This is a genomic window from Halorubrum sp. Atlit-26R (assembly GCF_003666015.1).
Taxonomy (GTDB): domain Archaea; phylum Halobacteriota; class Halobacteria; order Halobacteriales; family Haloferacaceae; genus Halorubrum.
Genome location: NZ_QPLT01000014.1, coordinates 54,884 through 100,699, shown reverse-complemented (window position 1 = coordinate 100,699; position 45,816 = coordinate 54,884). Strand labels below are relative to the sequence as shown.

Here is a 45,816-nt window from a genome sequence, read left to right as displayed (position 1 = left end):
CCGGTCGTTACAGAGTGTCTGTGAGACGATGACGGCGCTGTATCCCCGCCCTACTGCGCTACTCGGTCGCTTCGCTCCCTGCGTTGCTCTTTGAGGACGGGGCATTAGCGCCTGAATTTTAGGTAAAATCTTGTATACCATGACCGCTGGATGGGGCTCGACCCCTCACCACGGAGACCGGCACAGCCGGCGATACCGCCAATAGCGCTGGCTACGACACCGAGGGCACCACGGCGTGTCATGGAGGGCATGTACCGACCCTTACTCGTCGAGACGGTGGAGCAATTGTGTGACGTACGGACTGTTCTCCCAGCTCCGATGTGGGCTAATCGTCGTAATCAGCGTTCGGGCCTCCTCGTGACTCAGATGTCCGTTCCGAGCGTAGTCGACGATGAGCCGCGGTGTCGGGACGATCCGGGGCCCCTGAAGGACGGCGTGAATCAGTGGGAAGTTCGTTCCGCCGAACTCGTCTGTGAGAAACCCGTCGACATCGTGTGCGTTCGCGAGGACGATGCCATCGGTTTCGCCGTCATCGAGACCGAACGTCGGTCGCGAGTCTGGTGTCTCCTCGATCTCATAGGGATCTTTGATCGTGTAGTAGCTACGGGCCGTGAGGACGTTGTTCGCAGCCGCAGCATGGATGTCTTGGTACTGCGTGATGTCTCGGAGTTCCGCGACCACTTCTGGCGGCACGAACACCTCACACGAGGTGAGCAGATACTGGAACGGGTCCGGAGCGTTAGTGTCGACAGCCGCGTCGGCTCGAGGAACTGCGAGACTGACGAGCGCGCTGGTGTCGGCGACGACCGTTCGCAACTGCCCGCCGCTCATCGATCGTCGTCGGTTGCGGCCTCGACCGACATCGCGTCGTCATCGTAGATGTCGACATCGTCGGGGGCAGCGAGATCGAGCGGCTCGTCCTCAAGATCCGCTTTGAGAAGGCGGAGACGCTGGGCGGTCTCGGCGCCGACCAACTGCTTAACGGTCTCGAACTCAAGCTGGTCGTCGTAGTACTTCGTCGCGACAAGTTCCTGAAACGTCTCACTGTCGGCCGTCTCCTCGATGTACTCACGAATCGCCTCGACAAGCAGATCCGTCCGATCCGTGTCAAAGAGCTCCGCGATCGCATCCAGCCGGTCGACGAGATACTCTGGCGACTGGAAATGGACCCGTCGCGGATCGTCGCTTGCGCTCATTCTATGTGTGAGTTCTACACATAGGATGATAACCGTTTCGGCGTTTACACAAAGCTTGCACATCAGCCACCGCCACGCTTTTTTGAATCACGGTAAAAGTCTAACTGATGCCCTCCAACAAGACGACGGCCGCAGCCCCGATAGCGACTGGCGTCCTCCTCGCCGGAACGGCCGCACGAGAAGTCGTACAGCATGGTCCCGAAATCTGGACCGGACTGGCGCTCGCCGGCGGTCTCTCCGCAGTCGTTGTCGGTCTCGGCGTTCTGACCGGACGCGGTGGATTCGACTCCACCGACAACTCCGACGGACGCGACGACCGGTCGACGGTCGCCCTCGCCGGACTCGCGTTGACGTGTGTCGCCGTCGGTGCCGGGATCGCACTGGTCTGACATCCTCGGGGCCACGCCCCGAGGCACTTGCTTCGCTTCTCTGTAAAGCCTCTCACAGAACTGTTTGCGGTCTGATAGCGGAATTTCTGGCCCTGGAACGACAGACCCGAATATTTGTATGGCACGACTGATCATGGAAACGTGTCCATGGAGCCCTCCACAAGCTCGAACGGTCTGGTTAGCACGGAGACCAAGATCACGGCCGTCTTCGTCGTCGTCGCTCTCGTATCCGTGTTCGGTACAACGGCCGTCACCGACAACCAGTGGGTCCACTACTTGGTGCTTCTCGGAATCGGCGTCGTTCTCCCGACGCTCATCAACGAACGTCGTTCCTAAGCGACCGGCGTCACGTCGCCAAAGGGCGCTTAGGCCGACCTGTCACCGACAAACCGCTCCGGGGCCACCCAGCGAACGATCCGCGACGGGCGCACGGAGAGTCCGCTGACGAGCAGGAAGCCGGCGAAAATCACGCCGAATCCCGCGACCGACAGCACCGAGAGGGCCTCTCCGAGCAGCGCCCAGCCGCCGACGGCGGAGACGATCGGCACGAAGTAGAACAGCAGGTTCGCCCGCGTCGCGTCGGTCTCGTCGATCAGCGCGAAGTACGCGAGGTACGCGATAGCGCCCGAGAACACGCCGACGTACAGCAACGCGGCGACCGCGACGGGCGGCACCGAGAGCGAGGTCACGGACTCGCCGGCGCCGATGCTGAGGGCGTGCGAGAGGACGGCGGCCAGCGGAACCCCCCAGACGGTGCGGGCGGTGCTCGACAGCGTCGCGTCGGCACGGCGAATCGCCACCGCGCCGAACGCGCTCGTCACCGCGGCCGCGAAGAGGAGCGGAACGCCTAATCCCCCGCCGAGCAGCGCCGACGGCGACGGGTCCGCCACGAGGACGACACCGAGCAGTCCGAGTCCCATTCCGACGACGCCGCGGGCGGAGAGTCGACTGTCCGTGAGCAGGAGCCCGGCGAACACCGGCGTCAAGATCGGATTCAGGCTGAATATGACGGCCGCTACCCCGCTCGTCACGTACTGCTGGCCGACGAACAGCAGTGCGTTCGTCAGTCCGATCACCAGCACGCCGGTCGCGAGGATCCCGGCGACGTCGCCGACGGTCCGCGGACGGAGCTCGGCACGCGAGAGGTGCGTCGCCGCGAACGCGGCGAGGACGATCGCCCCGATGTCGAACCGAACGGCGACGAAGAACAGCGGCGGCAGGTGCGCGAGGCCGGTCTTCGCCGCGACGAACGTCCCGCCGAACAGCAGCGCCGAGACGGCGAACAGCACGGCGGACCGTCGGGTGAACACGTTACCGTAACACCTCGCTCGTGTCGACACGCGAACGGACAGTTAGAGGCAGCAGATCAGTCACAATTCAACGAATGACACCCAGACATATAACGGAATTCAGAAAATATTCGGTGTTGAGAAACGTTCGCCCATCGCGACAGCATTTCATAGCGTGAAACCCGCACACGGAGCGAAGCCGGTTTATCCCCGAGGGGAGTGGACCTCGTATGGAGGCGCCGCTCGAAGAGATCGAGTTTCTCGCGCGCTCGACGAACCGCGTCGAGGTACTGCGGCTGCTGGCGACTCGACCGCACACTCGGGGCGAACTCGCGGCGACGACCGGGGCGTCACAGGCGACGCTCGGTCGCATCCTCGAGGACTTCGCCGAGCGCTCGTGGGTCACGCGGGAGGGTGGGAAACACGTCGCGACCGCGACCGGGGAGCTGGTGGCCGACGGGGTCGACGACCTCGTCGCCGTCTTGGAAACGGAGGGCAAGCTCCGCGACGTGGTCGCGTATCTCCCCACGGCGGAGTTCGGATTCGACCTCCGTCACCTCGCCGACGCGACGGTGACGGTGCCGAGCCGGACTCGACCGAGCGCGCCGCTTCAGCGCGTCCTCGACGGGATGGAGGGTGCGACGACGCTGCGCGCGGTCTCGCATACGCTCAACGAGCAGAGCCTCGCGACGGCCCACAGTCGCGTCACTGCCGGCCGGCAGACGTTCGAGGCCGTGCTCTCGTCGAGCACGCTCGAAGCCCTCGCGGCCGACGATACGCTTTGGACGCGGCTGCGAGCCCTCGCCGACCACGACGACGCGGCGATCAGGGTGGCCGACGGGGACGTACCGCTTTCGGTCACCGTCGCCGACGACACCGTGTACCTCCTCGTCCGCGACGAGGGCGGGATCCTCCGCGCGGCGATCCACACCGACGACTCGGCGGTTCGCGACTGGGCCGCAGAGACCTTCTCAGACTACTGGGCGCACGCGGAGCCGTTCGATCCGAGGGCGTTCGAAAACTGATCTATCGACGATTCTGTCGAGTAGGCGCTTGCCTCTGCCGACGCCAACCCGGCAACGACCGCTGCCGGGGGTCAGCCGTGAAACCGGTACAGCGACGTGACGTACGGCAACCGGTTGAGCATCCAGATCGCGACCGGCAGCCCCACGACCGTGATCGCGAGGGCCGACGCCACGTTCGCCCACAGCAGGCTCGCCCACCATCCGACGAAGAGGAAGTAGATCGCTCGGACGACGAGCGAGCGCTGTCCCCGCGCCGAATCGGGCTCGGAAAGCGACCGCGGCTCCGCGAGAGTGAGCACCGTCGGCACGAGGTTGATCAGCTTGATACCGATCGGAAGCAGCACGACGGTGACGTTGAGCAGCCACGCGACGTTGACGACGATCGGCGTCACCCACCAGCCGACGAACACGAACCACAGCGCGCGAACGAGGAGCGAACGTTGTGCCATCGACCCCGCTAGCCGTCCGCCCGGTATATCCGTATCGCCGACGAGAAGCGTTCCTACACACGTCCTGTCCTCGGACGTGTGTCATCTCTTCGGACAGTGGTGCCGTGCTAACTCTCGCGCGAGGACCGCTCAGTTAACCGCGTGACGGCGTCCGCCCGGAGACAGTCGACGGCAGTCAGCCCCGACGGCGACACGCGACACGGCCCGATGGTTCGGCTTCCGCCCGCCGAGGTCGGCACGCACCCAACGATTCGGCGAGCGGCGACCGCACGGTATGACCCGTCTAACGGCATCCGTCCGAGAGGGTGTCGGGTTCGATTCGAGGCGCGCTCCGCAAATTGAACCAGCGAACCGACTCCGCGTCACGCGATCACGAACGGACAGTTCGGATCGCCTCGACCGATCGCGTCGAGCGCCTATGGTCGTGCTACTCGGACAGCGGCGGCGAGTACGTTAACTCTATCCTGATTTGTATCCTGCTTACCGTGAAATTAGTTGTGGATATCCTAAACGAACTTCGGATTTGATTATCACGTTCTTACTAAATTACTTGCTTATTGTAGCGGCTCCCGCCTCAGCGGAGCGATCGCGCTTCTGTGCGGAGGCGAGACCGATGACGAATATAAGAAAACAAACACGAACGATCGAACAGGAGGCAATCGAGGATGACCCGAGCGGGTAACAACCGGCTATTCGCGGTCGCGTTCGCGGTGCTAATGGTGACCTCGATGGTCACCGGCGCGGCCGTAATCCCCGGAACGGCCGCCGCGGCGCCCGGTGATGTCGCGCACCGCGTGAACGCGGGCGGACCGACCGTCGCCGCGACGGACGGCGGGCCGGACTGGGCCGCCAGCGACGGGACCTACGTCTCCGGCGGGACGGCCTACTCGAACGACGTGAGCGTCTCGACGGACGCGAGCGTCCCGGCGTCGACGCCGACGGCGGCGTTCCAGACCGAACTGTACGGTGACCAGCAATGGACCTTCTCCGAGAACGTCCAGAGCGGACAGGCGTACGAGGTCCGCCTGTACTTCGCGGAGATCTTCCACGGCGTCACGAACAACGACGGCGAAGGCGCCCGCGTCTTCGACGTCGCCGTCGAAGGGGAAACCGTTCTCGACGACTACGACATCTACGCCGACGTCGGCGCGGCAACGGGCGTGATGAAGTCGTTCACCGTGACGCCCGACGACGGACAGATCGATGTCGACCTGTCGACTGTGGAGGACAACGCGAAAGTCTCCGCGGTCGAGATCGTCGAGTCCGAGCCCGAGCCGAACACGCTCGGCGGGCCTTCGAGCGTCGGGTTCGGCGACGTGGTCGTCGGCGACACCGCGACGGAGACGGTCACGCTGACGAACCTCGGCGGTGACGGCGACGCCGACGTCACGATCGGCGACGTCTCCGTCTCCGGCGACGGAGCGTTCTCCACCGGAGGGGTGTCACAGACGACGCTTTCGCCCGGCGAGTCCGCAGACGTCCCGGTGACGTTCACGCCGGCGGACGCCCAGCCGGCGGCCGCGACGCTCTCGGTCGACCACTCGGGGAGCAACTCGCCGCTCTCGGTCGACCTCTCCGGCGAGGGCACGAGTACCGCCGAGGTCGGCTTCGGATCGAGCGAGCTTCAGGGCTTCGGACAGGGGGCGCTGACGGCCCTCGAGTTCGGTCCCGACGGCCGGCTGTACGTCGCCCAGCAGAACGGCGACGTGTACGCGCTGGAGGTCGAACGGAACGGTGCGAACGACTACAGCGTCGTCAACGAGGAGCAGGTCGGCGCGATCAAAGACATCCCGAACCACGACGACTTCGGGGACTACGCTCCGGGTGAGAACTCCCGGCAGATCACCGGGCTGACGGTCGGTGGCACGGCCGACGAGCCCGTCGTCTACGTGTCGTCGAGCGACCCGACCATCGACGTCGGCACGGACGACGACGACACCGACACGAACTCCGGGGCGATCTCCCGGCTGACGTTCGACTGGAACGCGGACGGCAGCTTGGCGGGCGTCGACCACGACGTGCTGGTCCTCGGACTCCCGCGCTCTGAGGAGAACCACGCCACGAACGGCCTCGACCTGAGCGACGACGGCGAAACGCTGTACGTCGCACAGGGCGGTCACACGAATCAGGGCGCCCCGAGCAACAACTTCGGCCACACGCCGGAGTACGCGCTCTCCGCGGCCGTCCTCGAGATCGACCTCGCACAGATCGCCCAGAACTACCAGGCGAAGGACCTCGAGAACTACGACGCACAAGGGAGCAGTCAGAGCTACCCGAGCGTCGACTTCCTCTACGCGATCCCGACCGTCCAGAACCATGATGACACGCCCGGCGACGACCTGCCGTTCGGCGGGAACGACGGGATCAACCAGGCCAAGTGGCTCGCGGACGGCCCGGTGCAGGTCTACTCGTCGGGATACCGGAACCCCTACGACCTCGTGCTGTCCGCGGACGATCAGCTCTACGTGATCGACAACGGCCCGAACGGCGGCTGGGGCGGCCAGCCGGTCAACGAGGGTTCGAGCGGCGTCTGTACGAACGCGCCCAACGAACCCGGCGACAGCACGGGCGATCAGCTCCACCTCGCGACCGAGGGCAGCTACGGCGGTCACCCCGCCCCGATCCGTGCGAACCCGACCGGGGCGGACATCTACGACGCCGACGGGAACGTGATCTTCGACATCAACGCGTCGAACAGCCCCGTCCCGGCGTCCGCGGTGAACCCGGTCGAGTGCGACTACCAGAGTCCCGACGAGGACAACTCTCTCGGCGACACGTTCGGCTGGACCGGCGGTATCGAGGAGTACACCGCCTCGAACTTCGGCGGCGCGATGCAGGGCGACCTGCTCGTCGTCGAGGGCGGCAGTAACGTCGAGCGCGTCGAACTCAACGCCGCCGGCGACGCCGTCACGAACCAGGAGGACAACTTTTTCACGCCGGGCAGCGCGCTCGGCATCGAAGCGGCGGGCGACGACGGCTCCTTCCCGGGCACCGTCTGGACCGCTCGCGGCGACCTCACGGTGTTCGAGCCGAACGACTACGGCAGCGACGGCGGCGACGGAGGCGACGGCCAGCAGTGTACGGGCGCGGACGACCCGGCACTCGACGAAGACGGCGACGGCTACGACAACGCCGACGAGATCGACGCGGGAACGGACCCGTGCTCGGCGGCGTCGACGCCGTCCGACTTCGACGACGACGGCACGTCGAACCTGAACGACCCCGACGACGACAACGACGGCCAGCCCGACACGGCCGACCCGTTCGCGGTCGACCCGGACGACGGGACGACCACGGCGCTTCCGGTACAGCTGGACTTCGCGGAGACGCAGCTGTTCGGCGAGAACGGCCAGGGCTGGACCGGCCTGATGACGAACGGCGAGGACGATTACCAGGACCTCTACGACCCCGACCAGCTGACGGTCGGCGGCGCGGCACAGGTCCTCACTGTCGAGGATGTCCCCGCAGGCGACGCGACGAACGAAGACCAGCAGTACGCCTTCCAGTTCGGCGTGGACGAGCCGACGGAGCCGTTCACGGTCTCGACGACGGTGAACGGCCTCCCCGAGAGCCCGTCGAACTACCAGGGGATGGGTATCTACGTCGGCAACGGCGACCAAGATAACTATCTAAAGCTCATCACCGCCGCGAACGGCGGTTCCGGCGGTATCCAGTTCGGAAAGGAGACCGGCGGGACCTTCCAGAACGTCGCCCAGCCCGACGACTCCGCGGTCGCGGGCCCGAGCAACAACACGGAGCTCACGATGACGGTCTACCCGAGCAACGAGACCGTTCAGGCGTCCTACACGCCCGAGGGCGGCGAGCAGACCGCGGTCGGCGAGACGACGATCCCGGCCGCGTGGCTCGACGGCTCGGACGACGCCGGCCTCGCGATCGGGGTCATCTCGACCTCCTACCAGGCCGGGTCGACGTTCGACGCGACCTGGACCGACCTGAACGTCGAGTACGTCACGCCGCCCGCGAACCAGCCGCCCGAGGCCGACGCCGGCGCGAACCAGACCGTCGATGCCGGCGACGAGGTCACCCTCGACGCCTCCGCTTCGACCGACCCGGACGGAGACGACGGCGCACTGGGCTACACGTGGACCCAGACCGCGGGCACGCCCACGGGGCTGCTCGACATGAGCGACAGCGAACAGGTGTCGTTCACCGCGCCCGACGTGGAGAGCGAGACGACGTTCACCTTCCAAGTGAGCGTCTCCGACGGCGAGGACAGCGACGCCGACACGGTCGACGTCACGGTACAGCCGGCCGACGGCGCAGACCCCGTGGAACTGACCGTCGCCGAGGCGGTCGCGACCGGCGGTGACGACGACTCGGTCATCGAGAACGCGGAGATCCAACAGGCACTCAACTGGTGGTCGACCGGCAGCGACGTCCCCGACACCGGGGGCGAGACGATCGGCAACGCCCAGATTCAACAGCTCGTCAACTACTGGTCGACGGGCGCCACCGTCGGCGACGCCAACGCGCAGCCGACGGCGGCGTTCACCGCCAGCCCCGACTCCCCCACGGCGGGCGAGTCGGTCTCGTTCGACGCCTCGGCGTCGGGCGACGCCGACGGCTCGGTCGCGAGCTACGAGTGGGACTTCGGTGACGGCGACACCGCGACGGGCGCGACGCCCGCGCACGCGTACGACGCAGCGGGCGACTACGACGTGACGCTCACCGTCACCGACGACGACGGGGCGACCAACACGACGACCGAGACGATTTCGGTCAGCGCCGCCGCGGCCGAGCTCGGCGCCGCGTCGGTGACCGTCACGCCGGACGGCGGGACCGAGGCGAGCACCTACAGCGGCGGCTCGTTCACCGTCGAGAACACCGGCGACCAGGCGATCTCGTCGGTCTCGTTCGACCTCTCGTCGGCGGCGATGCCCGACATGGTGTGGGACCCGCAGGGAACCGCCGGCGACCAGGCCGCGAAGGGTCTGAGCGTCGACTCGCAGTCGGGTGACGGCGTCGGGGTCGTGAGTACGGCCGACGACGACGTATTCAGCCAGCCGCACAACGGGCAGAACGCCGACGACGGCTACGACGTGTTGACCGTCGAGTTCACCGACTTCGACCCCGGTGAGTCGGTGTCGTTCTCGGCGGACAACGACCCGACGAGCATCAAGGGCGCGACTCTCAGCTCCCAAGAGGCCGGCCCGGTCTCCGGGCTCGAACTCGCTCGCTCGACCGTGAGCGTCGGGTACGCCGACGGGAGCAGCCAGGAGACGCAGCTGTTCGGCGACGGCAGCGCCGGAGGCGCCCAGGCGACGCTCGACGACGCGATCGCGCCGGCGCCGGGCATCGGCGTACAGAACGTCACCCTCGACGACGGCGCGCTCCGTGACCACCACGCCGCGGCCACCGTGAGCGAGGCCACCCAGAACGTGACCGTCACGGGTGAGCCCGGCGAGACGGTCACGCTACAACACGCCGAGGCCGAACTCGAACTGTCGAACGTTCCCGAGTACGACGGGACGCCCGGCTACGGCGTCGAGGCCTACGAGGCCAACAAGGTCGAGACGGTCGACTATCAGACGGTCACGCTCGACTCGAACGGCGAGGCCGAGGTGCCCGTCACGCTGGTCAACACCACCGCGGTCGGCGGCTACAACTACTTCGTGGCGACGCGGGGGGAGCCCGGCGCCGACACCGGGCTCGGCTCCGACGCGGTCGTCCTGAAGTACGAGGAGACCGCCGGCGGCGACCCGGGGCAGCCCGCCGACACCGTCTTCGCGGTGAACGCCGGCGGCGACGCGTACACCGCCGCCGACGGCACGACGTTCCAAGCGGACGCGAACTTCGACGGCGGGACCACGTTCGCGACCGGAAACGCCGGGACCCCGGCGGACCCCGAGATCGCGAACACGGACGACGACGAGCTGTACCACACCGAGCGGTACGGCGACTTCGGCTACGACGTGTCCTTAGCGGACGGCGAGTACGAGGTCACGCTACACTTCGCCGAGCTCTACCAGGGCGTCGCCAACGACGGCGGCGCCGGCGACCGCCTGTTCAACGTCTCGATCGAAGGCCAGCAGGTCCTCGGCGACTACGACATCTACGCCGAGGCCGGCGGCGCGCACGCGGCCGCCACGGAGACGTTCACCGCCGAGGTGACCGACGGCGAACTGAACGTCGACTTCAGCACCGTCGAGGACAACGCGAAGGTGTCGGCGATAGCGGTCACGCAGGCGGATAGCGGATCCGGTGGCGACGGCAGTTCCGGCGGAGATGACGGGTCCGGTGGCTCCGGCGACGACGGCGACGGGAGCGGCGACTCCGGCGGGGACACCGGCACCGCGTCGGCCGACTTCGCCGTCAACGCGAACGGCGGCGTCGACGCCAGCACGTACGGCAGCGGCTCCTTCGAAATCACGAACACCGGCGACCGGCAGATCTCGTCGGTCACCTACGACCTGAGCACCGCCGCGTTCCCCGACGTGGTCTTCGACCCGCAGGGGACCGCGGGCGACGACGGGGCGAAGGGCTTCACGCCCGACAGCGGCGCGAGCGCGGTCGACCCCTCGGGGTCGTTCGCCGCGCCGCACAACGGCCAGAACGCCGACGACGGATACGACGAGCTCGTCGTTGACTTCGGCGACTTCGAGGGCAGCGAGACGTTCGCGTTCTCGACGGACATCGACCCGACGAGCATCAAGAACGCCCAAGGGACCGGCGCGGCCGGCTCGGTCTCCGGGTTGGAGCTCGCGGGCACGACGGTGATTGTCGAGTACGCCGACGGAAGCACGCAGACGACGAGCCTGTTCGGCGACGGCAGCAGCGGCGGCTCGCAGGCCGCCGCGACCGCCAACGTCTCGGACGCTCCGACGCTCGGCGCGCAGAACGTCTCGCTCGACGGCGACGCGCTCGACGCGCGCCACGGTGCGGCGACGGTCTCCGCGGCCGACCAGACCGTAACCGTCTCCGGCCCGGCGGACGCGACCGTCGAGTTCCTCCACGTGGAGGGGCAGCTCGAACTCGCAAATCAGGCCGACGGCTACGACCTCGAGGCGTACGAGGCGAACACCGCCGAGAACGTCGAGTACCAGACGATAACGCTCGACTCGAACGGTGAGGCGACGGTCGACGTCTCCCTCACCAACACGTCGAGCAGCGGCGCCGAGGGCGGCTTCAACTACTTCGTCGCGGCCGTACAGGACGGCGGCGGCGACACCGGCGAGACGTCGAACGTCGTGGTGCTGAAGTACGACGAGAGCGCCGGAGACGATCCGCAACCTGCCGCGGTCCTCCACCGCGTGAACGCCGGCGGGAGCACGGTGGCCGCGACCGACGACGGTCCCGACTGGACCGGCGTCACGGGCACCGAATCCCCGTACCTCGCTGCCGCGGACGGCGGGAACTACGACGGCGGTGACGACGTCACGCCCGACAGCACCGTTCCCGCGTCGACGCCCGCGTCGGTGTTCGACTCCGAGCGGTACGGCGAGATGACGTGGGAGTTCTCCGTGGACTCTGGGCAACTGGTCGAGGTGCGGCTCTCCTTGGCGAACTCCTTCCCGCAGACGGACCAGCCGGGCGACCGGCAGTTCAACGCCTCGATCGAGGGCCAGCAGGTCCTGACGCAGTACGATCCCGTGGCCGACGTCGGGCACGCGACGGGGACGACGAAGCGATTCACCGTCACGGAGGACGGCGACGGGACGATCTCGGTCGTCTTCGAGCAGGGCGCTGCCGAGGAACCCGAGGTCAGAGCCATCGAGGTCGTGGAATCGGAGGGGGACTCGGAGTAGGTGGACCGATGACCGACCACGACCCGCACTCGTTCGGCGTTCGCCTGCGACCGACCGCAGCGGTCGGGCCGACGAGTCACCGGACCGAGCGACGACCGCCCCGACGACACGATACCCAACGACACGACGACAATCGATGAACGACACAGTACACAACTCCCTCAGACAGACGGTCACGGCGCTCGTCGCGCTCACGCTCGTCCTCTCGGTCCTCGGACCGGTGGGGACGGTGGCGGCGGACCCGGCCGTCTCGATCGAACAGACAGCAGACAACACCGCGGTCGCCCCGGGAGACACGGTAACGCTCACGACGACCTTCGAAGCGGCAGACGTTAACGGACCGCTCGTCGAACTGGCCTTCCCCGACGGCTGGGAAGGCACGGTGACCGACTCGGCCGGCGGGGCCGTGAACCCGTCGGACGAAACCGGAACCGTGCTGCCGTCGAACGCTCCGGCGGTCGTCTGGCTCTCCGCGGGAACCTACGAAGTCACGACGGAGGTTCAGGTACCCGACGACGCGACGCCCGGCGAGTACACGCTCTCGGCGACCGGCTCCGGCGTCGACCCGACCGACGACGACGACGGCGTCGCCGACGAGGACGACGAGATAGACACCACGGCGACCACGGTCACGGTCCAAGCGCCCGACCAGAACGAGCCCCCCACGGCGTCGTTCACCGCGAGCCCGGACTCGCCCGACGCGGGTGAGACGGTCTCGTTCGACGCGTCTACATCCAGCGACGCGGACGGCTCGATCGCGAGCTACGAGTGGGCGTTCGGTGACGGCGACACGGCGACCGGCGAATCGGCCGGCCACGCGTACGACGCCGCGGGCGACTACGACGTGACGCTCACCGTCACCGACGACGACGGCGCCACCGCACAGACCACGCAGACGGTCTCCGTGAGCGAAGCGCCCGTTCCGGCGAGCTTCCAAGTCTCGAACTTGGACGTCGAGTCGCCGGTCACGCAGGGCGACGACGCCTCGGTGACCGCGACCGTCGAGAACGTCGGCGAAGAGGGCGATACACAGACGATCTCGCTCGCCGTCGAGGGCAGCGAGGTCGATAGCCAGTCGCTCACGCTTTCCGGCGGCGACGGTCAGCAGGTGAACTTCGCCGTCGACACCGCCGGTCTCTCGGTCGGGAACAACGACGTGACGCTCTCGACCGACGACGACAGCGCGTCGGCGACGCTCGACGTGACGCCGGACGCGCCGGAGAACCAGCCGCCGACGGCCGACGCCGGTGACGACCAGACCGTCGAGGAGAACGGCTCCGTCACGCTCGACGCGGCCGCGTCGAGCGACCCCGACGGCGACGGCCTCTCGTACGACTGGACGCAGACCGGTGGGGCCGCAGTCGGGCTGAGCGACGACGACACTGCGACGCCGTCGTTCACGGCCCCCGACGTCGACGGTGAGGAGACGCTCACGTTCGAGGTCGAGGTCTCCGACGGCGAGGCGACTGACACCGACACGGTGGCAGTCACGGTCGCGGATACCGAGACTGAGCCGCCGACCGACGGCCCGTCCGCCGAGGTCGGCCTGTCGCCCGACAGCGACCTCGTCGCAGTCGGCGACTCCGCCGAGTACGACATCACGGTCGACGACGCCGAGGGCGGCGTCGGCGTCTACTCGATGACCGTCGCCGTCGACGACCCGAGCGTGGCGTCGATCTCCGGGGTCGATCTCGCAAGCCTCGCCAACGAGGAACTCGCGGACGTCCAGATCGCCGAAGACGGCTCCTCGGCGACGATAGAGGCGGTCCTGGTCGACACTTCCGACACCGGGAGCGTGACGCTCGGCACCGTCACCGTCGAGTCCGCCGCCGAGGGGACCACGGGGGTCTCGCTCGACGTCTCCGAGCTGGGCGACGAGTCCGGGAACGCCTACACGGTGACGGCCACGTCGGGCGCCACGCTCGAAGCCTCGACCCTCGTCGTCGGCGGTTCCGAGAGTCCGGCCCAAGACCCGGACGGTGACGGCGTCTACGAGGACGTCAACGGCGACGGTACCGTGGACGTGCTCGACGTCCAGACGCTGTTCGCCGACCGCGACGGCGCGGCCGCACAGAACTCGCCCGAGGCGTTCGACTTCAACGGCGACGGCGAGTTCTCGCTGCTCGACATCCAGACGCTGTTCGCCGAGGAGACGGGGTGACCCGAGCGCATGGCGGGCATTGACACACTAACCGCGCTCCCGACGGCGGCCCTGGTGGGGCTGCTGTTGCTGAGCGCGACCGCGGCGCCGGCCGTCGCCGCGACGGACACGCCGGTGCGACTCGTCGGGCCTGACGGGCCAGCAACCGTCGGGGAGACCGCGACGGTCTCCGTGGTCGTCGGCGAGACCGAGGGCGGCGTCGGCGCGTACAACCTGACCGTCGCCACCGATGACCCGGACGTGGCGGCCGTCGTCGACGCGAAGGTGGCCGGCGACCCGGGGATCCGCGATGTTGAGGTCGCTCCCGACGGCTCGCGCGTGACCGTCCGCGCCGCGCTGATGGACACGGCCGACGCGGGCGAGGTTACCGTCGCGACGGTCACCGTCGCCGCCGAAGCCGCCGGTGAGACCGACCTCACCGTCGCCGTCGAGACCCTCGGAGACGAGACGGGTCGCCCGTACGAGGTGACCACCGAAGCGGGATCCACGCTCACGGTCGACGGTGACACCGAATCGACCGGCGAGTCGACCGGAACCACGCCGTCCGACGAGTCGTCGGGAACCGCGTCGGAATCGGCCGACACCGATGAAAACGGCACGGAAGACGGCTCCGCGGCCGACGCCGAGTCGACCGAAAGCACGTCGTCCGACGAATCGGGGGGAACCGCGTCGGAATCGGCCGACACCGATGAAAACGGCACGGAGGACGGCTCCGCGGCCGACGCCGAGTCGACCGGAACGACGCCGTCCGACGAGCAGTCGTCGGGGACCGCGTCCGAATCGGACGCCGGCGACGAGGACTGGGTCGTCCCGACCGAGGCGAGGGAGTCCCTCTCGCTGTTTTCACCTGCCGCGACCGGTTTCGCGCTGTTCGCCGTGGCGGCCCTGACCGGCGGGATAGTCTACCGGCGCCGGCTGCGCTGACCAGTCGGATCCCAGCTCGGTCCGCTTTTTTTTTGCGCCGACCGCAATCGTCGACGGTGGTGATTCCGACATCGGGTGATCGTGACCGGGTCCGTGCCGCTTATCCCCCAACTGCGGTCGGGGTTCCTCCGCCTGAAGCCGGAGGAGGACTCAACTCGGCGGACAGCGCAGCGACGTACCCCTTACAGCCCGGCGATGCGGTTCGGCTGTATACACCACGTCAATCCACAGATCCGGCTTTGTTGAAATCCTTGGTCGCTGATAGTTCGTAGAAGCCGTGCTGAATACAGCGCGCGAATGTGGCACGTTGCGCTAGCGGTTTGACCTCCTCCCGCGCTCGTGGGCATCAGGCCACGGCGATCGCGTACAGCACGACACAGAGGCCGACGACGGTCACGACGCCCCGCACGAGCAGTACGATCCCGTTCCCCACGCCGGCCGCATCGGCGAACACGACGGCCGCGGAGACGCCCGCGGTCAGCGTACCGATGCCGACGGCGAGCGCTCGCATCTTGGCGGAGCCGTTACGCCGGTATCCGCGATAGGCCAGCGTCGCGACGAACAGTCCCACGACGGCGATTACGCTGCGGGTTATCAACACCACACTGAGCGGCCCTACCGCCGACAGGCTCGCCGGTATCATCGCATCCCCCCGCCGTACACCGTCCACAGGATCGTTCCCAACCCGACCAACTCACAGCCGCTGACGAGGAGCGACCGACCCGTACTGCCCATGTCCGTCGCAGTCGGCACCCCGACGCGGAGCAGTTCCGGCACCGTGATCAGAAAGATGAGGCCCACTGCGAGCCAGAGCATCCCGCGGTGCGCCGGTCCTCGACGATAACCGCGAATCAGCACCGCGGCGATGATCAGCGACAACACTACCGAAACCACGGAGAGCGCGATCACGCCGAGCCCGACGAGCGGGTCGGCCCCGGTCGTCTCCACCTGTATCGGGAGCATCTCAGGACAACCCCTCGAACAGATCCGTGAAGCGGTCGGCGGGATCGGTCGAGCGCGTCACCGCTACTTCGTAGCCCCCGTCGGTGAACGTGACGGTGACGTCCTCGACCGTCGCCGCGTACCGCTTATAATGGTGGCCGTCGGGGTCGAACTCCTGCCGTTCGGTCACGAGGTCCGCGTCCCGTAGCCGGTCGAGGCGGCGGTACGCCGTCGCGTCGGACATCTCACAGGCCGTACAAAGTTCATCGAGTAAACTACCCCACCCTACTCGCTCACGGCATTGCCGTTCGCTTCGTTGAGGGTGGGGCTTTCGCGTGGACTCCTGTTCTGGCCATCGCTGGCAGGCTCGTAATCGCCGTTCACATTCAACGTCCCGCGATTCAAGCGCACGTTTACGGGTGCGCCTCCGCTCGACGACGTTTGCGCCGAGCGGAGATACTTCAGACCGATATTCTTCGCCGCGTTGTAGTCGGCGTTCACTTCGTAACCGCACTTCTGGCAACAGAACCGTGCTTGCGTCTCGCGGTTCTCTCGGAGTGTCGTCCCGCACTTCGAACATCGCTGGGAGGTGTAGGCAGGACTCACCTGTTCAACCGAGACGCCGACGATTTTGGCTTTGTACCCGACGTACTCGAACAGGCGTCGGAACGCCCACGCGTGGAACTTCTTGGCGTTCGGCATCCGTTCACGAATGCCGGTCAGGTTCTCGAACGCGATCACGTCACAGTCGTATTCGACGGCTTCCGCGACGAGTTCTTTCGAGACTGTGTGTAAAAAGTGGTCGTACCGACCTGTCTCGGTGCGTCCGACCGATTGGATGGTTTCGTGAGCAGCCCGCGTCCCGCGCTGGTGAAGCGATCCACGCCGCTTTTCGAACTCGCGGTGCCAGTGGTTTAGCTCTGCGCCGTTCCAGAACGTGCCTGTTGATGTGACGGCGACGTTTTCGATGCCGAGGTCAACGCCGAGGACTGTGCTGTGCTCGTCGTTGCCTTCGTCGGCAGTCTCGAACTCCACGTCCGCCTTTGTGCGGACGTGAAGGTAGAACTCGCCGTCTCGATAGTGGAGTTCTGCGCCCGTCACGTCGTAGTCGTCGTTGAACAGATACTCCGAGTGGGGGGTCTCGCGTTCCTCGTCTGGAAGGACGTACTTGGCCGTGATGCGACCTTCGACGGTTGAGAGCGTCACGTGGTCGTCGTTGAACGTCGCACACCGCTTATCGTAGACGAGTGTGTGAGCGGAAAAGGACGGTTTCCCTGCGTAGTCGCCTTGTTTCCAGCGGGCGACGACACTTTGGACGGCGTCGGCGGCCTTGTTGCGAGCGTTCTGAACGAGATTCGCTTGTAACCGTGTCTCAGCCCGCACGTCGTCGTAGGTTTCACGTTGGAGTTGGGCTTTGCTCGTCGTTTTATACTCACCTTGCCACGCGTGGTCGACGACGTAGTTGGCAGCCCACAGGAACTCGGAGATAGTTTCATGGAGGAGGTCGGCGTCGCTGTCGGCCACATTGAGCTTGACAGGGACGGTGCGGCGGACCTCCATCCGTATTTCAGATGTATTCTCTTATTTTTAAATCAGTAACGATTCTGTGAGGAGTCGGCCGACAATCGAACGTGGCTGGTGTCATGCTGGGTCGGTTTCCTCTCCGACCTACTCGCTCGCTCCGCTCGCTCCTTGAGGTCGGAGGCCCCACCTTGTATTATGCTGATACGCATGCCAACCGCGTTCCCCCACCGGACGCCCGTCGAGCACACCCCGCGCGAACGGACGAGCGTCGTCGTCGACGCGGAACAGCCGACCGACGTACTCCAGGTGGTTTCCTCGGCGACCGCACAGCTGATACTGGCGACGCTCGACGACGGACCGGCGACGGCCTCGGACGTCGCCGAAGCGATCGACACGTCCCTCCAGAACGCCGAGTACCACCTCGATCGGCTCGAAGACGCCGACCTCGTCGAACCGGTGGACACGTGGTACTCCGAGAAAGGAACGGAGATGACGGTTCACGCGCTCTCCGTGGAGGAGTTGGTCGTTCAGTTCGATTCGTCCGCACCGGACACGGAGCGCTCGACCGACGAGCCCGGCAACACCGACTAAGCCGATGCTAACAATTGCGCTCGCCGCCGAGGTGATGCCATGCCCGACCGACCGCCCACCGCGTACTACGACGACGATGCCGTGGTTCGGAGGCACGTCGCGCGCAACAGCTCCGGGCTGCGGGACCACGAGCGGCGGCTGGTCGAGACGTACTTCGAGGACCGCGACGCCCGCGTGCTGGACGTCGGCTGCGGCACCGGCCGGGTCGCGGGCGCGCTGGCCGACCGCGGGTTCGAGACGGTCGGCGTCGACCTGAGCGAGCCGATGACCGCAGCCGCGAGCGAGGAGTTCCCCGAGCTCGACTTCGCTTTGGGGGACGCGACCGACCTGCCGTTCGCCGCCGACTCGTTCGGCTACGCGGTGTTCGCGAACGCCGGTCTCGACGACGTCTACCCCGAGCCCGCTCGGCTCGCGGCGTTGCGGGAGATCGCCCGCGTGTTGACCCCCGACGGCCTGCTCGCGTTCAGCACCAACAACGCGCTCAACCGGTACCTGTTCGATCCCAGCCGAACGAGCGACTGGGGTTCGGTCGGTCGATTCCTGCTGCGAAACGCCCGCGCCGGACTGTTCGGCTCTCGGTACAAGCGGATCGCCTTCGCGCACGGCGTGGAACTGACCTACGGGATCACGCCCCCGGCACAGCGACGGCAGCTCGCCCGGATCGGCTATCGGTTGGTGGGCACGTCCCAGCGTCGGCCCGGGAGACCGCTGGTCTTCGACCCCCGCCCGTACTACGTGGCGCGGCCGGAGTCGGCGGCGCGAACGGACGGAGACAACCCGGAACGGTGAAATTGACGTCCTCCCACGGCAGACGCCACGCGTCACTGACCCTCGCGCACGTGCTCCGGGAACTCGACGTCGAGCTACGTCGGGAGGAGCTGTCGCTCCACCCCAGCGTGACGCTGCGGCCGACCGGTCCGGTGCGCGCGTCCGTGACCGCACGGTAGCCTGGTGACGGCGCGTAGCCGGGCGGCGGCGCGGCCGGATCCCGCCGCGTGCGACCCTCGTTCGGCGCTCCGGGCGCCGGTCAGTCGAAGTTGACGAGCGGCTTGATCACCCCGTCGCTTTTCGACTCCATCAGCTCGAACGCCCGGTCGACCTCGTCGAAGGCGAACTCGTGGGTGGTCAGGTGCGTCGGGTCGACGCGGCCGTGTTCGAGCAGCCGGAGGAGCCGCCGGAGGCGGAGCCGCCCGCCGGGACAGAGCGCGGTCGTGATCTCCTTTTCGGCCATGCCGACGCCCCACTCCTCTCGCGGGATCGGCACCTCGTCGCCGCTCCCGTGGTACCCGACGTTGGACACCGTTCCGCCGGGCTTCACGGCCTCGACGCACTGCGCGAACGTATCGGGAGTGCCCAGCGCCTCGATCGCGGCGTCGACGCCGACGCCAGCGGTGTGGTCCATGATGACCTGTATCGGGCTTTCGTCCTCGAAGTCGATGACCACGTCGGCGCCGTACTGCCGCGCGATGTCCTGTCGCTTCGGCGTGGTCTCGACGGCGAAGACGCGCCCCGCGCCCTGTAGCCGCGCGCCGGCGGTCGCCATCAGTCCCACCGGTCCCTGCGCGAAGACGGCGACGTCGCCGCCGACGGGGATGTCGGCGTTCTCGGCCGCGACGAACCCCGTGCTCATCATGTCGGTGGTGTACACCGCGACCTCGTCGGCGATGGGCTCCGGGATGTGCGCGAGGTTCCAGTCCGCCTGATTCACGTGGACGTACTCGGCGAAGACGCCGTCCTTCTCGTTAGCGAACTTCCAGCCGCCGAGGGGCCCGTGCGACTGCGACGGGTGGCCGTCCTGCGCGGCGGCCGACCCCCAGTCGGGCGTGATGGCGCCGACGACCACGCGGTCGCCCGCGTCGAAGTCCGCCACCTCGGACCCGACCTCGTCGACGACGCCGACGACCTCGTGGCCGAGCGTGAGGTTCTCTCGCTCTCCGATGGCGCCGTGGACGGTGTGGACGTCCGAGGTACACACCAGCCCGACCGTCGGCCGGATGACCGCGTCGAGCGGCCCGGGCTCCGGGCGGTCCTTCTCGGCGAATCCCGTCTTGCCGACGCCGTTCATCACGAACGCCTTCACGCGGCGTCACCCCCGCTCGGGGTCGGGCCGGCGCGAACGGTCGCGGGGGCCGGTGCGTCTCCCGTCCGTGTCTCCTGTTTCGAAGTCACGCGGAGCCATGGCCGCCGCGAGCACTTTGTTAGCCGGAGCGCTACGCGCTCCGGTGGCGCCGCCGAGGCCCCGTCCCCCCGGCCGCGTCCCCGGCCGACTCCGAGAGCGTCACCTCGGTATTCGGTTCATACCCGCCCTCGACCGGCGGGCGCACCGGGACGACACGCGCCGTCCCGGCGGGGCGCGACCCCGGCGTGGAAAGAGCTACGCCCGTTCAGCCGCTGTGGTACGTGTGAGCGACCCAGCCGACTACCGCGCCGGGTTCCGGACGCAACGCGAGGAGATCGACGACGAACCGCTCCCGGTCGACGGGACCTTCCCGGACTGGCTGTCCGGCGATCTGATCGGCAACGGCCCGGGGCAGTTCGAGGCCGGCGACACCGCGCTGCGCCACTGGTTCGACCCGTTCGCGATGCTCCGCCGGTTCCGGATCGACGGCGGCGAGGTGACGTACGCGAACCGGTTCGTCGAGAGCCGGGACTACGCGTTCGCGCGGGATCGCGGCGGCGTTCGCACCCCGTTCCCCGGGACGCCGCCGGACCGCCCGCTCTGGACGCGGCTCCGACAGATCCTCGAGGGGACCTTCCCCGACAACCCCGTCATCGGCGTCCAGCGGTTCGGCGACGAGCTCGCGGCGGTCACCGAGTCGCCGACGGCGCTGACGTTCGATCCCGGTACCCTCGAGACGACCGGCCGGATCGACCTCGCCGCGGGGCTCGACAGCGACCTGACGCTCGCGCACGTCCACTACGACGGCGACGAGGACGCCTTCTACAACCTGGGCGTCGAGTACGGCCGCGACACCGTGTACACGCTGTTCAGGCGACCGGGCGACGGCGGCGAGCCGACCCCGCTGACGCGGCTGCGCTTCGACGAGGCGCCGTACGTCCACTCGTTCGCGGTGACCGACCGGCACGTCGTCGTCACGGTGAACGCGTTCGGCCTCGACGCGGGCCGACTCCTCCGCGGCGTGGTGACGAGAGAGACGTTCCTCGACGCCTTCCGTCCGCTCGACGCGCCGCTGCGGTTCGTCGTCCTCGACCGGTCGACCGGCGACCACGTGGCGACCGCGACGGCGCCGCCGGCGTTCGTCTACCACCACGCGAACGCCTACGAGCGCGACGGGGAGATCGTCGTCGACCTGGTCGGGTTCGACGACGAGCGGGCCGTCACCGGGCTCGCGCTGTCGAACCTCCGGAGCGACGACCCCGACCTCCCGCGCGGCGATCTGCGTCGGTATACGGTGCCGCTGTCCGGCGGAGAAGCGGCGTCGGAGACGGTGTACCGCGGCCCCGTCGAGTTCCCGACGATCAACTACCGCGCGGTGAACGGCGAGCGCCACCGGTACGTCTACCTCGCCGAGACCGACGGCGACTCGAGTCTGCCGACGGACGTCACGAAGGTCGACGTGGAGGCCGGGACCATTCGACGGTGGCGCGAGTCCGGAACCCATCCGGGCGAGCCGCTGTTCGTGCCGGCGCCGGACGCGGACGACGAGGACGACGGCGTCCTCCTCTCCGTGGTCTTAGACCCCGAGGCCGACCGCTCGCGGCTCGTCTGTCTGGACGCCGCGACGCTCGACGAGCTCGGTCGAGCGCACCTCCCACATCGGCTCCCCTTCGGCTTCCACGGACAGTTTTACGGGCACGACGCTCCCGGGCGGAGCATGGCCTAGGCGTCGGCCCCGTCGAGGACCCCTCGGATCGCGGTGGCCGCCTCTCGGAAGGCGCCGACGTCCATCGAGTCGGTCGTGAAGAGCACGCCCGCGTCCCCTCCGAGCACCCTGACGACGAACCCCTCGTCGTGGAATCGCACGGTGAAGTTGTACGGGCCGATGTCCGGGCCGTCGTCGCTGTGCGCGATGCTGTCTCGGACCGGGCGCTCCGCGAACCCCACCCGTTCGAGCCGGACCAGCTGCGCCTTCCGCTCGCGGGCGTTCTCGTCGGACGGATAGAGGTCCGCCCGGACGTACAGCAGATCGAACGACGACGGAGTGAAGTACACCACGCTCCGGAGATCGTCGCCGAGGCCGGTGCGGGTGGCGCTGAGAATGCTCTCCGTCCGTCGGTCGTCGATACCGGTCTCCGATGGCGTCGCGCTCATGTGGTATGTTAACGCGGTCAAGCGTAATAGCGGCTTCGACGGCTCCCGCGACGCGCGGTGAGATCTCCGGGAGGGACGAGGATAGCGATCTCGCTCGGCGCACGGTAGCAGACTCCTACCGTACTCCGGACCGAGATTCGGCCTCACAGACGTGCGGAAGCCGGAGCGTAACAATGGCCGCCCGGTCGCGATTCGGGGCGTGCTCAAGCGGATCGAACGCGCGCTGGTGTCGAACCCGGTGACGGAGGCGCTGCTTTTCAACGGCGTCACGGGGTCGATCGGTCGGTTCCTCCAGGCGGCGCGCTACCGACGCGAGTACGCGCGCTATCGGGAGCGGTACGATATCGATCCGGAGTTCCGGTTCAACGGTCCCGGGATCACGATGTACGGGCGGGGATCGATCGAGCTCGGCGCGAACTCGTACATCGGACGGCACTCGCGGATTCAGGCGGCCGAGGGCCGCCGCGTCCGAATCGGCGACAACACCGCCGTGAGCCACTTCGTCTTCTGTTACACGAAGAACTGGGTCGCCGACCAGGACATGCGCGGTCCCGACGCCGACGGGCCGGGCCGCCCGGACGCGATGGCCCTGTCCACGCCGAAGGACGCCCTCGCGACGAAGGCGGACGACACGTCCGTCGGCGACAACTGTTGGATCGGCGCGTTCGCGTTCCTGACCGAGGGAGTCTCGGTCGGCGACAACGCCGTCGTCGGCGCGAACGCGGTCGTCACCGACTCGCTGCCGCCCCACTGTATCGCCGCCGGGACGCCGGCGCGCGTCCGGAAGTTCAAGTCGTACCTCGGCGACGACGAGAAGGCGGAGCTGGCGGCGGAGCACGCGGACGTGTTGGGCGAGAACCTCGCCGAGCGCCACGGGGAAACCGTCGAGTCGGCGTAGCGTCGCGCGTCGCGGACACGTCGAGACCCCGGCACCGTGCCCTCAGCGCGCCCGTATTCGCTCGCGGACCGCGTCGGCGACGCCGTTCCCGGCGAGCCCGAGGGCCTGCCGGACCGCCGCGACCGTCGGTTCGGGGTCGTCGAGCGAGACGAACACCTGGTCCGCGCGGAGCAGCGCCGCCGCGAACGGGACGAGCGCCCAGCGGTTCCCCGCTTCGAGCTGCTCGTCGAGCCACTTCAGGTCGCCGTAGAGCAGCCGCTGCTGGACCACGTCGTCGCGGTACCCTTGTGACGGCCGCGGGGTCGCCCCCGTGAGCAGGGCGTAGTGGACTGCGGGGATATCGACGCCGGAGGCGACCGCCAGCGGCGTCGACCCCCAGTACCGACCGTTCACCTCGATGAGCGCGAACTCGTCGTCGGGCGTCCACATGAACTCCACCTGGATCGGGCCGGTCCAGCCCAGCGCCTCGATCACTTCCGAGGCGTGTTCGAGGAGGCGCTCGTCGCGGAACCCGCGGATGAGCGTGGAGTTCCCTCCGGACGCCGGAGTGGTGCGGAGCCGACGCTCCTGGAAGTGGGTGAGGAACGTCCCGTCGTCGGCGACGCCGACGGTCGTGGTCGTCTGTCCGGGGACGTACTCCTGAACCAGCGGCGGCGTCTGCCGAAACGAGTCGTTCTCGGCGAGGAGCCGGCGGTAGGTTTCGACGAGCGCCTCGGGGGAGTCGGCGTAGTGACCGTCGTCGACGAGCTGCGTGTCGAGCCGGTCGCCGGCCGCCCACACGTGCTTCGACCGCGACTTCACGACGACCGGGTACGAGAACTCGTCCGCGACCGACTTCACCTCGGCCATCGACTCGGGAGCGCGGGTGTGCGGGGTCGGCACCGACAGCTCGCTCGCGATCTCGAACGTCCGGGCCTTATCGGCCACGAGTCGAAACCGGTCCCAGTCTTCCACGCCGACGGTCGCCCCGGTCGCGGCGAGCCGATCCTGGTACTTCGCGACGACCGTCGTGGTGTCGTCGCGGGTGGGGATGACCGCCTCGTACTCGTCGGTCGTCAGTCGCTCGATCACGGCGTCGACGAACGCCTCCGGCGAGACCGCGGGGTCGGGGTGCGAGAACGACGACGCGACGTGTCGCGAGTGCGCCGCTATCGACCCCGGCTCGACGGACCCCACGTCGACCGTGACGCCCCGCTCGTTGAGCGATCGGGCGACGGTGAGAGACGCCTGACTGTCGCCGTCGAGGACGAGCGCCCGTGGGTCCTGCTCGCTGGAGTGGGCGGTCATGTCCCGGTGGTCGCCACCTCGACGCAAAGTTACCCCGTCGATACTCCCGCTCGGTCAGGCGCCGCCCGGCCGGTTCGCGCGCCCCCCGCCGCGCGCCCCGACACTCGGGCGCCGGTCGGCCCACCTCGACCGTCTCCCGTCGGCCGCAGACGCCGGTCGAACGCCGACACGGCGATCTGACTGCCCGGAACCGCCTCAAAACCGCCGAGAAGTACTATCGGCCGGTTTCGACGCGGGACCGTGCCGCGAGAGGTACCGGCGGTGTACCGGCGGTAACAGGCGAGTAATAAAGGGCTGACTGGGGGACGGACCGCCATGGTACCGAACTGGCGGACCGTTCTCCGCGGATCGGGCGTCGTTCGCGGGAGCCCGACGGTCCGCCGCCCCGCTGCGGGCGCGTCGAGCGGAAAGCGAGTCGGCGGCGTCGCTCCCCCGACATGACCGGGGGGAAACGGCGTCGGGAGCCGACCGACGAGCGGAGCGACCGGGGACCGGCTGACCGGCGGAGCGGACGCCGGGGGTTCCTCGCCCGGGCTGCGGCGGCGACCGGTTCCGTCGGCGCCCTCGGCGCGCTCGCCGGCTGCGGCGGGTTTCGCTCGGGCGACGAGGAGCCCGCCATCCCGCCCGACCTGCGCGCGCCGGACGGGCCGTTCGACTCGGTCCCGAGCCCCTTCGACTCCGTCGCCGACCTCACCGATTTCGGCTTGGACGCCTCCGGCGAGGGGTCGCTCGCGGCGGCCATCGCGGACGCGGCAGTCGACGGCCGACTCCTGTACCTGCCCCCCGGCAGGTACCCGCTCCGAGAGGCGTTGAACCTGTCCGACGCGGGTCGGTTCGGCCTCGTCGGCGACGACGCCACGGTCGCGGTCCGACCGGAGAGCAGCGAGACGCTGCTGTTCGTCGAGAGCGGCGACGGCGACGGGAGCGTCTTCCTCGACTCGCTCCACTTCGACGTCGCCGCCGACGCCGTCACCTCTCGCGTTATCGACGCGCGGGCGCCCGACCGACTGGGGATCCGCGACGTCTCGGTCGCCGGACGCCTCGACGGCGGTCGCGGGGCCGTCCGCGTCGACGTGACCGACCCGAACGGGTCCGGCGTCGTCTCGGGCCTGTCGCTCCGAGACGGCGCCGTCACGGACAGCACCGCGACCGGGTGTTACGTCGGCGACGAACACCGGGGGTCGATCGCCTTCACCGACTGTCGGATCGAGGGGTTCCCGGACAACGGACTGTACGCGACCCCCGAGCGCGGGCGGGTGGTGGTCGACGGCGGCTACTACGCCAACAACGGGGTGTCGAACGTCCGAGTGCGCAACGGTTCCGTCGTCCGCGGCGTCCGCGTCCGGTGTGACGTCGGCGACCGCGAGTTAGAGAACATGCGCGGGATCCGGCTCAGCAACGACGCGCCGACGGCGGACGCCGAGCCCACGGTCGTCGAGGACGTCGTCGTGGAGATGGTCGACGTGACGGGCAGCGACGGCGCGATCACGCTCGCGGAGGAGGTAGCGGCCGCGGAGATCCGCGACGCGACGGTAGTCGTCCACGCGGACGACGTCCACGCGCTGTGGGCGAAGACGCCCCACGAAAGCCTCCAGACCGCCGATGCGACGTCGCTGCGCTGTGAGGGCCTCACCGTGACCGGCGACGCCGGAGAGGGGGTCGCGGTCCAGATCGACGACCGCGACGGCTCCGTGCTCACCGACGTCGACGTGACGCAGCCGGGGGCCGAGCGCAACGGGATCGAGTTCAAGCGGTCGTACGACAACACCCTGCGGGACGCGCGGATCGCCGTCGGCGGCGAGGCGATCGTCCTCAGCGAGGCGACCGTCGAGACGCGGAACGTCGAGCGCGACGCGCCCCCGGAAGCGGAGTGACCGGACCGGCCGGACGCCCCCGGTCAGTCCTGTGAGACCTCGGCGACGGCCGCGGGCGCCTCGGCGTCGACGCTGTCGCGGATCGCCTCCATCAGCGCGATCGTCCACTTCGCCTCCTCGATCGGCGTCGCCGGGTCGCCGCCGGTGAGCAGCGCGTCGATCTCGCGGTCGAACTGGTAGAACATCGAGTTCGTCTCGGCCTCCTGCTCCCAGCCGTCGTCGCGCGCGCGTTTCAGCAGCGAGAGCGCGTTCTCGACGGTACCGCTCATCCGGTCGACCGCCTGGTCGACGTTGTTCAGCGCGCGGCCGACCGTCGACCCCTTGTAGTCCCGGTCGAGGGTGACGAGCGTCTGGGACACCTCGTCCGCCACGAGCGTCGCCTCCGTGCCGTGGACGTAGAGCACTCTCACCGGCACGGTTCCGGAGAGCACCGTCGCGTTGACGATCACGTCGTCGTCGGTGACGTACCCGACCTGCGCCCCGTCGTAGCCGAACGCGGCCTCGTACTCCCCGGCGAGCGCCGTCTGCGCCGTGACCTCGTCGCGGTCCCGCGGGTACCCCCCGATCCGGAGCGCGAGCGACAGCGAGTGCGGTAACCCCTCCTCGAACTCGCCGCCGAGCAGGTCGAAGGCCCACGCTCCGCGGTTCGGCGTGTCCGGGGCCGTCGAGCCGGTGTACATGAGGTCGACGCCGCGCACGTCGCCAAGCTGCCCGTCGGCGAGCCGCTCGCGGACCTTGCGCATCACCGGGTTGAACACGTGGTTGTGGACGACGGAGGCGGTGACGCCGGCGTCGCGCGCGGCGGCCGCCAGCTCCTCGACCTCTTCAACCGTCTCCGCGACGGGCTTCTCGATCAGCACCGGGACGCCGGCTTCGATCGCTTGGATCGCCAGCGGGACGTGCGTGGCGACGGGCGTACAGACGTGGAGCCAGTCGAGGTTCGCCTCGGCAAGCATCTCGCCGAGGTCGGTGTACGCCTTGATCCCGTGTTCGAGCGCCTTCTCGTTGGCCCTGCCCTCGTCGAGGTCGCAGATCGCGACGAGGTCGGTCCGGGGGTTCCGGTCGAGCCCCGTGAGGTGACGTTTCGAGACGACTCCCGCGCCGACGACGGCCGATCGTAGGGACATTACCGGCGTCACTCCGGAGGCGGCTATTGTTATGCGCGGCCAAATCCCCCGGCGCGACCGCTCGCCTCCGGTGCCGCGGCGACGGTCGCGGGCGAGTAACCGGCGTATACCTTAGTCCCGCCCGGTCGCGGTACGGGTATGTCCGCACACGAACGGGCCGACCTAATGCGGGTCACCCGGAACTGCGAGCTCGGCGACGGAACGCGGGTCGCGCCGTTCGCAGTCCTCGACGACTGCGAGTTCGGCCGCGACTGTCGGGTGTGGCGCTTCGTCAACTGCTACGGCGCGCGGTTCGGCGACGAGGTGATGGTCGGCTCCTTCGCCGAGGTCCAGTCGGACGTGGTCGTCGGCGACCGCACGCGCATCCAGTCGCACGCGTTCCTCCCGTCGCTGACCCGGATCGGCGACGACGCCTTCGTCAGCCACGGGGCGAAGTTCGTCAACGACCGCCGGCCGCCGAGCGGCGACCCCGACAAGTGGGAGTCGGTCGTCGTCGGCGACGGCGCGGCGATCGGCACGAACGCGACGCTGATGCCCGTCGAGGTGGGCGAGAACGCGCTCGTCGGCGCGGGCGCGGTCGTGGTCGACGACGTCCCGCCCGGCGCCGTCGTCGCGGGGAACCCCGCCGAGGTGATCGGCTACCGCGACGACGACACGCTGGCCGCGAGCGACGACGCGTGAGCGCCGGGTGCGCGTGAGGGCCCGCGGGCGCGAGTCGGGGTCACCCCCCGGACGCCGCCTCGCGGTTCACCCGAGTCGGTCGGCGAGCCGCGACACGAGGGTCCGCCGGCGTGCCGGAGGGACGAGTTCGAGTTCGAGGTGCGCGAACAGCGGGGCGGCGCGCTCGGTCAGCGCCAGCGTCTTCGCCTCGCGGTCGTGCTCGACGACGCCGGCCTGCTCCAGTTTCGGGACGTGCGACTGGTACAGCGAGACGTACACGTGTTTGTACTCGCTCGGTGCGGCGGCCGGGTCCTCTCCCTCCGCGACCGCGACCGCCCGCGTGGCGTCGGCGAACGCCGCGCGACCGCCGTTCCGGTCGAGGTATCGCAGCAGTACCCGACGCCGCGACGAGGCGAGCAGATCGTAGACGCAGCTCTCCGCGAGTACGCCGTCCCTGTTCGCCGTGTCACCGTCGACCGGGTCGAACGAGAGCGCCATGGTAGCCGCTCAGTGCCCCACAGGAATATGCGTATTTGTGACGTACTTCGGGTTGGCTGCGATCGGTGACGTCACTCGGCCCCGGCGAGGGCGGTTCCCGCTCGCCGGGCGTCACTCGGACCGCCGGCCGATCGCTTCGAGGCCGGCGTCGGCCTCGCCGACGGAGACGACAGCGTGTTCGTCCGCGGAGCGCACGGCGTGTTCGAGCAGCTCGACCGCGCGAGCGCCGACCCGCCCGGTTGCCCGCGGCGTCCCGTCGCCCCTCGACGCGGCGACGAAGTCCTCTATCTCGGCCCTGAGCGGCTCGTCGCTCTCCGCCTCGTGGACCTGTCTCCCCTCGTCTCGGACGCGTAGCTCGCCGTCGCGGGCCGTGACGCGGCTGTCGTACAGCTCGACGACGTTGTCGTCGAGGTAATCGACGTACGCCGACTTCTCGCTGCCGACCACGACGAGGTCGCGGCGCTTCCCGAACACCGGCACCTGCCACGACTCGTTGATGACGCTCGTCGCGCCGTCGTACTCCATCACGAGCGTCGCGGTCTCGTCTATCCCCTCACGGACCGCGTCGTCGAGCGAGCAGTAGACCCGCTCGGGCTCGCCGTCGAGGAGGTGGTTCGAGATGTCGACGTCGTGGACGCCGAGCGAGTACAGCGCCCCGGTCGTCTCCCGCGGCGCCCGGAAGGAGAAGCGGCTGGTCGAGAGGTACTTGATCCGCCCGAGCTCCCCGCGGTCGATCCGTTCGGCGAGATCGATCAGCGCGGGGTGGTGCCGGAAGATGTGCCCGACTGCGAGGGTCCGACCGTGCTCGCGGGCGGTCTCGACGATGTCCCAAGCGGCGTCGCTGTCGAGGGCCAGCGGCTTCTCGACGAGCACGTCGACGCCCCCTTCGAGCAGCGTCGTCGCGATCTCGTGGTGGGTCGGCGACGGCGTCGAGACGGTCGCCGCGTCGACCCCGAGCTCCGGCAGCCGCTCGTAGTCCGTGACGCTCTCGACGCCGTAGCTCTCGGACAGGTCGGCGAGCCGCGACTCGTCGACGTCGCACAGGACCACGTCGTCGATCGCTCCCTCGGACGCGAGCTCCGCCGCGACGCGGGCGTGATTGCTCCCCCAGTACCCCGTGCCGATGACCCCGTACTTCATCGGTAGAACTCGCGGATCGTGTTCGTCACGTACTCGACGTCGCCCTCGGGGATCTCCGGGTACATCGGCAGCGACAGGATCCGGTCGACGAGCGCCTCGGTCTCGGGGAGCGTGACCGACGGGATCTGATCGGTGACCGCCGGGTGCTCGTGGAGGGCCGTCCCGTAGTGGAGCCCGGTGTCGATCCCGTTGGACTCGAGGTGGTCCCGCAGCGCGTCGCGGTCGGGGGACTGTATCACGTAGAGGTGATAGACGTGAGACGCGTCGGCGGGCTCCGTCGGCGTGGTCACCTCCGAGACGTTCGCGAGCGCGTCCGTGTAGCGTTCGGCGGCGGTCTGGCGGTTCCGGTTCCAGCGCTCGACGCGGCCCAGCTGAGCGACCCCGACCGCGGCGTTCGTCTCGTCGAGCCGGTAGTTGAGCCCGAGCGCCCGATGGACGCCGTCGTCGTCGCGTCCGTGGTTCCGGAGCTGTCGCATCCGTCTCGCGAGGTCCGAGTCGTCGGTCGTCACCATCCCGCCGTCGCCGGCGACCGTCATGTTCTTCGACGGGTAGAAGCTGAACGCCCCGGCGTCGCCCGCGTCCCCGGCGGTCACCCCGTTCCGCTCCGCGAAGTGGGCCTGGCAGGCGTCCTCCAGGACGAACAGGTCGTGTTCCTCGGCCACCGCTTCGATGGCGGCCATGTCGGCCATGAGGCCGTAGATGTGGACCGGAATCACCGCCTCCGGATTCGCCGCGTCGGCGGCCTTCTCGGCGAGGTCGGTCGGGTCCATCGTGTACGTCTCGGGGTCGATGTCGACGAACACCGGGTCCGCGCCGAGCGTCAACACCGGGCTGACGGTGGCGAAAAACGAGTGGCCGGGGACGAGCACCTGGTCGCCCGGCCCGATTCCGGCCCCCCGGAGCGCGAGCAGGAGCGCCGCGGTGCCGCTGGAGACGCAGACCGCGTGTTCGACCCCGGTCTTTTCCGCGAACTTGTCCTCGAACCGCTCGCCGACGGGTCCCTTCACGAACCGGCCGCTGTCGAGGACCTCGACGACGTCGTCTATCGTCTCCTGCGCTACGCCGACAGTAGTGAAATCGACACGCTTCGTCATCTGAACGGGACTGTTCCGACGAGCGGTTTGTTATGGGCGTACTACCGTCAGCGCCGCCCTTACACGCCCCACGGCCGCGATGAGGCGAAGGGCGCTAACCGACACATAACAAACCGCGACGCCGCCGAGGGACCGCCGATGCAAGCAGTTGTACTCGCCGCCGGGCAGGGAACCAGACTCAGACCGCTCACCGAGGACAAACCGAAGGGGCTCGTCGAGGTCGACGGTCGACCGATCCTCTCCCATTGCTTCGAGGCGCTCGCGGGGCTCGACGCCGACGAGCTGATCGTGGTCGTCGGGTACCGAGGCGACGACATCGTCGACGAGTACGGCGAGTCGTTCGACGGGATTCCGATCACGTACGCCAGACAGCCGCGGCAGCTCGGGCTCGCGCACGCCCTGAACACGGTCGAATCGCACGTCGACGGCGACTTCATGCTGATGCTCGGCGACAACGTCTTCGACGCGAACCTCGACGACGTGGTCCGACGGCAGCGCGAGCGGCGCGTCGACGCGGCGTTCCTCGTCGAGGAGGTCCCGTACGACGAGGCCTCGCGGTACGGCGTCTGCGACACGAACGAGTACGGCGAGATCACGGACGTCGTCGAGAAGCCGGACGACCCCCCGTCGAACCTCGTGATGACGGGGTTCTACACGTTCTCGCCGGCGATCTTCCACGCGACCCGCCTCGTCGAGCCGTCCGACCGCGGCGAGTACGAGCTGTCGGACGCGATCGACCTCCTGATCCAGTCCGGGCGGACCATCGACGCGATCGGTTTGGACGGGTGGCGGGTCGACGTGGGGTACCCGGAGGACAGGGACGAGGCCGAACGACGGCTCCGGGAGGAGACCGCGCCCGCCGAACCGCCGGCGACCGCCGAGAGCACCGCGGAGGACTGAATCGTGTTCCGAACGGCGTCCGGACCGCGGAACCGCGGTCCGGCAGGCGACCACGAATCGGCGCGGAAACGCGGGCGGACGCGGAAACGAGAGGGGAACGCCCCCAGATCGGCCCGGACGCCGACCGCCGTCGAGTCGGAGGTGGCGCCGTGAGCGAGTGGTTCACCGACGAGGAGCTCGAACGGATCGCCCGGTTCGCGGAGTCGCCGAAACACTCGCGGAACCCGAGGATGCTCCTCCCTGACGACGACGAGAGCGATCCCGAGACCGACCGGCGAGACGACTGATCCGCGAAGCGTCCGGCTGCCGTCGCGGGACGGTCCAGTCACTCCCGTTCGACCGGGACCAACTCCAGCTCTCCGTCGGCGCGGGTCGCGTACGCGTAATGAAGGAGGCTCACGATCAGCAGCCCGAGGATGACGCCGCCGCCGACGTGCGTCGGTTCGAGCGGGTCGGCGTCGAGGAGAAATATTCCCAGGTACGCCACGAACCCGACGCCGGCGACGAGGCCGTACACGAGCGGCCAGGGGGACGACTCGGGCTCGTCGCGAAAGTACTCGGAGAGCTCGCCGACGCGCTCGGTGGCCGCGATCTCGCCGGTGTCTTGGTCGTACGTGGCGACGCCCGCCTCGACCAGCTTGGGGACGTGCGTCTGGTACAGCGAGACGTACGTGCGCTTTCGCTGCTGGGCGGTCAGCGCCTCGCGGGTGACGCCGTTCTCCTCGGCGGCGAGCCGCTCCGCGAGTTCGACGAGCTCCACCTCGTCCGGGGCCTGCTGTAGCTCCCGGAGGACGAAGCGACGCCGAGCGTTGCTGAGGATGTCGAAGGCGATATCCTGCGAGAGGGTCGTGGTGTCCGTGTCTGACATTCGGAGCTCACAGCCGTATACTCTCTCGGGGAGTCTGCCAGGGCTGTTTGTTATCGAGACCATAGCGGTCGGCGGGTCCGCCCGTCGCGGCCGCCGATCGCGGTAACCGCGTCATTACTATGTCGAAAAGCCTCCGTGTGCGGCGTATGTCTCTCGGCCCCGCCGACCGCATCGACCCGAAGGCGCTCCGCCGCGGGTGCGCTCGTCGTTCGGGGTGCGGATGAGCCGGGCGCCGCGCCGGACCCCGCCCGTCCCGAAGGGACCGCCGACTGACCTCGTCGCCGTCGTGGTCGCGCTCGCCGTCGCGTTCCTGTCGCTCTGGCTCTGGGAGGGAGCGACGGTCCGCGTGGTCGCGGGAGCCGTCACGCTCCTCTTCCTTCCGGGCTACGTGACCGCAGCCGCGCTCTTCCCCCGGCGCAGTCTGTCGGGCTCCGACCACACGGCCGGTCACGACCCGATCGGACTCCGCGAGCGCGCCGTCGTCTCGCTCGGGCTCAGCCTCGCGCTGGTCCCGATACTGGCGCTCGTCGTCGGGCAGTTCACCGACGGATTCACCGAGGCGATCGCGTTCGGATCGGTCGCGGGCTACGTCTTGGTGATCGGCGTCGTGGCGTGGATCAGGCGCCGGAGCGTGCCGGCGGAGGAGCGACTGTCGCTCCCCGTCGGTGCGTGGCGGGCCGAGCTCAGCGCCGGGGTCGGAGCGGGGTCGACGCGGGACAGACTCCTCACCGTCGCCCTCGTCGCGAGCGTGCTTCTCGCCGGCGGCGCCTTCGGGTACGCGGCCGCGAACCCCGCCGACGGCGAGACGTACACCGACTTCCACCTCCTGACGACCGACGCGAGCGGCGAACAGGTCTCGGCGGGGTACCCGGACCGGCTGGAGCGGGGGGAGACCGCGTCGGTCACGTGGGGGATCGAGAGCCACGAGGCGGAGTCGACCGCGTACACGGTCGTCGTCGTGCTCGAACGCGTCTCGCTGAGCGACGACGGCGTCAGGCGTATCGAGGCCGTCGAGCTCGACCGCGAGTCGGCGACCGTCGCCCCCGGCGAGCGGCTCCACCGGACCAGCGAGGTCCGCCCGACGATCGTCGGCGAGGACCTCCGGCTCAGCTACTACCTATATAAGGGGGTGGCGCCGGACCGGGCCTCGCAGGAGACTGCGTACCGGCACCTGTACGTCTGGGTCGACGTCGGGGTGTTCGCCTGACCGTGTGGCCGTGGGAACACGTGATCGTCAGTTACCTCACCTTTTCCGTCGGCGTTCACGTCGTGTCTCGGCGCCCTCCGACCGCGTTCGAGGCGAGCGCGCTGGCCCTCGCGTCCGTCTCGCCGGACCTCATCGACAAGCCGCTGGCGTGGCAGTTCGGCGTGTTTCCGTCGGGGTACGGTGCGGGCCACTCCGTGTTCTTCGCCGTGCCGCTCACGTGGTTCGTCCTCATCGTGAGCGCGGTCCTCAGGCGCCCCGGCGTCGGCGTGGCGTTCGGCGCCGCGTACGGGATCCACCTGGCCGGCGACGTCGTCCCCGACCTCCTCGCCGGCGACGGCCTCCCGATCGAGCGGGTCCTCTGGCCCGTGTTCACCGTCGAGACGACGTACGAGGAGGGGTTCGCGGGAACGCTCCTCGGGTACCTCGCCGACGCCCTCGACGACCTGCTCTCCGGTCCGCCGAGCGCGTCGTTCCTCGTCGTGCTCGGACTCACCGCGACCTGTGCGGTCCTGTGGCTGTACGACGGAATGCCCGGCGTCCGCGAGCCGGTGACGTGGGGCTGGCGTCGGCTCCGCGACTGACGGCGGCGAGGCCTCGCGCGACTCGCGTCCACCGTGACCGACCGGACGGCTGCGAGGCTCGGAGGACGTAAAAGCCGGCTACCGGCGGCAACCGACGGGTAACAATGTCGTTCGGGAGGCGCCAGCAACTGTCAGAAGATCTCCCATGTACTACACGAAACCACGGGCCGGACGGACGGGAACCGACGTCGAGAACGAGGCGGTCCCACCGACATGACGGTGAGCATCGCCGACCCGCGGGTCGGCGTCCCCGAACTGGACGGGCTCATCGAGACGGCGGCCGCCGGACGGCTGGCGGACGGCCCGGAGGTCCGCGCCTTCGAGGCGGGCGTCGCCGACCGCTGCGGCGCGACCCGCGGCGTGGCCACGTCGAACGGAACAACCGCCCTCCACGCGGCCTTACACGCGCTCGGGATCGGCGCGGGCGACCGGGTCGTGACGACGCCGTTCTCGTTCGTCGCGACCGCGAACGCGGTCCGGCTCTGCGGGGCGACGCCGGTGTTCGCCGACGTGGACCCAGAGACGCTGAACCTCGATCCGTCGGCCGTCAGGGAGGCGATAGACGGGTTCGACGGGGGCGTCGACGCCGTGTTGGCGGTCCACCTGTACGGGCTCCCGGCCCCGATGGACGAGCTTCGAGCGATCGCCGACGAACACGACGTACCGCTGATCGAGGACGCGGCGCAGGCGCACGGCGCAGCGGTCCGCGGCGAGCCGGTCGGATCGCTCGGCGACGCGGCCTGCTTCTCGTTTTACCCGACGAAGAACATGACGACCGGCGAGGGCGGGATGGTGCTGACGGACGACGAGGCGCTCGCGGACGGGATTCGAAGCTTCGTCAACCACGGTCGGACGGACGCGTACGCCCACGCCGAGGTCGGTCAGAACTACCGGCTGACGAGTCTCGGCGCCGCGATCGGCCGGGCGCAGCTGGACCGGCTCGACGACCTCGTCGCGGTCCGCCGGCGCAACGCCGCCCGGTACGACGAGGCGCTCGCCGACAACCCGTCCGTGGACGCGCCGCCCGACCCGTCCGGCGTCCGACACGCGTACCACCAGTACACGGTCCGGACGGACCACCGGGACGCCCTCCGGGACCGCCTCGCGGCCGAGGGGATCGACACGGGGGTGTACTACCCGACGCCGATCCACCGGCAGCCGGCGTACGCGGACGTCGACGCGGCGGCGCCGAACGCGGAGGCCGCGGCCGAACGCGTCTTGTCCGTCCCCGTCCACCCGCAGCTGTCGCGGAGCGAGGTCGAACGGGTGGCGGACGCGCTTCGGGGGTTCCGCCCGTGACCGTCTCGGTCGGCGTCCTCGGCGTCGGGAGCATGGGCCGCCACCACGCGCGAGTGTACCAGGAGCTCGGCGCCGCGGATCTGGTGGGCGTCGCGGACGTCGACGGCCAGACGGCCGCCGAGGTGGCCGAGGCGTACGACACGAAGGTTCTGACCCCCGAGGAACTCGTCGACGCCGCGGACGCGGTGTCGATCGCCGTTCCGAGCCAGTTCCACCGCGAGATCGGGGTCCGGGCGCTTCGGTCCGGGGTCCACGCGCTGATCGAGAAGCCGCTCGCTCCGACCCAAGAGGAGGCTGAGTCCCTCGTCTCGGCCGCGGCCGACGCCGGGGTCCAGCTCCACGTCGGCCACATCGAGCGGTTCAACCCCGCCGTCCGGACGGTCGCCGAGTTCGTCGACGACCTGGACCTGATCGCCGTCGACGCCCGTCGCCTCGGCCCCCCTGTCGACGAGGAGCGCGACGTCGACGACGGGGTCGTCCTCGACCTGATGACCCACGACCTCGACATCGTCCGGTCGCTGGTCGACGCGCCCGTCGCGGACGTGACCGCGTCCGGGAGCCCGGACGAGCAGTACGTCACGGCCACGCTGGCGTTCGACAACGACGTGGTCGGGTCGCTCACGGCGAGCCGGGTGACACAGCGGAAGGTCCGCGAGCTGACGCTGACCGCGGCCGACTGTCAGGTCACCCTCGACTACATCGACCGCTCGGTCCGGATCCACCGCCGGACGCGCCCCGAGTTCTTCGTGAACGACGGCGACCTCCGCTACCGGAGCGAGCAGGTGGTCGAGCGGCCGACGGTCGACAACGGAGAGCCGCTTAAAAACGAGCTCAGCGAGTTCGTCGAGGCGGTCCGAGAGGGTTCGGATCCCGTCGTGCCCGGCGAGGACGGCGTGGCGGCGCTGTCGCTCGCCCGTCGGGTTCAGTCCGCGCTCGACCCAGCCGAGGCGCTACGCGGCGAACACCACACGGACTGAGCGGCCCTCCTATCCTGTTCAGCCTGACGGCCTCGCTGAGTACGGGGATTCCTGTTTCCAAGACGCGTCTTCTAGGAACGGAATCGGTTCCCATAGTACATGTTTCGCGCGTGGATGGTGTCCGGTCGTTACATCTCTCTCTTGACCGACTCCTTAACCACGGCCGGGTCTTTTAAAAGTCGGTGCTGTTTGTACGTTCCACCAGCCCGACCGCCACTTTCCAGCGTGGATTCAAGCGTGTCGTTGAACGCGTGTTCACGAAGGAGATCACGAACGCGGTCGATCTTGAGGTGGTCGGCAGCCTCCTGCTCGCATACCTCCACGTAGGCATCGTAGATACGCGTGGTCCGAAACTCTGTCTCGTCGGTGTTCTGCGTCAGCTCCGCGAGCGCTAAAAGCACGTACCGAGCGTGCGGCGTGTCGGTCGCGAGTAGTTCGCGGAGTCGATCGACTTCGGCTTTCTTTTGTGCTTCGTTAACGTGGTGTTCCAGTACCTGTTCGGCGCCCTCCTGTTCAGCGAGCTTCCCGGCGTTCTTCAAGATCCGGACGGCCTTGCGGGCGTCACCGTGTTCGCGAGCCGCGAGCGCGGCAGTTCTTGGGATAATCTCCGGAGAGAGAACGCCGTCGTGAAACGCGTCTTCGCGGGCTGAGAGGATGTTCCGGAGTTGGTTGGCGTCGTACGGTGGAAACACCGTCTCCTCGTTGCCGAGCGACGAGAGGACGCGAGAGTTTAGCTCGTCACCCCACTCGACCTTGTTCGAGATGCCGACGACGCCGATGTACGTTTCTGTCTTCTCGCTTTCCCCTGCTCGGGATAACTGCATCAGAAGCGTGTTAGCAGCCTCTTTCGGGAGTTGATCAATCTCGTCGAGGATGACGATCCCGCCGTCGTAGTGATCTTCCAGTAGCGACCAGATATACGAGTAGTAGTGAGACGGCCCGAGCCCGGTGAGAGGAATGGATTTGGGCTCACCAGCAAGTTCGTTGAACTCGCGGGCGATCTTCGAGGTCGCCTGCGCTTCCGTGTTGTGCTGCGCGCAGTCGATATATACCATTTCGACGTTCGTCCCACGAGATTCTGCCTCACGCACAACGCGTCGAGAGGTATGTTTGCTCACGAGAGATTTTCCCGTACCGGTCTTTCCGTAAATCATCACTGACGTGGGTTCCGAGTTTGTCACCAGCGGCCCGATATTGCTGGCAACGTACTGGATCTGTTCGGTGCGACCGGCGATTCGATCGCTTCCCGGGACAGTAGAGATTTCGAGTAGTTCAGGTCGGCGGATCAGCTCCGTTCGGTTCAGCACCCCCGCTTCGGCGAACAACGGATCGCCGCCGCCCGACGATCCCCGCTCGCCGTCCGCGAGATCGTCTCGCTCTTCGTCAGCCATAGATTCGGTTTTCAAGGCCACTCACATATACCTACCCCTGTTCCGACTGTAACTCATCGAAATACGCGTTTTCGGTGGCTGTAGGAAGAAGATACGTACAGTCGGAACGTGGTCCCTCCCCCCTCGTTCCAACTGTATCGAGAAAGGTGGACAGTGTCCTCTCACCCCTCCGTCCAAGTGTAACTTGACAGGTCCGACGCCGGTCGTTCTCCTCCCCCACCCCTCGTTCCGACTGTATGTCGATCGCGGTGGCTACATCTTAATTCAGGACCATCGAGGATACCGGAAGGTTTATAATAGATCGTGAGATATGCTACCGTATAACACTTTCTGTTTACTGGTAAGCCGAGGCGTCTTTCGGCGACCGATCTGGCAGTAGACAGGGCCTTCACGACCGCTACCAGCAGAAAAAGGCCGCCGCAGTTGTCTTCTCCGAGTCTGCGATCCCCATTTGGAGCGAACGATTTACACTCGGAACGAGGGGTGGGTGAGGTCGGGAAGACTGAGATAGTCGTTGATCCATTCCCCCCAAACCTCTCCGTACATCGACGACGGTTTTTCGTCGGCGGCGTTCGTTCCCCCTCGGTCTGGCTCTAAGACTACGCGGGCCGGTCGCCACCAGAAACGCTCTCTTTCATTTTGAGCGGCCTCCCCGTCTTGCGGCCTCACCGGAGTTTGGCGTACGCGTCCGTGAGCAGCTTCATCACCGGTCCGGACCGCTCCAGCCGGTAGTACGTCTGGACCGTCGGCGCGAACTTCGCCTTGTACCGGCAGAGCCGGCGGTTGTTCGCGCCCACGAGGTCGTACTGGTCGATCCCCTCCTCGCTCGCGCGCTCGATGACGTGCCAGTCGAGGAGGTCCTGGGCGGGGACCGACGCGTCGAAGTCCGCCACGCTCTGCCAGCGGTAGACGGTGTCGTCGTCGCAGAGCAGTAGGGCCCCGCCGACGAACTCGCCGTCGACCGTACAGACGTACGCCCGGAGGTGATCGGGGATCGCCCGCGAGAGGTCCCGCACGAGCGACGGCGTCACCTCGTAGGGCACGCCCTGTTCGTCGTGGCGACGCTTCGCGTTCACCACGATCTGCTCCATCGCCGAGCGGTCGCCCTCCTCGATCGAGAACGCGTCGGCGTCGGTGTTCTGGACGTTCGACCGGAGGTCGCTGCCCATCGTCTCGAGGAGCTCGTCGAGGTCGCCGGTCAGGTCGACGTGATACGTGTACCTGGGCGTCGACTCGAAGTCGTTCCAGAGGAACGGGCGGGGGTCCTCGTAGCCGACGCTCGTCCTGACGCTGACGTACCGGGGCGCGACCTCCTCGTCGACGTACTCCATCGCCGACTCGACGAACGAGAGGTGCCGTCGCTCGCGCTTCCGGCGCTTCATGTTCGGGTCGGCGAATATCGCGGGACCGAGGTAGGTGAGCTTCCGGTTCGGCGGCGGCGAGAAGACCGTCATCACCGGGCCGACGCGCCGCTCGAAGACCGGGAACAGCCCGGCCGGCTCCTCCCCGACGTAGCCGACGAGGGGGTGAAGCGTCGAGTCGGTGTGGTCCGCGAACACCTCCAGCGCGGCGCGGCGGTGGAACGGCGTCGTCTCCGCGGCGCGCTCGACGAGGCGGTCCCACCCGTCCGGGTCTTCGAGGAGTTCGACGTCGACGCTCACTGCGAATACCCCGAGTTCGGACGCCGCGTCGCGGCCCTCGAGTCGTCGATGCGAGTGTTCCGCCCGTCTCCCGCGACCGCGGCCGTCGTCGCCGATGCCGTGAGCGTCCGACGCGAGGCCCGCTTCGGTCGACGGCTGGCTCGCGCGCCGGGCACTGCGGGAACGGCGTGACCGGTCGCAGCGCTCGCGGTCGCACGCGTTCCGGCTCCCGACGGAGGTGTCCGGTTCATACGCCGGGAACACCGCCGATCCGACCTTTGTTATGTTCGGCCTGCCGCGGTGCCCCCCGAGCCGCGGCGGCCGCGACGCCGCGCAGACGGCGGACTCGGCCGGCGCCGATGGGCGACCGGCGCTACTGCGACCGGGCGATCTGGGACCGTCGCAGCGCTCAGCGACGGTTCCGAGCGCCGCCGGTCCACCGCCCGTGCCGGGTCCGGAACGACCGTCCGTCGACTCACTCGTCCGGCGGCGCGTCGCCCGGAAAGTGTCGCATAACAAAGCCGCCCTCGGGGGTGGTCGTTCGTACGACTCGCCGCGCGGCGGGCGACCACGAGATGTATCCGAGAACCAACGCACCGGACGGCGTAACGACGACCGAACGCAGTCGCCGGCGGTCGCCGGACCCGAGGAGGTCGCGGTGAGCGACCCGGGGACCGAGACCGAGTCGACGGGGGCCGAGTCGACCGAGCGTCCCGACGGCGGGACCGACGCGGCGAGCGTCTCGAACTCGCTCGTCGACTCGTCGAGAGTCCAGATCGGCGAGGGGACCCGAATCGACCCCGGCGCGACGCTCGCGCCGCCGGAGTCCGGCGACCTGACCACGCGGATCGGCGACGAGGTGCGGATCCGGTCCGGGACGGTGGTGTACGCCGGCGCCACCGTGGGCGACCGAGTCGCCACCGGGCACGACGCGGTGATCCGCGAAGGGACGCGGATCGGCGACGACGCCGTGATCGGGACGAAGGCGGTGATCGACGGGGACACCACCGTCGGGGCGCGCACGAGCCTCCAGACCGGCGTGTACGTGCCCACGGGAACGACCCTCGGCGCCGACGTGTTCGTCGGCCCGAACGCCGTCCTGACGAACGACCCCTACCCGGTTCGCACCGACGCCGACCTCGCCGGCCCGACGCTCGGCGACCACGCGTCCGTCGGGGCCAACGCGACGATCCTGCCGGACGTGACCGTGGGCGAAGGGGCGTTCGTCGCCGCGGGCGCCGTCGTCACCCGTGACGTGCCGTCCGAGACGCTCGCTGTCGGCGCGCCCGCGACGTTCCGCCCGCTCCCCGACGAGCTCGCCGGTCGCAACGACCTCCCGTGACCGCTCGCGAAACGACCCGCCGCGGCCCGACCGCGGCGTTCACACCTCATCGATGACCCACCACTACCCGACGACCCGACGATCGAAGACGGCTCCGCGCTCGCGGACGCCTCGCCTCCCGACCGACGCCGGTCGGCCGAACCGAACGCCGGCCGGCCGAACGACCCGGTTCGACGAGCACGCCGCGGCCTGCCGGCCGATCTGCGGAGGCCAGCGATGAGTGAACGCTCCGAGCCCGCCGCCGCGGGCGACGACCCGGGGACGGGTGACGGCGACCCGGTAGTCAGCGGCGCCACGTCGTCGGTGGGATCGCTGTACGGGTCCTGCGCGTCGCCGTCGGTCCAGCGTCGGTCGCTCGTCGCCGGGGAGGTGCCCGTGGCCGTCTACGGGCTCGGGAAGATGGGGCTCCCGATCGCCGCCGTGTTCGCGGAGGTGACGGGTAACGTCGTCGGCGCCGACATCGATCCCGACGTCGTCGCGGCCGTGAACGCCGGCGACTCGCACGTCGCCGGGGAGCCGGGGCTGGACGCGCTCGTGGCGGACCGCGTGGAGGCCGGCGCGCTCAGCGCCGTCTCCGACCCCCGCGAGGCGGCCGCGGCCGCGTCGGTCCACGTGATAATCGTCCCGACGCTCCTGACCGAGTCGGACGCCGCCGACCTCGCCGCCGTCGACGCGGCCGTCGACGCGATCGCGACCGAACTCTCCCCGGGCGACGCGGTGTTCGTCGAGTCGACCGTGCCGCCGCGGACCTGCGCCGACCGGATCGCGCCGCGGCTGGCCGAACTGAGCGGCCTCGTGCCGGACGCGTTCGGCGTCGCGTTCTGCCCGGAGCGCACGTCGAGCGGCACCGCGCTCAGGGACATCCGCGAAGCGTATCCGAAAGTGGTCGGCGGCGTCGACGACGAGAGCACGCGGGTCGCGTCGCTCGTGTACGGGGAGGTGACCGACAACGAGGTCGTCCCCGTCCGGGACGCAGCGACGGCCGAGGCCACGAAGGTGTTCGGCGGGGTCTACCGCGACGTGAACATCGCGCTCGCGAACGAGTTCGCCCGGTACGCGGAGGCGACGGGGATCGACGTCAGGGAGGCGATCGAGGCGTCCAACTCCCAGCCCCACAGCCACATCCTCTCGCCGGGCCCCGGCGTCGGCGGCCACTGCATCCCGGTGTACCCGTACTTCCTGACGAACGGGTTCGACGCCGACAGCCCGCTGATCCGGATCGCCCGGATCGTCAACGACGAGATGCCGTCGTACGCGGTCGGAGAGCTCCGCTCGATCCTCCGGAGGGAGGGCGACGAAGGGGAGGGTGAGGGGGAGAAACGGAGCGATCCCGGACGCGGCGCGCTCGACGGCGCGCGGACGCTCGTCCTCGGCGTCGCCTACCACCCCGGCGTCGACGAGACCCGGAACAGCCCCGCCATCGAAATAATCGAGGAACTCCGGCGACACGGCGCCGCCGTCGACGCCGTCGACCCGGTCGTCACCGACTTCGGCCCGTTCGCGGCCACGCGGCTGTCCGCCGCCGAGGCGGTCGAGAACGACTACGACGCCGTCGTCGTGACCACGCCCCACGAGGCGTTCTCCGCGTTCGACTGGGACGCGCTCGACGCGTCGACCGTCCTCGACTGCCACGACGCGCTCGACCTCTCCGGCACGGACCACCGTCGGTACGCGATCGGGCGCGCGCTGTCGCTCGGTCCGGACGACGGGGGCGACCCCTCTCGGTCCCGGTCCGCGAGCGCCGCGGCCAGCACCGACGGCGGGGGAGCCGACGGGGGCTCCGATGCGTGACTTCACGGAGGCGACGTACGCGGACCTGCTCGACGCGGCCGCGTTCGAGGGGTACGAGTTCCTCACCGTTCGCGAGTACATCTCGCGTGAGGCGCTTCCGGACCGCTTCGTCGTCGTCCGACACGACGTCGACCGGAAGCCGCGGAACGCCCTGTCGCTCGCCCGGATCGAGGCGGTCCGAGACGTGCCGGCGACCTACTACGTCCGCACCGAGGAGGGGATCTTCGACCCGGACGTGGTGACCGGAATCGCGGAACTGGGACACGAGGTCGGCTACCACTACGAGGACCTCGACCGCGCCGACGGCGACCGGGAGTCCGCGCTCGCGTCGTTCGCCACGCAGCTCGACCGGGTCCGCCGTCTCGTCGACGTCGACACCGTCTGCATGCACGGGAACCCGCTGACGCCGCACGACAACCGCGACATGTGGGGCGACCCGCCGGAGTTCGACCAGTTCGACCTCCTCGGCGAGGCGTACCTCTCGATGGACTTCGCGGACGTGACCTACTTCTCCGACACGGGTCGCACGTGGCGCGACGGCGCGCTCAAGGTCAAAGACCACACGATGGGCGAAGGCGACAAGCGCGTCCAGGCGGACACGACCCGCGAGCTGATCGGGCTGCTCCGGCGGGGCGAGGTCGACCGGGCGTGCCTCCTCGTCCACCCCGACAGGTGGAGTAGCTCGACGGCCGAGCACGTCGCCCAGAGCGTGAAAGACGCCGCGATCAACGCCGCGAAGTACGGCATCCAGGCCGTCAGATGACGACTTCGGACTCGGCCTCGTCGCTCGGCACGCGGGTCTCGCGGGAGGCGGCCGTGCCCGACGGTCACTCGTTCGCGCTGTGTCTCACCCACGACGTGGACAGGCCGTACAAGACGTACCAGGCGCCCTACTACGCGGTCACGGAGCGGGACCCGTCGCACCTCCGATCGCTTTTGCCCGGCGTGAACCCCTACTGGAGCTTCGAGGCGATCGCGGCGCTGGAGGACGACCTCGGCGTGCGGTCGGCGTTCTACTTCATGGACGAACAGCGGCTGTTCGGGGACCGGCCGGTCGCCGAGTGGCTGGACGCGGACGGCTGGCAGCGGTACGTCGGGCGGTACGCGATCGACGACCTGGCCATCGTCCGGGCGATGCGCGAGCTGGACGCCGGCGGGTGGGAGGTCGGCCTCCACGGCTCGTTCGAGTCGTTCGACGACCGCGACCGGCTCCGGACCGAGAAGCACCGCTTAGAGTCGCTGCTCGGCCATTCGGTCCGGGGCGGCCGCCAGCACCACCTCAACCTCGCGGTCCCCGAGACGTGGGAGCACCACGCCGCGCTCGGGCTGCGCTACGACTCGACGCTCGGGTCGTCGGACGCGTACGGCTTCGACCACGGGTACCGACCCTTCCGCCCGTTCGACGACGCGTTCGTCGAGTTCCCGCTGACGCTGATGGACGTGGCGCTGCCGGACGTCGCCGCGGACCCGGCCCGCGCGGAGGAGGCGTGCGAGTCGCTGCTGCGGGAGGCCGCCGAGAACGGCGCGGTCATGACCGTCCTGTGGCACCCGCGGTACCTCGGCGACGACCACCCGGAACACGTCTCGCTCTATCGGGACCTCGTCCGTCAGGCCCAAGAGCTCGGTGCGTGGGTCGGACCGCCCGGTGAGCTGTACGATCGAATCGAAGAGTCGACGGCGTAACCGGGGTTCGCGGCGGTCTCAGGAGTTCGTATCGTGGGCGACGACACCGCTGAGGTCGGGGTGGGACCGGAGCGGCGAGGCCAGCGCCGCTTCCGGGTCGGACGCGAGCCCGTCGCGGCGGCGCTGCCACCCCTCGTGGCGGGCCATGATCCAGACCGTCACGGCGTCGAGCCCGAGCAGCTTCGCCATCGCAAGCCGGTTCCGCCCGTCGACGAACAGCAGGTCGCCGTCGCGCCCGACGGCGACGGCGATCTCGTCGTTGACCACGCCGAGGACCCGCGACGCGCTGGTCGGTCCGGGCGAGTCGAACGACCCGGCTGCGAGCTCCGCCTGCGTGCGGTACCCGCGCGTCGCGAGCGACTCGTGCAGCTCGTCGAGGAAGCGGCATCGGCGCGCGACGTCGGCCTCCGAGGTACAGCCCCAGAGGATCTGTCCGTCCTCGACGTAGTCGACGACCGTCCGGTAGAAGCGCGTCTCCGTCCACGGGCGTCCCGCCGCGAAGTGCGCCTCGAACCCGCGGTACAGCTCGGTGTTCTCGAACCGGCGGTCGAGCGAGTCCCAGTCGCCGCCGACCACCGTCCCTGCGTGCTTGAACTTCGGCGGCGGGAAGGTCGCCCCAGTGCGAGTCTGGTCCGGGTAGGCGTCGGGCTCGACGAGGAACTCGATCCGGTCGGGGTCGACCGTGACGAGCTTGAACGGCGCGACCCCAACGCCCCGCCCGCCCGCCGGGGCCGCGGCACACGCCTGGACCGTGCCGTACGCGAACGCGTACGCGCCCCACGCCCGAAGCAGCGGCGACCGGAGTCGCGGGTGCGCGTCGATCGCCTCCCGGCCGGCACGACGGATCGCGGCCTCGACGCGCGTGAGCGCCGCTCCGGGCACCATCCACCGTCCGTGTGTGTGTTCCGACATTGCGAGTCGCTCCTGGACGGTGTCTCCTACCGCTCGGAGGGACATGAACGCGTCTGACGGTGAAACGCCGCGAAGCCGGGGCGACGCGTCGGCGTCAATTCCCGGCCGAATCCGCCCC

Annotated in this window: 41 protein-coding genes; 22 read left to right on the top strand and 19 right to left on the bottom strand. The window is 68.9% G+C overall.

From position 1 onward, the window contains the following. Positions 1-261: 261 nt before the first annotated feature. Entirely contained in the window at positions 262-831 is a 570-nt protein-coding gene (locus DVK07_RS14850) for a hypothetical protein (RefSeq protein WP_121597779.1), read from the bottom strand. Continuing rightward, a complete protein-coding gene (locus DVK07_RS14845; protein ID WP_121597778.1) occupies positions 828-1,196 on the bottom strand; it encodes a hypothetical protein in 369 nt (122 codons plus the stop codon). Before DVK07_RS14845 ends, DVK07_RS14850 begins: the two co-directional genes overlap by 4 nt. Before the next feature lie 107 nt (positions 1,197-1,303). Between DVK07_RS14845 and DVK07_RS14840 the strand changes: the two genes are divergently transcribed. Both DVK07_RS14840 and DVK07_RS14835 read left to right on the top strand, forming a co-directional pair. Beyond that, positions 1,304-1,585, top strand: coding sequence for a hypothetical protein (locus tag DVK07_RS14840; RefSeq protein ID WP_121597777.1), 282 nt, complete (start codon positions 1,304-1,306; stop codon positions 1,583-1,585). A gap of 147 nt (positions 1,586-1,732) precedes the next feature. Then, positions 1,733-1,921: a hypothetical protein gene (locus DVK07_RS14835; protein ID WP_121597789.1), complete on the top strand. Its 189-nt coding sequence runs from the start codon at positions 1,733-1,735 to the stop codon at positions 1,919-1,921. A 29-nt stretch (positions 1,922-1,950) separates the two neighbouring features. Here DVK07_RS14835 and DVK07_RS14830 read toward each other — a convergent pair whose 3' ends face one another. Continuing rightward, complete coding sequence (locus DVK07_RS14830) at positions 1,951-2,895, bottom strand: DMT family transporter (protein WP_121597776.1); 945 nt, start codon at positions 2,893-2,895, stop codon at positions 1,951-1,953. A 209-nt stretch (positions 2,896-3,104) separates the two neighbouring features. Here DVK07_RS14830 and DVK07_RS14825 point away from each other — a divergent pair, with 209 nt between their 5' ends. Continuing rightward, the gene (locus tag DVK07_RS14825; RefSeq protein ID WP_121597775.1) at positions 3,105-3,899 is read left to right on the top strand and encodes a winged helix-turn-helix domain-containing protein; all 795 of its coding nucleotides are present in this window, start codon (positions 3,105-3,107) and stop codon (positions 3,897-3,899) included. A 71-nt stretch (positions 3,900-3,970) separates the two neighbouring features. Here the strand turns inward: DVK07_RS14825 and DVK07_RS14820 are convergent, their stop codons facing one another. Next, positions 3,971-4,348, bottom strand: coding sequence for a YccF domain-containing protein (locus DVK07_RS14820; protein ID WP_121597773.1), 378 nt, complete (start codon positions 4,346-4,348; stop codon positions 3,971-3,973). A 665-nt stretch (positions 4,349-5,013) separates the two neighbouring features. On the opposite strand from DVK07_RS14820, the gene DVK07_RS14815 reads away from it, so the two are divergent. The 3 genes from DVK07_RS14815 (at position 5,014) to DVK07_RS14805 (ending at position 15,199) form a co-directional block, all read left to right on the top strand. Next, positions 5,014-12,114 carry a malectin domain-containing carbohydrate-binding protein gene (locus DVK07_RS14815; RefSeq protein WP_121597772.1) on the top strand — a complete coding sequence of 2,367 codons (7,101 nt, stop codon included), beginning with the start codon at positions 5,014-5,016 and terminating at the stop codon, positions 12,112-12,114. Between the two features lie 136 nt (positions 12,115-12,250). Continuing rightward, a complete protein-coding gene (locus DVK07_RS14810) occupies positions 12,251-14,275 on the top strand; it encodes a PKD domain-containing protein (protein ID WP_158603165.1) in 2,025 nt (674 codons plus the stop codon). Positions 14,276-14,284: 9 nt separating this feature from the next. After that, positions 14,285-15,199, top strand: coding sequence for a hypothetical protein (locus tag DVK07_RS14805; RefSeq protein ID WP_121597771.1), 915 nt, complete (start codon positions 14,285-14,287; stop codon positions 15,197-15,199). A 346-nt stretch (positions 15,200-15,545) separates the two neighbouring features. Here the strand turns inward: DVK07_RS14805 and DVK07_RS14800 are convergent, their stop codons facing one another. The 4 genes from DVK07_RS14800 to DVK07_RS14785 are packed head-to-tail and all read right to left on the bottom strand — an operon-like array spanning position 15,546 to position 17,701. Further along, positions 15,546-15,842, bottom strand: coding sequence for a hypothetical protein (locus DVK07_RS14800; protein ID WP_121597770.1), 297 nt, complete (start codon positions 15,840-15,842; stop codon positions 15,546-15,548). Then, positions 15,839-16,162, bottom strand: a complete 324-nt coding sequence (locus DVK07_RS14795; protein WP_121597769.1) for a hypothetical protein — start codon at positions 16,160-16,162, stop codon at positions 15,839-15,841. Before DVK07_RS14795 ends, DVK07_RS14800 begins: the two co-directional genes overlap by 4 nt. Before the next feature lies 1 nt (position 16,163). After that, a complete protein-coding gene (locus DVK07_RS14790) occupies positions 16,164-16,385 on the bottom strand; it encodes a hypothetical protein (RefSeq protein WP_233565448.1) in 222 nt (73 codons plus the stop codon). A gap of 41 nt (positions 16,386-16,426) precedes the next feature. After that, positions 16,427-17,701, bottom strand: coding sequence for an RNA-guided endonuclease TnpB family protein (locus tag DVK07_RS14785; RefSeq protein WP_121597768.1), 1,275 nt, complete (start codon positions 17,699-17,701; stop codon positions 16,427-16,429). 171 nt (positions 17,702-17,872) lie between these two features. On the opposite strand from DVK07_RS14785, the gene DVK07_RS14780 reads away from it, so the two are divergent. Both DVK07_RS14780 and DVK07_RS14775 read left to right on the top strand, forming a co-directional pair. Further along, the gene (locus DVK07_RS14780; protein ID WP_121597767.1) at positions 17,873-18,256 is read left to right on the top strand and encodes a helix-turn-helix domain-containing protein; all 384 of its coding nucleotides are present in this window, start codon (positions 17,873-17,875) and stop codon (positions 18,254-18,256) included. A 39-nt stretch (positions 18,257-18,295) separates the two neighbouring features. Then, a complete protein-coding gene (locus DVK07_RS14775; RefSeq protein WP_121597766.1) occupies positions 18,296-19,045 on the top strand; it encodes a class I SAM-dependent methyltransferase in 750 nt (249 codons plus the stop codon). Positions 19,046-19,283: 238 nt separating this feature from the next. Here the strand turns inward: DVK07_RS14775 and DVK07_RS14770 are convergent, their stop codons facing one another. After that, positions 19,284-20,336 carry a zinc-binding dehydrogenase gene (locus tag DVK07_RS14770; protein ID WP_199719533.1) on the bottom strand — a complete coding sequence of 351 codons (1,053 nt, stop codon included), beginning with the start codon at positions 20,334-20,336 and terminating at the stop codon, positions 19,284-19,286. 322 nt (positions 20,337-20,658) lie between these two features. On the opposite strand from DVK07_RS14770, the gene DVK07_RS14765 reads away from it, so the two are divergent. Beyond that, the gene (locus DVK07_RS14765) at positions 20,659-22,101 is read left to right on the top strand and encodes a carotenoid oxygenase family protein (protein ID WP_121597765.1); all 1,443 of its coding nucleotides are present in this window, start codon (positions 20,659-20,661) and stop codon (positions 22,099-22,101) included. Here DVK07_RS14765 and DVK07_RS14760 read toward each other — a convergent pair. Then, entirely contained in the window at positions 22,098-22,529 is a 432-nt protein-coding gene (locus DVK07_RS14760; protein ID WP_121597764.1) for a hypothetical protein, read from the bottom strand. The genes DVK07_RS14765 and DVK07_RS14760 overlap by 4 nt on opposite strands. A gap of 151 nt (positions 22,530-22,680) precedes the next feature. Between DVK07_RS14760 and DVK07_RS14755 the strand changes: the two genes are divergently transcribed. Further along, positions 22,681-23,427 (top strand): DapH/DapD/GlmU-related protein, encoded by a 747-nt coding sequence (locus DVK07_RS14755; protein WP_233565447.1) that lies wholly within the window; start codon positions 22,681-22,683, stop codon positions 23,425-23,427. Between the two features lie 42 nt (positions 23,428-23,469). Here the strand turns inward: DVK07_RS14755 and DVK07_RS14750 are convergent, their stop codons facing one another. Next, positions 23,470-24,714, bottom strand: coding sequence for an ATP-grasp domain-containing protein (locus DVK07_RS14750; protein WP_121597761.1), 1,245 nt, complete (start codon positions 24,712-24,714; stop codon positions 23,470-23,472). Between the two features lie 437 nt (positions 24,715-25,151). Here DVK07_RS14750 and DVK07_RS14745 point away from each other — a divergent pair, with 437 nt between their 5' ends. Next, positions 25,152-26,588, top strand: a complete 1,437-nt coding sequence (locus tag DVK07_RS14745) for a hypothetical protein (RefSeq protein WP_121597759.1) — start codon at positions 25,152-25,154, stop codon at positions 26,586-26,588. Between the two features lie 23 nt (positions 26,589-26,611). On the opposite strand, the gene DVK07_RS14740 is transcribed toward DVK07_RS14745, so the two are convergent. Beyond that, positions 26,612-27,715, bottom strand: coding sequence for a Gfo/Idh/MocA family protein (locus DVK07_RS14740; protein WP_121597758.1), 1,104 nt, complete (start codon positions 27,713-27,715; stop codon positions 26,612-26,614). A gap of 138 nt (positions 27,716-27,853) precedes the next feature. Here DVK07_RS14740 and DVK07_RS14735 point away from each other — a divergent pair, with 138 nt between their 5' ends. Further along, positions 27,854-28,396, top strand: coding sequence for an acyltransferase (locus tag DVK07_RS14735; protein ID WP_121597757.1), 543 nt, complete (start codon positions 27,854-27,856; stop codon positions 28,394-28,396). 66 nt (positions 28,397-28,462) lie between these two features. Here DVK07_RS14735 and DVK07_RS14730 read toward each other — a convergent pair whose 3' ends face one another. The 3 genes from DVK07_RS14730 to DVK07_RS14720 all read right to left on the bottom strand — a co-directional run bounded on the left by DVK07_RS14730 (position 28,463) and on the right by DVK07_RS14720 (position 31,107). After that, on the bottom strand, positions 28,463-28,873 hold the full coding sequence (locus tag DVK07_RS14730; protein ID WP_121597756.1) for a hypothetical protein: 411 nt from the start codon (positions 28,871-28,873) through the stop codon (positions 28,463-28,465). A gap of 111 nt (positions 28,874-28,984) precedes the next feature. After that, complete coding sequence (locus DVK07_RS14725) at positions 28,985-30,013, bottom strand: Gfo/Idh/MocA family protein (protein WP_121597755.1); 1,029 nt, start codon at positions 30,011-30,013, stop codon at positions 28,985-28,987. After that, positions 30,010-31,107, bottom strand: a complete 1,098-nt coding sequence (locus DVK07_RS14720) for a DegT/DnrJ/EryC1/StrS aminotransferase family protein (protein ID WP_121597754.1) — start codon at positions 31,105-31,107, stop codon at positions 30,010-30,012. Before DVK07_RS14720 ends, DVK07_RS14725 begins: the two co-directional genes overlap by 4 nt. Before the next feature lie 138 nt (positions 31,108-31,245). Between DVK07_RS14720 and aglF the strand changes: the two genes are divergently transcribed. Further along, positions 31,246-32,007 carry a UTP--glucose-1-phosphate uridylyltransferase AglF gene (gene aglF, locus DVK07_RS14715; protein ID WP_121597753.1) on the top strand — a complete coding sequence of 254 codons (762 nt, stop codon included), beginning with the start codon at positions 31,246-31,248 and terminating at the stop codon, positions 32,005-32,007. A 149-nt stretch (positions 32,008-32,156) separates the two neighbouring features. Then, on the top strand, positions 32,157-32,294 hold the full coding sequence (locus tag DVK07_RS22730; RefSeq protein WP_158603164.1) for a hypothetical protein: 138 nt from the start codon (positions 32,157-32,159) through the stop codon (positions 32,292-32,294). Between the two features lie 38 nt (positions 32,295-32,332). On the opposite strand, the gene DVK07_RS14710 is transcribed toward DVK07_RS22730, so the two are convergent. Beyond that, on the bottom strand, positions 32,333-32,875 hold the full coding sequence (locus DVK07_RS14710) for a hypothetical protein (RefSeq protein WP_121597751.1): 543 nt from the start codon (positions 32,873-32,875) through the stop codon (positions 32,333-32,335). A gap of 220 nt (positions 32,876-33,095) precedes the next feature. Here DVK07_RS14710 and DVK07_RS14705 point away from each other — a divergent pair, with 220 nt between their 5' ends. The 4 genes from DVK07_RS14705 (at position 33,096) to DVK07_RS14690 (ending at position 36,939) form a co-directional block, all read left to right on the top strand. After that, on the top strand, positions 33,096-34,082 hold the full coding sequence (locus tag DVK07_RS14705; RefSeq protein WP_121597749.1) for a DUF1616 domain-containing protein: 987 nt from the start codon (positions 33,096-33,098) through the stop codon (positions 34,080-34,082). Between the two features lie 20 nt (positions 34,083-34,102). Then, a complete protein-coding gene (locus tag DVK07_RS14700) occupies positions 34,103-34,663 on the top strand; it encodes a metal-dependent hydrolase (RefSeq protein WP_147441177.1) in 561 nt (186 codons plus the stop codon). 213 nt (positions 34,664-34,876) lie between these two features. Next, complete coding sequence (locus DVK07_RS14695) at positions 34,877-35,962, top strand: DegT/DnrJ/EryC1/StrS aminotransferase family protein (RefSeq protein ID WP_121597746.1); 1,086 nt, start codon at positions 34,877-34,879, stop codon at positions 35,960-35,962. Next, the gene (locus DVK07_RS14690) at positions 35,959-36,939 is read left to right on the top strand and encodes a Gfo/Idh/MocA family protein (RefSeq protein WP_121597745.1); all 981 of its coding nucleotides are present in this window, start codon (positions 35,959-35,961) and stop codon (positions 36,937-36,939) included. Before DVK07_RS14695 ends, DVK07_RS14690 begins: the two co-directional genes overlap by 4 nt. A 128-nt stretch (positions 36,940-37,067) precedes the next feature. Here the strand turns inward: DVK07_RS14690 and DVK07_RS14685 are convergent, their stop codons facing one another. Together DVK07_RS14685 and DVK07_RS14680 are read right to left on the bottom strand one after the other, a co-directional pair. Next, on the bottom strand, positions 37,068-38,330 hold the full coding sequence (locus DVK07_RS14685; RefSeq protein WP_121597744.1) for a Cdc6/Cdc18 family protein: 1,263 nt from the start codon (positions 38,328-38,330) through the stop codon (positions 37,068-37,070). A gap of 665 nt (positions 38,331-38,995) precedes the next feature. Further along, on the bottom strand, positions 38,996-39,991 hold the full coding sequence (locus DVK07_RS14680) for a GNAT family N-acetyltransferase (RefSeq protein WP_121597786.1): 996 nt from the start codon (positions 39,989-39,991) through the stop codon (positions 38,996-38,998). Between the two features lie 754 nt (positions 39,992-40,745). Here DVK07_RS14680 and DVK07_RS23675 point away from each other — a divergent pair. From DVK07_RS23675 to DVK07_RS14660, 4 genes are all read left to right on the top strand, one after another. After that, positions 40,746-41,312: a DapH/DapD/GlmU-related protein gene (locus DVK07_RS23675; protein ID WP_394338885.1), complete on the top strand. Its 567-nt coding sequence runs from the start codon at positions 40,746-40,748 to the stop codon at positions 41,310-41,312. Positions 41,313-41,528: 216 nt separating this feature from the next. Then, positions 41,529-43,103 carry a nucleotide sugar dehydrogenase gene (locus tag DVK07_RS14670; RefSeq protein WP_121597741.1) on the top strand — a complete coding sequence of 525 codons (1,575 nt, stop codon included), beginning with the start codon at positions 41,529-41,531 and terminating at the stop codon, positions 43,101-43,103. Beyond that, positions 43,096-43,866 (top strand): hypothetical protein, encoded by a 771-nt coding sequence (locus DVK07_RS14665; RefSeq protein WP_121597740.1) that lies wholly within the window; start codon positions 43,096-43,098, stop codon positions 43,864-43,866. The genes DVK07_RS14670 and DVK07_RS14665 overlap by 8 nt, the downstream gene beginning before the upstream one ends. Then, positions 43,863-44,786 carry a polysaccharide deacetylase family protein gene (locus DVK07_RS14660; protein ID WP_233565446.1) on the top strand — a complete coding sequence of 308 codons (924 nt, stop codon included), beginning with the start codon at positions 43,863-43,865 and terminating at the stop codon, positions 44,784-44,786. Before DVK07_RS14665 ends, DVK07_RS14660 begins: the two co-directional genes overlap by 4 nt. Positions 44,787-44,804: 18 nt before the next feature. On the opposite strand, the gene DVK07_RS14655 is transcribed toward DVK07_RS14660, so the two are convergent. After that, positions 44,805-45,698, bottom strand: coding sequence for a hypothetical protein (locus DVK07_RS14655; RefSeq protein ID WP_147441176.1), 894 nt, complete (start codon positions 45,696-45,698; stop codon positions 44,805-44,807). Positions 45,699-45,816: the final 118 nt, after the last annotated feature.

What these genes read in the sequence shown, in the direction of transcription:
- DVK07_RS14750 (WP_121597761.1), bottom strand. Translation starts at nt 24,714, where the DNA reads ATGACCGCCCACTCCAGCGAGCAGGACCCACGGGCGCTCGTCCTCGAC.
- DVK07_RS14845 (WP_121597778.1), bottom strand. Translation starts at nt 1,196, where the DNA reads ATGAGCGCAAGCGACGATCCGCGACGGGTCCATTTCCAGTCGCCAGAG.
- DVK07_RS14745 (WP_121597759.1), top strand. Translation starts at nt 25,152, where the DNA reads ATGACCGGGGGGAAACGGCGTCGGGAGCCGACCGACGAGCGGAGCGAC.
- DVK07_RS14775 (WP_121597766.1), top strand. Translation starts at nt 18,296, where the DNA reads ATGCCCGACCGACCGCCCACCGCGTACTACGACGACGATGCCGTGGTT.
- DVK07_RS14850 (WP_121597779.1), bottom strand. Translation starts at nt 831, where the DNA reads ATGAGCGGCGGGCAGTTGCGAACGGTCGTCGCCGACACCAGCGCGCTC.
- DVK07_RS14665 (WP_121597740.1), top strand. Translation starts at nt 43,096, where the DNA reads ATGCGTGACTTCACGGAGGCGACGTACGCGGACCTGCTCGACGCGGCC.
- DVK07_RS14805 (WP_121597771.1), top strand. Translation starts at nt 14,285, where the DNA reads ATGGCGGGCATTGACACACTAACCGCGCTCCCGACGGCGGCCCTGGTG.
- DVK07_RS14825 (WP_121597775.1), top strand. Translation starts at nt 3,105, where the DNA reads ATGGAGGCGCCGCTCGAAGAGATCGAGTTTCTCGCGCGCTCGACGAAC.
- DVK07_RS14835 (WP_121597789.1), top strand. Translation starts at nt 1,733, where the DNA reads ATGGAGCCCTCCACAAGCTCGAACGGTCTGGTTAGCACGGAGACCAAG.
- DVK07_RS14670 (WP_121597741.1), top strand. Translation starts at nt 41,529, where the DNA reads ATGAGTGAACGCTCCGAGCCCGCCGCCGCGGGCGACGACCCGGGGACG.
- DVK07_RS14705 (WP_121597749.1), top strand. Translation starts at nt 33,096, where the DNA reads ATGAGCCGGGCGCCGCGCCGGACCCCGCCCGTCCCGAAGGGACCGCCG.
- DVK07_RS14655 (WP_147441176.1), bottom strand. Translation starts at nt 45,698, where the DNA reads ATGTCGGAACACACACACGGACGGTGGATGGTGCCCGGAGCGGCGCTC.
- DVK07_RS14800 (WP_121597770.1), bottom strand. Translation starts at nt 15,842, where the DNA reads ATGATACCGGCGAGCCTGTCGGCGGTAGGGCCGCTCAGTGTGGTGTTG.
- DVK07_RS14780 (WP_121597767.1), top strand. Translation starts at nt 17,873, where the DNA reads ATGCCAACCGCGTTCCCCCACCGGACGCCCGTCGAGCACACCCCGCGC.
- DVK07_RS14785 (WP_121597768.1), bottom strand. Translation starts at nt 17,701, where the DNA reads ATGGAGGTCCGCCGCACCGTCCCTGTCAAGCTCAATGTGGCCGACAGC.
- DVK07_RS14730 (WP_121597756.1), bottom strand. Translation starts at nt 28,873, where the DNA reads ATGGCGCTCTCGTTCGACCCGGTCGACGGTGACACGGCGAACAGGGAC.
- DVK07_RS14820 (WP_121597773.1), bottom strand. Translation starts at nt 4,348, where the DNA reads ATGGCACAACGTTCGCTCCTCGTTCGCGCGCTGTGGTTCGTGTTCGTC.
- DVK07_RS14840 (WP_121597777.1), top strand. Translation starts at nt 1,304, where the DNA reads ATGCCCTCCAACAAGACGACGGCCGCAGCCCCGATAGCGACTGGCGTC.
- DVK07_RS14815 (WP_121597772.1), top strand. Translation starts at nt 5,014, where the DNA reads ATGACCCGAGCGGGTAACAACCGGCTATTCGCGGTCGCGTTCGCGGTG.
- DVK07_RS14790 (WP_233565448.1), bottom strand. Translation starts at nt 16,385, where the DNA reads ATGTCCGACGCGACGGCGTACCGCCGCCTCGACCGGCTACGGGACGCG.
- DVK07_RS14810 (WP_158603165.1), top strand. Translation starts at nt 12,251, where the DNA reads ATGAACGACACAGTACACAACTCCCTCAGACAGACGGTCACGGCGCTC.
- aglF (WP_121597753.1), top strand. Translation starts at nt 31,246, where the DNA reads ATGCAAGCAGTTGTACTCGCCGCCGGGCAGGGAACCAGACTCAGACCG.
- DVK07_RS14735 (WP_121597757.1), top strand. Translation starts at nt 27,854, where the DNA reads ATGTCCGCACACGAACGGGCCGACCTAATGCGGGTCACCCGGAACTGC.
- DVK07_RS14740 (WP_121597758.1), bottom strand. Translation starts at nt 27,715, where the DNA reads ATGTCCCTACGATCGGCCGTCGTCGGCGCGGGAGTCGTCTCGAAACGT.
- DVK07_RS14710 (WP_121597751.1), bottom strand. Translation starts at nt 32,875, where the DNA reads ATGTCAGACACGGACACCACGACCCTCTCGCAGGATATCGCCTTCGAC.
- DVK07_RS14725 (WP_121597755.1), bottom strand. Translation starts at nt 30,013, where the DNA reads ATGAAGTACGGGGTCATCGGCACGGGGTACTGGGGGAGCAATCACGCC.
- DVK07_RS14695 (WP_121597746.1), top strand. Translation starts at nt 34,877, where the DNA reads ATGACGGTGAGCATCGCCGACCCGCGGGTCGGCGTCCCCGAACTGGAC.
- DVK07_RS14720 (WP_121597754.1), bottom strand. Translation starts at nt 31,107, where the DNA reads ATGACGAAGCGTGTCGATTTCACTACTGTCGGCGTAGCGCAGGAGACG.
- DVK07_RS14795 (WP_121597769.1), bottom strand. Translation starts at nt 16,162, where the DNA reads ATGCTCCCGATACAGGTGGAGACGACCGGGGCCGACCCGCTCGTCGGG.
- DVK07_RS14660 (WP_233565446.1), top strand. Translation starts at nt 43,863, where the DNA reads ATGACGACTTCGGACTCGGCCTCGTCGCTCGGCACGCGGGTCTCGCGG.
- DVK07_RS14685 (WP_121597744.1), bottom strand. Translation starts at nt 38,330, where the DNA reads ATGGCTGACGAAGAGCGAGACGATCTCGCGGACGGCGAGCGGGGATCG.
- DVK07_RS14760 (WP_121597764.1), bottom strand. Translation starts at nt 22,529, where the DNA reads ATGAGCGCGACGCCATCGGAGACCGGTATCGACGACCGACGGACGGAG.